Source organism: Pseudomonas sp. NFR16 (assembly GCF_900108875.1).
Taxonomy (GTDB): domain Bacteria; phylum Pseudomonadota; class Gammaproteobacteria; order Pseudomonadales; family Pseudomonadaceae; genus Aquipseudomonas.
The window spans coordinates 1317803-1370772 of record NZ_FNYJ01000001.1; the positions used below are offsets into that span (position 1 = coordinate 1317803).

63 protein-coding genes and 2 tRNA genes (1 of these 65 cut by a window edge) are annotated in these 52970 nt (G+C 60.5%); 32 read left to right on the forward strand and 33 right to left on the reverse strand.

The annotated features are described in order from the left end of the window. Nucleotides 1-2083, reverse strand: the 5' portion of a protein-coding gene (locus tag BMZ10_RS05905) for a PAS domain-containing protein (protein ID WP_093459073.1). 494 nt of this gene lie to the left of the window's left edge; only the first 2083 of its 2577 coding nucleotides appear in the window; the start codon lies at nucleotides 2081-2083; the stop codon falls past the left edge of the window. Between the two features lie 186 nt (nucleotides 2084-2269). Continuing rightward, complete coding sequence (locus BMZ10_RS05910) at nucleotides 2270-2494, reverse strand: YgdI/YgdR family lipoprotein (RefSeq protein ID WP_093459074.1); 225 nt, start codon at nucleotides 2492-2494, stop codon at nucleotides 2270-2272. A gap of 247 nt (nucleotides 2495-2741) precedes the next feature. Here BMZ10_RS05910 and BMZ10_RS05915 point away from each other — a divergent pair, with 247 nt between their 5' ends. Both BMZ10_RS05915 and BMZ10_RS05920 read left to right on the forward strand, forming a co-directional pair. Beyond that, on the forward strand, nucleotides 2742-2942 hold the full coding sequence (locus tag BMZ10_RS05915; protein ID WP_093459075.1) for a DUF1654 domain-containing protein: 201 nt from the start codon (nucleotides 2742-2744) through the stop codon (nucleotides 2940-2942). Between the two features lie 88 nt (nucleotides 2943-3030). After that, entirely contained in the window at nucleotides 3031-4104 is a 1074-nt protein-coding gene (locus tag BMZ10_RS05920; protein WP_093459076.1) for a sunset domain-containing protein, read from the forward strand. Nucleotides 4105-4179: 75 nt separating this feature from the next. Here the strand turns inward: BMZ10_RS05920 and BMZ10_RS05925 are convergent, their stop codons facing one another. Then, the gene (locus BMZ10_RS05925; RefSeq protein ID WP_093460061.1) at nucleotides 4180-4509 is read right to left on the reverse strand and encodes a hypothetical protein; all 330 of its coding nucleotides are present in this window, start codon (nucleotides 4507-4509) and stop codon (nucleotides 4180-4182) included. Between the two features lie 478 nt (nucleotides 4510-4987). On the opposite strand from BMZ10_RS05925, the gene BMZ10_RS27970 reads away from it, so the two are divergent. After that, nucleotides 4988-5212: a DUF6555 family protein gene (locus BMZ10_RS27970; protein ID WP_093459077.1), complete on the forward strand. Its 225-nt coding sequence runs from the start codon at nucleotides 4988-4990 to the stop codon at nucleotides 5210-5212. Nucleotides 5213-5295: 83 nt separating this feature from the next. Beyond that, the gene (locus tag BMZ10_RS05935; RefSeq protein ID WP_093460063.1) at nucleotides 5296-5550 is read left to right on the forward strand and encodes a hypothetical protein; all 255 of its coding nucleotides are present in this window, start codon (nucleotides 5296-5298) and stop codon (nucleotides 5548-5550) included. 203 nt (nucleotides 5551-5753) lie between these two features. Here BMZ10_RS05935 and map read toward each other — a convergent pair whose 3' ends face one another. The 3 genes from map to BMZ10_RS05950 form a co-directional block, all read right to left on the reverse strand. Beyond that, complete coding sequence (gene map, locus BMZ10_RS05940) at nucleotides 5754-6545, reverse strand: type I methionyl aminopeptidase (RefSeq protein ID WP_093459078.1); 792 nt, start codon at nucleotides 6543-6545, stop codon at nucleotides 5754-5756. Beyond that, entirely contained in the window at nucleotides 6536-6790 is a 255-nt protein-coding gene (locus BMZ10_RS05945; RefSeq protein ID WP_093459079.1) for a ParD-like family protein, read from the reverse strand. Before BMZ10_RS05945 ends, map begins: the two co-directional genes overlap by 10 nt. 70 nt (nucleotides 6791-6860) lie before the next feature. Then, nucleotides 6861-7211, reverse strand: a complete 351-nt coding sequence (locus BMZ10_RS05950) for a helix-turn-helix domain-containing protein (RefSeq protein ID WP_093459080.1) — start codon at nucleotides 7209-7211, stop codon at nucleotides 6861-6863. A gap of 190 nt (nucleotides 7212-7401) precedes the next feature. On the opposite strand from BMZ10_RS05950, the gene BMZ10_RS27690 reads away from it, so the two are divergent. Next, nucleotides 7402-7554, forward strand: coding sequence for a hypothetical protein (locus BMZ10_RS27690; RefSeq protein ID WP_177182048.1), 153 nt, complete (start codon nucleotides 7402-7404; stop codon nucleotides 7552-7554). A gap of 48 nt (nucleotides 7555-7602) precedes the next feature. Here BMZ10_RS27690 and BMZ10_RS05960 read toward each other — a convergent pair whose 3' ends face one another. Next, nucleotides 7603-7815: a hypothetical protein gene (locus BMZ10_RS05960; protein WP_093459082.1), complete on the reverse strand. Its 213-nt coding sequence runs from the start codon at nucleotides 7813-7815 to the stop codon at nucleotides 7603-7605. Between the two features lie 233 nt (nucleotides 7816-8048). Here BMZ10_RS05960 and BMZ10_RS05965 point away from each other — a divergent pair, with 233 nt between their 5' ends. Continuing rightward, nucleotides 8049-8246, forward strand: a complete 198-nt coding sequence (locus BMZ10_RS05965) for a hypothetical protein (RefSeq protein WP_093459083.1) — start codon at nucleotides 8049-8051, stop codon at nucleotides 8244-8246. Here the strand turns inward: BMZ10_RS05965 and BMZ10_RS05970 are convergent. The 4 genes from BMZ10_RS05970 to BMZ10_RS05985 all read right to left on the reverse strand — a co-directional run bounded on the left by BMZ10_RS05970 (nucleotide 8243) and on the right by BMZ10_RS05985 (nucleotide 10654). Beyond that, a complete protein-coding gene (locus BMZ10_RS05970; protein ID WP_093459084.1) occupies nucleotides 8243-9274 on the reverse strand; it encodes an Ldh family oxidoreductase in 1032 nt (343 codons plus the stop codon). The two genes, BMZ10_RS05965 and BMZ10_RS05970, sit on opposite strands and share 4 nt — an antisense overlap. 243 nt (nucleotides 9275-9517) lie before the next feature. Further along, nucleotides 9518-9946, reverse strand: coding sequence for a GNAT family N-acetyltransferase (locus BMZ10_RS05975; protein WP_093459085.1), 429 nt, complete (start codon nucleotides 9944-9946; stop codon nucleotides 9518-9520). Nucleotides 9947-10061: 115 nt separating this feature from the next. Beyond that, nucleotides 10062-10328 (reverse strand): PepSY domain-containing protein, encoded by a 267-nt coding sequence (locus BMZ10_RS05980; protein ID WP_093459086.1) that lies wholly within the window; start codon nucleotides 10326-10328, stop codon nucleotides 10062-10064. Between the two features lie 137 nt (nucleotides 10329-10465). Then, on the reverse strand, nucleotides 10466-10654 hold the full coding sequence (locus BMZ10_RS05985) for a hypothetical protein (RefSeq protein ID WP_093459087.1): 189 nt from the start codon (nucleotides 10652-10654) through the stop codon (nucleotides 10466-10468). 255 nt (nucleotides 10655-10909) lie between these two features. Here BMZ10_RS05985 and BMZ10_RS05990 point away from each other — a divergent pair, with 255 nt between their 5' ends. Next, a complete protein-coding gene (locus tag BMZ10_RS05990; protein ID WP_093459088.1) occupies nucleotides 10910-12727 on the forward strand; it encodes a monovalent cation:proton antiporter-2 (CPA2) family protein in 1818 nt (605 codons plus the stop codon). A gap of 15 nt (nucleotides 12728-12742) precedes the next feature. On the opposite strand, the gene BMZ10_RS05995 is transcribed toward BMZ10_RS05990, so the two are convergent. Then, on the reverse strand, nucleotides 12743-13648 hold the full coding sequence (locus BMZ10_RS05995; protein WP_093459089.1) for a LysR family transcriptional regulator: 906 nt from the start codon (nucleotides 13646-13648) through the stop codon (nucleotides 12743-12745). Between the two features lie 112 nt (nucleotides 13649-13760). On the opposite strand from BMZ10_RS05995, the gene BMZ10_RS06000 reads away from it, so the two are divergent. Continuing rightward, the gene (locus tag BMZ10_RS06000) at nucleotides 13761-14627 is read left to right on the forward strand and encodes an NmrA family NAD(P)-binding protein (protein ID WP_093459090.1); all 867 of its coding nucleotides are present in this window, start codon (nucleotides 13761-13763) and stop codon (nucleotides 14625-14627) included. A gap of 6 nt (nucleotides 14628-14633) precedes the next feature. Here the strand turns inward: BMZ10_RS06000 and BMZ10_RS06005 are convergent, their stop codons facing one another. The 3 genes from BMZ10_RS06005 to moaB form a co-directional block, all read right to left on the reverse strand. Continuing rightward, nucleotides 14634-15560 carry a glycosyltransferase family 2 protein gene (locus BMZ10_RS06005; protein WP_093459091.1) on the reverse strand — a complete coding sequence of 309 codons (927 nt, stop codon included), beginning with the start codon at nucleotides 15558-15560 and terminating at the stop codon, nucleotides 14634-14636. Nucleotides 15561-15651: 91 nt separating this feature from the next. Beyond that, complete coding sequence (glp, locus tag BMZ10_RS06010) at nucleotides 15652-16866, reverse strand: molybdopterin molybdotransferase MoeA (protein WP_177182049.1); 1215 nt, start codon at nucleotides 16864-16866, stop codon at nucleotides 15652-15654. Between the two features lie 6 nt (nucleotides 16867-16872). After that, the gene (moaB, locus tag BMZ10_RS06015; RefSeq protein ID WP_093459092.1) at nucleotides 16873-17412 is read right to left on the reverse strand and encodes a molybdenum cofactor biosynthesis protein B; all 540 of its coding nucleotides are present in this window, start codon (nucleotides 17410-17412) and stop codon (nucleotides 16873-16875) included. Between the two features lie 79 nt (nucleotides 17413-17491). On the opposite strand from moaB, the gene mobA reads away from it, so the two are divergent. Continuing rightward, complete coding sequence (mobA, locus tag BMZ10_RS06020) at nucleotides 17492-18085, forward strand: molybdenum cofactor guanylyltransferase MobA (RefSeq protein WP_093459093.1); 594 nt, start codon at nucleotides 17492-17494, stop codon at nucleotides 18083-18085. 89 nt (nucleotides 18086-18174) lie between these two features. Then, complete coding sequence (locus tag BMZ10_RS06025; protein ID WP_093459094.1) at nucleotides 18175-18399, forward strand: YgdI/YgdR family lipoprotein; 225 nt, start codon at nucleotides 18175-18177, stop codon at nucleotides 18397-18399. A 62-nt stretch (nucleotides 18400-18461) separates the two neighbouring features. Here BMZ10_RS06025 and BMZ10_RS06030 read toward each other — a convergent pair whose 3' ends face one another. After that, nucleotides 18462-19352, reverse strand: coding sequence for a pseudouridine synthase (locus BMZ10_RS06030; RefSeq protein ID WP_093459095.1), 891 nt, complete (start codon nucleotides 19350-19352; stop codon nucleotides 18462-18464). Between the two features lie 463 nt (nucleotides 19353-19815). Here BMZ10_RS06030 and BMZ10_RS06035 point away from each other — a divergent pair, with 463 nt between their 5' ends. After that, the gene (locus BMZ10_RS06035) at nucleotides 19816-20082 is read left to right on the forward strand and encodes a hypothetical protein (protein ID WP_093459096.1); all 267 of its coding nucleotides are present in this window, start codon (nucleotides 19816-19818) and stop codon (nucleotides 20080-20082) included. A 39-nt stretch (nucleotides 20083-20121) separates the two neighbouring features. Here BMZ10_RS06035 and BMZ10_RS06040 read toward each other — a convergent pair whose 3' ends face one another. The 3 genes from BMZ10_RS06040 to BMZ10_RS06050 all read right to left on the reverse strand — a co-directional run bounded on the left by BMZ10_RS06040 (nucleotide 20122) and on the right by BMZ10_RS06050 (nucleotide 22849). Next, nucleotides 20122-20364 (reverse strand): glutaredoxin family protein, encoded by a 243-nt coding sequence (locus BMZ10_RS06040; RefSeq protein WP_093459097.1) that lies wholly within the window; start codon nucleotides 20362-20364, stop codon nucleotides 20122-20124. A gap of 45 nt (nucleotides 20365-20409) precedes the next feature. Then, nucleotides 20410-21495, reverse strand: a complete 1086-nt coding sequence (locus BMZ10_RS06045; RefSeq protein ID WP_093459098.1) for an acyltransferase family protein — start codon at nucleotides 21493-21495, stop codon at nucleotides 20410-20412. Between the two features lie 145 nt (nucleotides 21496-21640). Then, entirely contained in the window at nucleotides 21641-22849 is a 1209-nt protein-coding gene (locus BMZ10_RS06050) for an ammonium transporter (RefSeq protein ID WP_093459099.1), read from the reverse strand. A 354-nt stretch (nucleotides 22850-23203) separates the two neighbouring features. On the opposite strand from BMZ10_RS06050, the gene BMZ10_RS06055 reads away from it, so the two are divergent. The 9 genes from BMZ10_RS06055 (at nucleotide 23204) to BMZ10_RS06095 (ending at nucleotide 32725) form a co-directional block, all read left to right on the forward strand. Continuing rightward, nucleotides 23204-23518, forward strand: coding sequence for an ElaB/YgaM/YqjD family protein (locus BMZ10_RS06055; RefSeq protein WP_093459100.1), 315 nt, complete (start codon nucleotides 23204-23206; stop codon nucleotides 23516-23518). Between the two features lie 5 nt (nucleotides 23519-23523). Continuing rightward, on the forward strand, nucleotides 23524-23910 hold the full coding sequence (locus tag BMZ10_RS06060) for a phage holin family protein (RefSeq protein WP_093459101.1): 387 nt from the start codon (nucleotides 23524-23526) through the stop codon (nucleotides 23908-23910). Continuing rightward, nucleotides 23907-24248 carry a hypothetical protein gene (locus tag BMZ10_RS06065; protein ID WP_093459102.1) on the forward strand — a complete coding sequence of 114 codons (342 nt, stop codon included), beginning with the start codon at nucleotides 23907-23909 and terminating at the stop codon, nucleotides 24246-24248. The genes BMZ10_RS06060 and BMZ10_RS06065 overlap by 4 nt, the downstream gene beginning before the upstream one ends. Nucleotides 24249-24371: 123 nt before the next feature. Continuing rightward, complete coding sequence (locus BMZ10_RS06070) at nucleotides 24372-25535, forward strand: EAL domain-containing protein (protein WP_093459103.1); 1164 nt, start codon at nucleotides 24372-24374, stop codon at nucleotides 25533-25535. 85 nt (nucleotides 25536-25620) lie between these two features. Further along, a complete protein-coding gene (locus BMZ10_RS06075; RefSeq protein ID WP_093459104.1) occupies nucleotides 25621-26952 on the forward strand; it encodes a deoxyguanosinetriphosphate triphosphohydrolase in 1332 nt (443 codons plus the stop codon). A gap of 280 nt (nucleotides 26953-27232) precedes the next feature. Beyond that, the gene (locus tag BMZ10_RS06080) at nucleotides 27233-27631 is read left to right on the forward strand and encodes a response regulator (protein ID WP_093459105.1); all 399 of its coding nucleotides are present in this window, start codon (nucleotides 27233-27235) and stop codon (nucleotides 27629-27631) included. Between the two features lie 313 nt (nucleotides 27632-27944). Beyond that, nucleotides 27945-28571: a response regulator transcription factor gene (locus tag BMZ10_RS06085; RefSeq protein WP_093459106.1), complete on the forward strand. Its 627-nt coding sequence runs from the start codon at nucleotides 27945-27947 to the stop codon at nucleotides 28569-28571. Nucleotides 28572-28580: 9 nt separating this feature from the next. Further along, a complete protein-coding gene (locus BMZ10_RS06090; RefSeq protein WP_093459107.1) occupies nucleotides 28581-32240 on the forward strand; it encodes a transporter substrate-binding domain-containing protein in 3660 nt (1219 codons plus the stop codon). Continuing rightward, on the forward strand, nucleotides 32237-32725 hold the full coding sequence (locus tag BMZ10_RS06095) for a GNAT family N-acetyltransferase (RefSeq protein WP_093459108.1): 489 nt from the start codon (nucleotides 32237-32239) through the stop codon (nucleotides 32723-32725). The genes BMZ10_RS06090 and BMZ10_RS06095 overlap by 4 nt, the downstream gene beginning before the upstream one ends. 69 nt (nucleotides 32726-32794) lie before the next feature. On the opposite strand, the gene BMZ10_RS06100 is transcribed toward BMZ10_RS06095, so the two are convergent. Next, a complete protein-coding gene (locus BMZ10_RS06100; protein WP_093459109.1) occupies nucleotides 32795-33139 on the reverse strand; it encodes a YggL family protein in 345 nt (114 codons plus the stop codon). Between the two features lie 320 nt (nucleotides 33140-33459). Between BMZ10_RS06100 and dacB the strand changes: the two genes are divergently transcribed. After that, on the forward strand, nucleotides 33460-34926 hold the full coding sequence (gene dacB / locus BMZ10_RS06105) for a D-alanyl-D-alanine carboxypeptidase/D-alanyl-D-alanine endopeptidase (RefSeq protein ID WP_093459110.1): 1467 nt from the start codon (nucleotides 33460-33462) through the stop codon (nucleotides 34924-34926). A gap of 50 nt (nucleotides 34927-34976) precedes the next feature. On the opposite strand, the gene BMZ10_RS06110 is transcribed toward dacB, so the two are convergent. Genes BMZ10_RS06110 through BMZ10_RS06120 form a run of 3 tightly spaced genes read right to left on the reverse strand, consistent with a single transcriptional unit; the run spans nucleotide 34977 to nucleotide 37832 of the window. Then, nucleotides 34977-35771 carry an ABC transporter ATP-binding protein gene (locus BMZ10_RS06110; protein WP_093459111.1) on the reverse strand — a complete coding sequence of 265 codons (795 nt, stop codon included), beginning with the start codon at nucleotides 35769-35771 and terminating at the stop codon, nucleotides 34977-34979. Then, complete coding sequence (locus BMZ10_RS06115) at nucleotides 35765-36763, reverse strand: ABC transporter permease (protein WP_093459112.1); 999 nt, start codon at nucleotides 36761-36763, stop codon at nucleotides 35765-35767. The genes BMZ10_RS06110 and BMZ10_RS06115 overlap by 7 nt, the downstream gene beginning before the upstream one ends. Beyond that, nucleotides 36750-37832: an ABC transporter substrate-binding protein gene (locus BMZ10_RS06120; RefSeq protein WP_093459113.1), complete on the reverse strand. Its 1083-nt coding sequence runs from the start codon at nucleotides 37830-37832 to the stop codon at nucleotides 36750-36752. The genes BMZ10_RS06115 and BMZ10_RS06120 overlap by 14 nt, the downstream gene beginning before the upstream one ends. Nucleotides 37833-38124: 292 nt before the next feature. Between BMZ10_RS06120 and BMZ10_RS06125 the strand changes: the two genes are divergently transcribed. Further along, nucleotides 38125-38757 (forward strand): DUF5666 domain-containing protein, encoded by a 633-nt coding sequence (locus tag BMZ10_RS06125; protein ID WP_371265927.1) that lies wholly within the window; start codon nucleotides 38125-38127, stop codon nucleotides 38755-38757. A gap of 92 nt (nucleotides 38758-38849) precedes the next feature. Here the strand turns inward: BMZ10_RS06125 and BMZ10_RS06130 are convergent, their stop codons facing one another. The 3 genes from BMZ10_RS06130 to BMZ10_RS06140 all read right to left on the reverse strand — a co-directional run bounded on the left by BMZ10_RS06130 (nucleotide 38850) and on the right by BMZ10_RS06140 (nucleotide 40213). Further along, entirely contained in the window at nucleotides 38850-39194 is a 345-nt protein-coding gene (locus tag BMZ10_RS06130; RefSeq protein ID WP_093459114.1) for a hypothetical protein, read from the reverse strand. 138 nt (nucleotides 39195-39332) lie between these two features. Then, nucleotides 39333-39887 carry a DUF4174 domain-containing protein gene (locus tag BMZ10_RS06135; protein WP_093459115.1) on the reverse strand — a complete coding sequence of 185 codons (555 nt, stop codon included), beginning with the start codon at nucleotides 39885-39887 and terminating at the stop codon, nucleotides 39333-39335. Between the two features lie 249 nt (nucleotides 39888-40136). Continuing rightward, nucleotides 40137-40213, reverse strand: a tRNA-Val gene (locus BMZ10_RS06140). 185 nt (nucleotides 40214-40398) lie between these two features. Here BMZ10_RS06140 and BMZ10_RS06145 point away from each other — a divergent pair. Both BMZ10_RS06145 and BMZ10_RS06150 read left to right on the forward strand, forming a co-directional pair. Next, nucleotides 40399-40737 (forward strand): hypothetical protein, encoded by a 339-nt coding sequence (locus BMZ10_RS06145; RefSeq protein ID WP_093459116.1) that lies wholly within the window; start codon nucleotides 40399-40401, stop codon nucleotides 40735-40737. Between the two features lie 208 nt (nucleotides 40738-40945). Next, nucleotides 40946-41167, forward strand: a complete 222-nt coding sequence (locus tag BMZ10_RS06150) for a hypothetical protein (protein WP_256214435.1) — start codon at nucleotides 40946-40948, stop codon at nucleotides 41165-41167. Between the two features lie 143 nt (nucleotides 41168-41310). On the opposite strand, the gene BMZ10_RS06155 is transcribed toward BMZ10_RS06150, so the two are convergent. Then, nucleotides 41311-41387: transfer RNA gene (locus BMZ10_RS06155), tRNA-Val, on the reverse strand. 195 nt (nucleotides 41388-41582) lie between these two features. On the opposite strand from BMZ10_RS06155, the gene BMZ10_RS06160 reads away from it, so the two are divergent. After that, nucleotides 41583-42866: an NAD(P)/FAD-dependent oxidoreductase gene (locus BMZ10_RS06160; RefSeq protein WP_093459118.1), complete on the forward strand. Its 1284-nt coding sequence runs from the start codon at nucleotides 41583-41585 to the stop codon at nucleotides 42864-42866. Between the two features lie 72 nt (nucleotides 42867-42938). Here the strand turns inward: BMZ10_RS06160 and BMZ10_RS06165 are convergent, their stop codons facing one another. Then, on the reverse strand, nucleotides 42939-43643 hold the full coding sequence (locus BMZ10_RS06165) for a cysteine peptidase family C39 domain-containing protein (RefSeq protein ID WP_256214364.1): 705 nt from the start codon (nucleotides 43641-43643) through the stop codon (nucleotides 42939-42941). 219 nt (nucleotides 43644-43862) lie between these two features. Between BMZ10_RS06165 and BMZ10_RS06170 the strand changes: the two genes are divergently transcribed. Further along, on the forward strand, nucleotides 43863-44042 hold the full coding sequence (locus BMZ10_RS06170) for a hypothetical protein (RefSeq protein WP_093459120.1): 180 nt from the start codon (nucleotides 43863-43865) through the stop codon (nucleotides 44040-44042). Nucleotides 44043-44127: 85 nt separating this feature from the next. Here BMZ10_RS06170 and BMZ10_RS06175 read toward each other — a convergent pair whose 3' ends face one another. Continuing rightward, nucleotides 44128-44898 carry a TerC family protein gene (locus BMZ10_RS06175; protein WP_093459121.1) on the reverse strand — a complete coding sequence of 257 codons (771 nt, stop codon included), beginning with the start codon at nucleotides 44896-44898 and terminating at the stop codon, nucleotides 44128-44130. Nucleotides 44899-45017: 119 nt separating this feature from the next. On the opposite strand from BMZ10_RS06175, the gene nhaR reads away from it, so the two are divergent. Beyond that, on the forward strand, nucleotides 45018-45914 hold the full coding sequence (gene nhaR, locus BMZ10_RS06180; protein WP_093460069.1) for a transcriptional activator NhaR: 897 nt from the start codon (nucleotides 45018-45020) through the stop codon (nucleotides 45912-45914). Here nhaR and BMZ10_RS06185 read toward each other — a convergent pair. Together BMZ10_RS06185 and BMZ10_RS06190 are read right to left on the reverse strand one after the other, a co-directional pair. Next, entirely contained in the window at nucleotides 45911-47068 is a 1158-nt protein-coding gene (locus BMZ10_RS06185) for an MFS transporter (RefSeq protein WP_093460072.1), read from the reverse strand. The genes nhaR and BMZ10_RS06185 overlap by 4 nt on opposite strands. Before the next feature lie 189 nt (nucleotides 47069-47257). Beyond that, nucleotides 47258-47767, reverse strand: a complete 510-nt coding sequence (locus BMZ10_RS06190) for a DUF1993 domain-containing protein (protein WP_093459122.1) — start codon at nucleotides 47765-47767, stop codon at nucleotides 47258-47260. Between the two features lie 117 nt (nucleotides 47768-47884). Between BMZ10_RS06190 and BMZ10_RS06195 the strand changes: the two genes are divergently transcribed. Beyond that, entirely contained in the window at nucleotides 47885-48553 is a 669-nt protein-coding gene (locus BMZ10_RS06195; protein ID WP_093459123.1) for a YceH family protein, read from the forward strand. Between the two features lie 105 nt (nucleotides 48554-48658). Here the strand turns inward: BMZ10_RS06195 and BMZ10_RS06200 are convergent, their stop codons facing one another. Next, nucleotides 48659-49471: a shikimate 5-dehydrogenase gene (locus tag BMZ10_RS06200; RefSeq protein ID WP_093459124.1), complete on the reverse strand. Its 813-nt coding sequence runs from the start codon at nucleotides 49469-49471 to the stop codon at nucleotides 48659-48661. 227 nt (nucleotides 49472-49698) lie between these two features. On the opposite strand from BMZ10_RS06200, the gene BMZ10_RS06205 reads away from it, so the two are divergent. The 3 genes from BMZ10_RS06205 to BMZ10_RS06215 all read left to right on the forward strand — a co-directional run bounded on the left by BMZ10_RS06205 (nucleotide 49699) and on the right by BMZ10_RS06215 (nucleotide 50872). Beyond that, nucleotides 49699-50049, forward strand: coding sequence for a hypothetical protein (locus tag BMZ10_RS06205; RefSeq protein ID WP_093459125.1), 351 nt, complete (start codon nucleotides 49699-49701; stop codon nucleotides 50047-50049). A gap of 261 nt (nucleotides 50050-50310) precedes the next feature. Then, the gene (locus BMZ10_RS06210) at nucleotides 50311-50505 is read left to right on the forward strand and encodes a hypothetical protein (protein ID WP_093459126.1); all 195 of its coding nucleotides are present in this window, start codon (nucleotides 50311-50313) and stop codon (nucleotides 50503-50505) included. 184 nt (nucleotides 50506-50689) lie between these two features. Beyond that, nucleotides 50690-50872 carry a hypothetical protein gene (locus tag BMZ10_RS06215; RefSeq protein WP_093459127.1) on the forward strand — a complete coding sequence of 61 codons (183 nt, stop codon included), beginning with the start codon at nucleotides 50690-50692 and terminating at the stop codon, nucleotides 50870-50872. A 102-nt stretch (nucleotides 50873-50974) separates the two neighbouring features. Here the strand turns inward: BMZ10_RS06215 and BMZ10_RS06220 are convergent, their stop codons facing one another. Continuing rightward, nucleotides 50975-51535 carry a hypothetical protein gene (locus BMZ10_RS06220; RefSeq protein WP_093459128.1) on the reverse strand — a complete coding sequence of 187 codons (561 nt, stop codon included), beginning with the start codon at nucleotides 51533-51535 and terminating at the stop codon, nucleotides 50975-50977. 281 nt (nucleotides 51536-51816) lie between these two features. On the opposite strand from BMZ10_RS06220, the gene pbpG reads away from it, so the two are divergent. After that, a complete protein-coding gene (pbpG, locus tag BMZ10_RS06225; protein WP_177182050.1) occupies nucleotides 51817-52752 on the forward strand; it encodes a D-alanyl-D-alanine endopeptidase in 936 nt (311 codons plus the stop codon). The last annotated feature ends 218 nt before the right edge of the window (nucleotides 52753-52970 follow it).

Here is a 52970-nt window from a genome sequence, read left to right on the forward strand (position 1 = left end):
CCGATTGCAGCGCCAGCCCCTGCACCATCGACAACCCGAGGCCGGTCCCTTTGCCGACGCCCTTGGTCGAGTAAAAAGGCTCCACGCAGCGGCGCAGCACGGCTTCGTTCATCCCGCAGCCGTCATCGGCGACGCTCAGTCGCACGTAATTTCCCGCTGCCAGGCCGTGCGCCGAAGGCTCGGCGAAAGCCTGAGCGCAGGCAGTAATCCGCAGGCAGCCTTGTTCCTCAATGGCATCGCGCGCATTGACCGCCAGATTGAGGATGCCCAGCTCGAGCTGATGAGGATCGATGAACACCTTGGGCAGCGCCGGCGGGATGTCCACCACAACGCGGATCATGGGCCCCAGCGAACGCTGGATCAGCTCGCGCATGTCGTGGACCAGCAGGTCCAGCGCCACGGCTTGTGGCTTGAGCGTCTGCCGGCGGGCAAACGTCAGCAACCTGCCGACCAGAATTCGCGCACGATCAGCGGCCTGCAGGGCGGCGCCGATCAACCGGCTCGAGCGCTCATTGACTTCCGGCTGGCGCCGCAGCAATTCGAGCGAGGTCATGATGGGCGTCAGCAGATTATTGAAGTCATGGGCGATGCCGCCACCAAGCTGCCCGACCATCTCAGTCTTGCGCGACTCGTGCAGCAGTGACAGCGCCGCCTCTCGCTCCGCGACGATCGTCGCCACCCGCTGCTCCAGACTTTCGTTGAGTTCCATCAACTGCAACTCGGCACGCATGCGCGCACTGATGTCGACACAGACAAACAGCAGACCGCCGATGTTTCGCTGGTCATCGAGCAGCGGCGTGACGTGGGTCTGCACCCAGACCGCTGACCCGTTGGCGCGAACATGATGCTGGGTGAGCTCGAACGGGACTTGCGATTTCAGAAACTCGTCCTGATACAGAGCACCTGTCTGCAGGACACCGCGCTTCTGGATATCGCCGATCGAGCAGCCGAGCATGGCCTCGCGCGCCAGGCCGACAATGTCGCAATAGCGATCGTTGACCTGCTGAAAAACACCCCGATGATCGCAAAGAGCAATGCCCGCGCCGGCTTGTTCGAAAATGGCGCCCAACTGCGCGGAGCTGGCACGCAGCGCAGCTTCCGAACGCGCATGGTTGATCCACAGCCAGCCCAGTTTTGCCGCTTCCTCGAGCAGATGAATGTAGGGCTCGCTCAACGCCGTGCCACCATCGAACTGGACGATGAAAACCGCTGCCAGCCCGCCATGCCGGATCAGCGGAACGAGGATGGCGGTGCCACCGCCCTGTGCTGCGTCGGCCCGGTCGGAGCGCGTCGATGCCTGGACATCGTTTTCAACCAGCACGGTCTCGCCTTGCTGCAGCAAGCGAAAGGTGCCAGCAGTCAGCGTGTGCTGGCGGGACACCGTGTTGGCCGCGCCCCGATAGCATTCACAGCGGATGTCGAGCACGCCCGGTTCATCGCTCATCTCACCAAAGCACACGGTCGAAGCACCCAGCTCGCAGCCAAGCCGGGTCACCAGACGCGCCTCGATCCGCTGAGGCTCACGAATCGACGGCAGCTCGCGGCCGAGCTCGACCAATAACGCCTGACGTCGCTCGAACAGGACCCGCTCGGTGGTCTCGGTCACCACGCACAACACGCCGCTGACCGGACCGTCCTCATCTTCATAGACGGCGGAATAGGAAACATCGAAATACACGGTCTCGCCGCGACCGTGGCGCTCGATATAGAACGGTCGGTCCTTGGCGGAAAACGTCTGACCGGTGTCTCGGACACCGCGCAACAGCGGCTCCAGATCGTCCCAAAGCTCGCGCCAGTTCTCCACGGCAGGCCGGCCCAATGCGCGCGGGTGCTTGTCGCCGATGCTCGGCGCATACGCGTCGTTGTACAGCGCGACGAACTCCGGCCCCCAGAACAGAACGATCTGCGCCTGGACGGGAAGAATCGTGCCCATCAACGCTTTCAGACTGGCCGACCACTGCTGAGGAGCGCCCAGTGGCGAGCCGTCCATCTGGCCTGACTGAAGCAATGCGCCGACGTTTCCGCCGTTGGAGAGAAACCGCAGAGGGGCTGCGCTGAGCGCGGTCGTCGGTGGGTATTCCATGGTGCAGGCCTGACAAAAAAGGATCCGGTTTTTTCGCTGCCATGTTAGAGCAAAGGCCATGCGCGGATGTTCCTTGTCTGAGATCACCTCGTCAGCGTCGGTCGTCCCCTTGCCCGGGGCAACGCTTTGCAAGGTGCACAGACAAAGACGCGGCCTGACCGTTAATCCCTGATCAGGCCCCGTGCATCACTCTTCCTCTTTCACCGTCGCCACTTCGTCGGCGCGTACCTTCACGGTTTTGCCGCTGATGTCCTCGAATTCGTAAAAGCCATCCTTGCTCTTGGTCTTCGGCGCATCCTTGGTCACATACTGCGTACCGTTCTGCAGCGTCACGACCGTTGCGGTCGAGCATCCCGCCAACAATGCACAGCAGACAAACGCTACCGGCAGTCCCACCCCTTTGATGTTCATGCGCACTCCTGAGTTTTCCGTTGATTGCGAACTGTTCCGCCAACAAGTGATCAGATCTGCTTGCCCGATAATCGTTCGCTGGGCCGATAATGATGGGAAGAATCAACGACTTGGCTAGCTTCTGGTTTTTGTCTGATCCGGTGTTGCGAAACGTCCTACAGTGAAATACTGTATGCACATACAGCAACAATAAGGGATCACACCTGTGTCAGACCATACCGCGTCCGCGCCTGACCATTATCAACGTATGGGCATCCGCATTCAGAAAATCATCAACTCTCCCACCGCACAAAGAGCACGCTCCGCGCTGATCTTCCGGCTGGCAGATGAGCTGGAAGACGACTGGAATCAGTTGCTGGAGGAAATCGACGAGAACGACAACGTCACCCTCGCCTGGCGAGACGACGGCGGTGTCCAGGTGTTCTGGACCGTACCGCGAGAAGACTGAATACACCTGCGCTGATCGGCCGCTGATATGCAGGCTGGCCTTTCAGCGCAGCGCCTGCCTTTAACCCGATCCCCGTAGTTGGAAAACAATGCTCAGATTTTTCGTTTCGATCCTGCTTGCCCTTTCTTTCCTGCAAAACGCCTGCGCCGACGTCACCATCGGCACCTGGAATCTGGAACACCTCAGCGTACGACCCAACAAGGATTTCCAAAGCATCGCCAAAGTGGCGCAGAAAGCCGACTTCCTCGCGGTTCAGGAATTGATGAGCGAAGAGGCACTGCAGGCCCTTGCCAAAGAGCTGGCCAAGCAAACCGGGAAACACTGGAGCGCGATAGCGTCCCATGCGGTTGGTCGATCTTCCTACAAGGAAATGTACGGATTCGTCTGGCGTGACGACGTCGTAGCTTACGAAGACGGCGCCGTCACCTACTTGGACCGCAACGATACCTTCGAGCGCGAGCCCTACTCGGCGCGGTTCAGATCGCTCAAGGATGGCAGTACCTTCGTGGTAGCGACCGTGCACATTCTGTACGGCAAGAGTCAGTCCGATCGGGCATCGGAAATCGTCGCCTTGTCCAACTACTGGAACTGGCTGAAGGAGACCTATGCCGGCAACCCGCAGATCATGTTGATGGGCGACTTCAACACGCCACCCAACGCACCTGCGTGGAACAACCTCGACGCCAGCGCCCGGCCGCTGGTACTCGAGGGCGCCAGCACGTTGTCGGCGACCGACGGAAAATTTGCCAATCTGTATGACAACATCTTCGTCAGCAAAAACACGGCGATCCGCGTCAACAGTGTGAAGGTGTTCGATTATCCGCAGTTCCTGGGCCTCACCCATGCCAAGGGCCGCGACAGCGTATCGGACCACGCGCCGATCTTCCTCAGCGCAAGCCTGGGCGGTGGCAGCGGCTCGGCGGGGGCGTCAACCGCCGCGGCGCAAGCCCGGCCTGGCGCGGCGAATCCGATGAAACCGGCAGCCTCGACCGATGCAGTTGCCCATCTGGCTTCGGCCATCCGCGGCAACCGAAAGACGATGGTCTATCACCGACCTGACTGCCCGTCGTACAACGCGGTGGCCGAAAAAAACCGGGTTGAGTTCAACAGCGAAGCGGCCGCCGAGGCTCAGCATTATCGCCTGGCCGGAAATTGCCATTGAGCGTGCCCTGACGCCATTTGCCCGTCACCCTAAAAGGCGGCTGCAAGACAGCCGCCTTTGCGTGAACAGGCCTGACTATCTACGGGCCAGATCGTGCTGGATGCAGCCGTCATAATAGGTCTGCTTGACGGCAGCCGGTTTGAGCCTGGACGTGCTTTTATAGGTCTGTTCGGTGATGCCCACCGCCATCTTGCGCATCCAGGGCTGGGAGAACTTTCGCGTCTGCAGCTTTTTACGTGCGCTGTACAGCGTGGTCCCGGACAATTTGGACTGCTGCGCCGCCCCTGCCATCCCCGCGCCCCATTTACACACCTGCAGGTCGTTCTTGCTGATGTCTCTGGCCTGAGCAGGCATCGCCAACGCTGCAAGCAACGATACTGTCAAAATCACACCCACTCTACGCATACACCCTCGTCCCGGAATCGCTTGAAAAAAGACAGGATTTTTCCAGAAATCGTTATGCGGGCGGGCCATCAATTTGACTTTTTTGCGCTCACGGCGGTATGGGCCACACCACTGCCGAGGCAGCAGGAAAACCAGCATTCAGCCATCCAAAAGGATGACCTGACCTGTCGAAGTAAAAATGTGCGGAACGCCCGTCATCCAAACAGATACAGATCTACACCGCCCATCGGCAGGAGATTCAAAATGCCATCTAAGGTGTGTAATTCTCCTGCGGTCAGTCGCTTTGCAGCCCTCGCAGACGACTTTTCTCAGGCAGAGAACGTTTCTCGATCCGAGGCCATGAAGTATCGCCAAGCCGGTATCGATCTCGAAATGAAGTGACAGCACCGCCGATGCATGCGGCGGTCAGGCTGTCAGGTACATAAAGGAAGTACTTAATTTCAGAGCGGCGCTCAGCACGCCACACGGGCCTACGACGATGAATGACTCTAAGGATTTTGAAATTCATTACCAGTTTCACGGCGAACCGCGACATTTCTCACACCAGGCCAACCATCTCTGCGAGAGCCAGGCCCTGCATTTCGCGACCTTGCATGCAGGTGTGGGCACGCTGGACGGGAACATTTGTGCAGGGCCCCTAAGGCTTGCGATGTTGTATGCCGAAGGCCTTGGCGTGACCAAAGTGCAGTGGAAACGCACCTGACCGGACGAAAGACCAAACAAACCGCATATCCAGTGGTCGGAATTTACAAGCAGCGCTCATCAAACCAGCAAAGCGAGGAAACCATGACCATAGATAACGCGCTCAAAAAGGAAGTCCTGACCCGATTGCTGCATGCTCACCCCACAGGTCTGGGCAAAGAGGTACTGGACAACTACCGGGGAGAAAACGCCGTTGCCGACACCCTTGAGCATTTGCAGCAGGCCGGTCTAATTCATGACGGCAGCGTGGACAGCCCCGCCAGAGGCGAGCGCCTTTTGAAGTATCCGATCAAGCTGAGCTCTGCCGGCGTCGAGGCGGCAAAACAGCTTCAGTCCTGAAACCCACCCATGAAAAAACCGGCTCACGCCGGTTTTTTTAAGTCTTCAGTAATGGTGTTGGTGTTCTCCCCAAGTGCTGCCGATCTGATCATCCTTGAGCCGGTCAGGTAGCAGCACTACAGGGGAACGGGAAGAAGACTACAAGCTCAGCAGATCCTTCGTCATCTCGATAATTGTGACTTGATTAGTCTGCGTACCGTGGCTTACACCGCCGGGTAATCGCCCGTTCCATCCGGCCAGGGCGTGAGCAGCTCGAAACCGCTGTCAGTCACTGCGACCATGTGTTCCCACTGTGCTGACAGCGACTGGTCGCGCGTCAGCACAGTCCAGCCGTCTTCCAGCACGTGGGTGCCCGGTTTGCCGGCGTTGATCATCGGCTCGATGGTGAACACCATACCCGTCTTGAGCCTCAGGCCTTTACCCGCCGCGCCGTAGTGCAGCACCTGAGGCTCCTCGTGATATTTGCGACCGATGCCATGCCCGCAGTACTCGCGCACGACGCTGAAGCCTTCGCGGTAGGCGACGGTCTGAATGGCATTGCCAATATCACCCAGCGTGGCGCCAGGCTTGACCGCGTGAATGCCAGCCAGCGTGGCTTCGTAGGTTGTCTCCACCAAACGCCGGGCCAGCGGGCTGACCTCTCCCACGTAATACATGCGACTGGTGTCGCCGTACCAGCCATCCTTGATGACCGCCACGTCGATATTGACGATGTCGCCTTCCTTGAGGATATCGTCGGGCGACGGAATGCCATGACACACCACGGTGTTCGGCGAGATGCAGGTGGTTTTGGTGAATCCGTGATAACCGACATTGGCCGGGATGACCTTAAGCTCATTCACAATGTAGTCATTACAGATGTCATCCAGCGCTTCGGTGCTGATGCCGGGCTTGACGTAGGGTGCAATCATCGCCAGAACGTCGGCCGCCAGCCGCCCCGCTATCCGCAGCCCGACCAGATCGGCTTCACTTTTTATGCTGATGCTCATTGACAGGCTGCTCCGACGTGAGTTTGGACCAGGACCAGGTCGCTGGACTGAATACTCAGAACCGTCCCGCCTGACGTTTCGGCCCGAATCAGCAACTGACAGATCTCGCTGTAGTTCAAACCAGGATTCAACTCAGCAAGCATGCCAACCCGCATCCAGTGCTCCGCCTGTGCATTGATGGAGCGACTGAGCGCTGCGCTGGCGCAGCGAATGTTTGCGTGCATCTGTTCGGAAATTTTCACCAGTCCCATTTGCCGTCCCTCGATTGATATACGAATCATATATGTTCCGTATATTCAACCGCAACGTCGGCGGATCGCGTCACGCGTCTGGTCGGCCACCGAATTCAGTTGCGCATTCCGACAATGAGGTAGCCAGCTGCGATATTGCCTCCTGGTCGTTTTCGTTCAGCGCACGGTAATGGGTGATGATTGCGCGCTCGGCGTCATTCAGAGTGTCTGTCGAAATAGGTGTTCGCTTTCCCGAAAGGACATACAGGACATCGACGCCCTTCTTGCCCAGAGCCGCGAGATAATCCGAACGGGGAATGCGCTCTCCGCTCTCGTACTTGCCCTGCGCGTTGGCTTCCACGCCACCGATTGCGCCAAACTCCTGTTGCGACAGCCCGAGGCTCTTACGCTCTTCCTTCAAGCGTGAACCGAGATCTTTCATAAATTTGCGCCTCGACATTGACTATGTCTAAAGCAAGACCCCATTGGTCTGAGGGAGTTGCGCCAAACTCAACGTTTGTTCAAGCTTCCGGTTTCTCGGCCTGAGGAATGTGGCAGACGGCCGATGGGTTCGGATGGAGCGCGTGCCATTTCAAACGGCACCCCGATTTCTGCAGTTCGGAGAACCAGACGTGATGACATTTTTGCTGGGTTGGTGCGCCCTGTCGGCGGTGGGCACCTTGATTGCGCTCAGTCTGATCCGCGTCGGTAAACGGCGGCAGCCTGAAGCCGATCAGACCGCGCAGCCCCAGGTCGTCGTTGCAGCGACGCGATACAAGCGTTGATTACCCTTGTTTACCCGCCGCAACCCTGTAGCTGCGAAATGACAGGATTCATTTCCCCGCCAGGTGCGCATGCTCGACAGATTGACCGACTACATCCGGGACAAATGCCATGTCGTGTGCGAAAGCATTGAACTGACGCAGACCGGCGGCCAGGGCGAGAAAATCCTCGCGCTGCATCTCGTTGCCCCAGACGCTGCTGAAAGTCGGCTCGGCCGCAGGCGTAGAGAATGCGGTGGCGGTAGTGGCTTGATGAATGGACATGTTCGATCCTCGCTCGCTGAATACTGTTTAAACATACAGTATTTTCATCGCCTTCCAAACGCAAGTCTCGATTCGACGAGTGGTCGTGTCATGGCGGCCTGATGCCCTTCCCCCTTGTGCAGCATCAGGCAAGAAGCGGGCAGTATCCGAGTAACGCCTCTCAACTCCTAAGACGTAGCCTGCAACGGTCGATCGAGCGCCTTGTCGCGCTCCCTACAAGGAGAGGCACGACCATGAAAACCACCTTTGCTCTGTTCATGACCCTGATGCTGGCCGCTGTGAGCGCCACCGCGCTGGCGATGCCTTGCGGTCAGGTCACACGATCCTCCACCGAAGCGCTGGACAGCCAGCACCTGATGCGCCTTCACGTTGCCCAGCAGACGCCCGGCGCGCTCAAGCGGCCAGGCAAGCTCCACACGTTCGACAGCTAGGCGCTGGCCAGCTCGCGCAGACGGATCAGGTCATCAGTCTTCAAGACGATGCCCTGTGCAAGCGACTGCTCGCGCTGCCGGTATCGACGATCACCCGGCAAGCGCTGCTGCCCTGCATCGTGCATCTGCCGGATCAATGCTTCACTGCGCGTGGCGAAGGCCTGCCCACTGCCCTTGTCCGGGTCGATCACAATGATGGTCTGCCCGGTCCAGGGGGTTTGCGCCCCAGGCTTGCTGGACATGTCGAATTCATAGGAGAAGTTGCCGCCGGTCAGTGCGGCGCAGAGCAGCTCGACCATCATCGACAGCGCCGAACCCTTGTAACCGCCGAAAGGCAACAGCGCGCCCCCGTCGAGAATCGCCTTGGGATCCTGGGTTGGCTGGCCGGCCCGGTCCACGCCCATCCCGGGCGGCAGCATGTGTCCTTCCCTGGCGGCGATTTGTACGTCGCCGTGGGCGATGGCGCTGGTGGCCATGTCGAACACGATCGGCTCGCCGTGCGCACGAGGCGCCGCGAAGGCAATCGGGTTGGTGCCGAACAGAGGTTTTTGCGCGTCGTGAGGAACCACGCAGGTCATGCTGTTCACCACGCTCAACGCCACCAGTCCTTGCTGCGCGAAAGGCTCCACATCAGGCCACAGTGCCGCGAAGTGGTGCGAGTTGCGAATCGCCAGAATGGCAATCCCGGCATTGCGGGCCTTTTCGATCAGCAGCGCCTTGGCCGCCTGCATGGCGGGCTGAGCGAAGCCCCCCGCAGCATCGACCCGCACGAAACCTGCGCCGACATCTTCGACGATCGGCACCGCCTGGCCGTCTACCCAGCCAGCGGCCAGCGAAGACAGGTAACCCTTGATGCGGAAGATCCCGTGGCTGTGTGAGCCGTCACGCTCGGCACTGGCGCAGTTCTCGGCAAGCACCGCCGCCACTTCGGCGCGAGTGCCGTGGCGCAGGAAAATCTGCGTCAGCAACTCGGTCAGCGCCGCGAAGGAAATCGTCTGCGTGTCGTGGTTATCGTGCGGTGAAGACATCTGAAGCTCCGGTGTGATTATTGGAAGTGGAAGCCAAACAGAACGTGAACAAAGCGTCGGGAGAGTACTGCGCACAGCCGGGCAGGTAAACTGCGCGGCGGGTTCGCAATGACGGGGTCAGCAGCAGGTTGGTCGTCTGTCAGGCTTGCACACGCCTGCACCTGCAAGCGGCAGGCCAGCATCGGGGCTGGCCTGAGCTCGATACGTTAAGGCGCCGTCACAGGGAAGCGGTGAGGGCGCCGCCTATGGCACCAGACGTTTCTGAAAGAACAGGCGCTGATGGCCCGGCGGGTAATCATTCAATTGGCCGAACGCCTGATAGCCCAGTTTGCGGTAGAACGCCGGGGCCTGGAAGTCGAAGGTGTCCAGCCAGACGCCGATGCAGTCGCGTTCCCGCGCGAAGTTTTCGGCCAGGTGCATCAGCTCGCTGCCCGTGCGCTGCCCGCGTGCCTGCTCCGGCACCACCAGCAGCTCGATGAACAGCCAGCGGTAGAGAATCCGCCCGTGCAGCCCGCCAATTACGGCATCGGTGTGTTCATCGCGGACAAAGAACGCAAACTTTTCCGACTTGCCGTCGCCCGCCTTGGCCGCGTTATAAGCCCTGAGCGGCTCGAGGATTTCCAGACGTTCGTCTTCGCTCGGGTTGCTTTTGAATTCGATCCGCACACTCATGTGCTGCTTCCTGCTGCCGTGGGTTGGCCGGCAAGCGTGTCGGATAAGGAAGGGGGAGTAAAGGGGGGAAGAACAGTACGGGAGCACCGGACGGCGCTCCCGCAGAGGGGCATGATCAGTCTTTCTGGTCACGCAGGACGTTGCCGGAAGTGGCATCGATGCGGAATTCGTAGGTCAGGCTGTCAGCCTTGCGCCCTTCGCCTTCCCAGTAGCCATTGTCGTCGGCTTCGATTTTGTAGATTTCGGTATAGCCCGCCGCCTTGGCTTTTTCGATCGCTTTTTCGATGGTGATCCAGCCGGCAGCAGGCTTGTCCGCCAGGGCGAACTGGGCGGTGGTCAAAGCGGCGGTGGCGAGGACGGCAGCGGTAAGTTTCTTGATCATTTTTGAACTCCATTTCCCGTTAAGGGCTTTCTTGAATGCGACGTTTTGGAGTTCGGCCGACAAAAAATAGTTCAGATCCGCTTATGTAACCGGGTACGTCGATGCGCAGGTTTGCTCGCACCTCGGCACCCGCGGCATCAGTGCTTGACCTTGCGGCGCAGCACCCCGTTGAGCACCACGACGATCACGGCGACAAAAATGGCGATGTACTGAAAAGTCTTTTCACTCAGCACGCCGATGGTCTGCAGATGCGAGAGGCCGAGCATGATGACCAGCACGCTCAGGGCGATGATGATCGAATAAACGAGACGCTGTTTGTTGGTCATTGCGAAGTTCCTGAATCGGGTCGAGATCATTTGCGCGTTACAAATGCGGTCCTATGTTACGCGCTCCTGCAGCGGCTGACACGCCGCTGCATCGTCACGGCCTGCGGCGAAGCGTCTCGGTCGCTGATTCCTGTCACTTCGACGTGGTTTAATACGCGCACATAATCAATAGCAAGTGTGTGATCAGGTCTGCAGGACGTATCCGTCTAACGTGCGGGTCTTGTCTGCAGCGCCTCACCCAGAAAGGAGTCCCCAATGCCCCATGAAGGCAGCCTGTTACAGGCCGCAGTCGTGTTTCTGCTCGCCGCCGTCATCACCGTCCCCCTCGCCAAACGCCTGCAACTGGGCGCCGTGATCGGTTACCTGATTGCAGGCGTCGTCATCGGTCCGTCCGGCCTCGGTTTGATCGGTAACCCGGAAAGTGTCGCGCACATCTCTGAACTGGGCGTGGTGTTGCTGCTGTTCATCATCGGCCTGGAGTTGTCGCCCAAACGTCTGTGGGTCATGCGCAAATCGGTCTTCGGCGTCGGCCTCGCACAAGTGCTGCTGACCGGCGTTGTGATTGGCGCGGTCGCCCTGCTCGCCTTCCATCAGCCGCTGAACAGCGCTGTGGTGCTGGGCCTGGGTCTGGCGCTGTCATCGACCGCGTTCGGCCTGCAAAGCCTGGCCGAGCGCAAAGAGCTGAACGCACCTCACGGCCGCCTGGCGTTCGCCATTCTGCTGTTCCAGGACATCGCTGCCATTCCGCTGATTGCGCTGGTACCGATGCTGGCGGGCGGCGCTCACGATGCCGACTCCGGCGATTCGCTGCGTCACGGCCTGCAAGTGCTCGGCGGCATTGCAGTGGTGGTGGTGGGCGGGCGTTACCTGCTGCGTCCGGTGTTCCGCATCGTTGCCAAGACCAAGCTGCAGGAGGTGTCGACCGCGACGGCCTTGCTGGTGGTCATCGGCACGGCCTGGCTGATGGATCTGGTCGGCGTGTCCATGGCGCTGGGGGCGTTCCTCGCCGGGCTGCTGCTGGCCGATTCGGAATACCGACATGAACTGGAATCGCAGATCGAACCGTTCAAGGGCCTGCTGCTCGGGCTGTTTTTCATCAGCGTCGGCATGGGCGCCAATGTCGGCTTGCTGATCAGCGCGCCGATCACCGTACTGGGCCTGACCCTGTTGCTGATCGCGCTGAAATTCCCGCTGTTGTACCTGGTCGGGCGCGCCGCTGGCGGCCTCACCGGCCAGAGCGCGTTGCGCCTGGGCCTGGTATTGGCGGCGGGCGGTGAGTTCGCCTTCGTGGTGTTCAATATCGGCCGCGATCAGGGACTTTTCGATACCAGCCTGTACGACACGCTGGTGCTGACGATCACATTGTCGATGGCGCTCACGCCGCTGCTGTTGCTGGTGCTCTCGCGCTGGCTGAAGCCCAAGCCAGTGGTCAAGGAAGTGCCCGAGGAATATCGCGAGATCGATTCTGACAATCCTCGCGTGGTGATCGCCGGCATGGGCCGGATGGGTCAGATCGTGGCGCGTATCCTGCGGGCCCAGAAAATTCCCTTCATCGCACTGGACACGTCGGTGGAAACCATCGAGTTCACGCGCAGTTTCGGCAACGTGCCGGTGTTCTACGGTGACCCGCTGCGCCCGGAAATCCTGCGTGCCGCCAAAGTCGATCAGGCCGAATATTTCGTCATTGCCACAGACGATCCGGACATCAACATCAAGACCGCCGAGCTGGTGCGCAAGCTGTATCCGCACCTGAAGATCATCGCCCGGGCGCGTAACCGCCAGCACGTTCACCGGCTGCTGGACCTGGACGCTCAGGCGGTGCGGGAAACCTTCTATTCCAGCCTTGAAATGACTCGCCGTACGCTGATCGGCCTGGGCCTGACCGAGGCGCAGGCGGCGGCGCGGATCGAGCGCTTCAAGCGTCATGACGAACAGGTGCTCAACCGTCAGCACCTGATCTACGACGATGCGGCCAAGGTGATGCAAAGTGCGCTGGAGGCTCGCGCCGAACTGGCCGAACTGTTCGAATCCGACCGCATGGACGAGCAAGCCGAAGAAGCCGCACGAAGCTGATCCGGCGCCCTGCCCTCAGCGGCTGAGGGCGACGACGAACGCCAGAAACGCCCGCACTTTGGCGGGCGGCAAGTGCCGCGACGGGTACAACGCATACAGCGAGAAGTGCTCGTCCGGCCAGTCGGGGAACAGCTCGATCAAACGCCCTTCGGCAATCGCCGATTCAACCCCCAATGCCAGCACCTGCGCGACCGCCTGCCCTTGCTCGCAGACGCGGTGCAGGGTGGCGACGTCGTTGACCATCAGACGCCCACGCCTGTTCAAGATCAATCGATCCTTGCCTCGATGGAATTCCCACATGAACGGTCGCCCGGTTTGTGAATCACGGAAGTCCACGCACACATGGGCCGGGCTTTCGAGATCGGTGGGATGACCGGGCCGGCCGTGCTTTTTCAGGTATGTCGGAGATGCGACAGTCAGCACGCGCGTTTTGAGCAACTGTCGGCCGATCAGCGACGAGGACGGCGGCTCGCCGAAGCGTACGGCAAGGTCCACACCGTCGGCCACCAGATCACCCAGTTGCTCGCGGGTGATCAGGTCCAGCTCCAGCTCCGGATGGGATGCCATGAAATCACCCAGCGCGGGCGCCAGAATGAGCCGTGAAAAGTACGGGTCAACGTTCACCCGCAAACGTCCGCGCACTGCGCTGGCGCTGCCGGACGCCAAGGACGCGGCCTCCTCCAGCCCGGCCAGCAACGGTGCGATCTCTTCGTAGAGCCGACGGCCCTCATCGGTCAGCTTGACCGAGCGCGTTGTGCGGTCAAACAGGCGGATACCGAGTCGTCCCTCCAGGCGTGCAATTGCCCGACTGACACCGGATTGAGTCATGTCCAGCACCTCGGCGGCCTTGACGAAGCTGCCGGTATCGACCACTGCCGAGAGCACGCCCATACCGCTGGCCAAACGTCCGTCGAATCCCATTGATGACTCCTGATCATTTATCCAATGCCGTCCATGCTATCGGAGAATCGGCCCGACAGGTGCACGCTGTGTGCCTCGGCGACGCAGGGTCGCCCTTGCAGAGGAAACAGTCATGTACACCATCATGGGCGTCACCGGTCAGGTTGGCAGCGAAGTCGCGCGTCAATTGCTGAGCTCAGGCCAACCCGTTCGTGCGGTGGTCCGCAACGCTGAAAAGGCACGGCAGTGGGCGGACATGGGTTGCGACATCGCGATCGCGGACGTGGACGATGTCTCATCCTTGACTGACGCTTTTCAAAACAGCGCGGCAGCATTCGTGCTGTTGCCGCCCAATTTCTCGCCGTCGGAGGGGTTTGCGGAAACCCGTCAAATGATTGCCAACCTTCACGCAGCGCTGAGCGTCTCGCGGCCTGGCAAGATCGTGTGCATCTCAACCATCGGTGCCCAAGCCACGCAACCCAATCTGCTCAATCAATTGCAGCTGCTGGAGCAGAGCCTGAGCACACTGGCGCTGCCAGTGACCTTCCTGCGTCCGGGCTGGTTCATGGAGAACTGTCTGTGGGACATCGAACCTGCCGTGCGCACTGGCGTGATCCCCAGCTTTCTGCAACCGCTGGACAGGGCCGTGCCGATGATTGCAACGGCGGACGTAGGCCGTGTCGCTGCGCAGTTGCTGCAAGAACACTGGGTGGGAAACCGCATCGTCGAGCTCGAAAGCCAGACGCCCGTGTCACCTGACCAGATCGCCGCAACTTTCACCGAGCTGCTCGGCAAACCGGTGACCATGCAAGCCGTGCCGCGAGACCAATGGCAGGCGCTGTTCGTGTCCCAGGGCATGAGCAACCCGCTGCCGCGCATGCAGATGTTGGACGGTTTCAATGAAGGCTGGATTCGCTTTGAGGGCGTGCCGCGCAAGGGCCGCGTCGAGCTGAAAAGCGTGCTCCAGGCACTGCTGGCGCGGCAGGGCCTGGATCGGTAAATGCACTCAGGCGTGTTCGCTGTCCCAGAAGCGCTTGTACATGCCCAGCTTGCGCTTCAGGGGACGTGACAGGCGGGCCTCTTCCTTGCCCAGCTTGAAGGCCAGCAACTTGAGGCCGTTGCGCAGGAATGACGACGGCCACAGGTACCAGCGCCGCGCGCCGAGAAAATCCAGCTCCGATTTCACGTAACGAAAGCCCTCGCCTCTCGCCCCGCCGAAATGGGCATGAATCCAGGATTCGCGGGCCTGAAAAACGCCGATGTCGAAGTACCGTCGAAATTCTTCGCGCAGCGTGTAGTTGTGCGAATGGCGACAGACCGCCGAACCCTGATACGCCACCTTCCAGTGCGACAGCAGCATCTTGGCCGCCACGTACATGTCCTCGGAGAGGATGACGTGGGGAGGAAACCCACCTACCGCACGCAACGCATCGCGCCGATAGGCCGCGAAGGAGTTAGACATGAACGGTGTCTTGATGCCGAGCTCGGGGACATCGGCAAGGGTTTTGACGCGCGACACCGGCGGGTAATTGAACCAGCGCGCATGACTGGCCAGAACCGTGGCGTCCAGATGCGGCAGTTGCCGGCCGCACACCGCACCCACCAGCGGATCGTCAAATGGCTCGACGATGTTCTCGATGGCTCGGGGATCTTCCAGATAAGCGTCCTGGGTCAGGTAGACGAAGACGTCATAGCGAGGATGAGTCTCCGCCATCATTTGCCGGGTGCCGCCATGATTGAACTGCTTGCCATCAATGCGGATCACGTCGGCGCACCGCGCCTGGGCGAGTTCGAAGGTGCCGTCCGATGAGCTGGAGTCCACGATAAGCGTGTCGAACTCGGCGGTCTGCACCGCGAGGGAATCGAGCAGACGCTCGAGTTCCCGGCGGCCGTTATAGGTGGGAATCACACAGGCAATGCGCAAGGACTGCATAACAAAACTCCGGGGCAGATGCTCGACGCCCATTTGTCACGACACGCGTTTGAGGGTAGTTCACATTGGCACAGATGGATCCAGCCGCTTGTCAGCCAAGCACCTCACTCAAAGGGATGAAGTTGAGCAGGTCGCCTTGCGCAACCGTCGTGCCCTCGACGACCTCGATGAACCCGTCCGCCCATGCGGCACTGCGCAGGACGCCAGAGCTCTGGTTGCGATAAGCGACCAGCCGGCCCTGTTCCAGGCGTCCGCGCAGGTATTCACGGCGATTGCCCGGCTTGTCCCAGACGAAACCGGCGGGCACCTTGAACTGCAGCGGTTTGACCTGGCGCACGCCCAGCCGGCGCAGCAGGTAAGGCCGCGCCAGCAGCGCGAAGGTCACCAGCGTCGAAGCCGGATTACCCGGCAGGCCGATCACCGGAAAGCCCCGGAAATGGCCGAATGTCAGCGGTTTGCCCGGCTTGATCGCCAGTTTCCAGAGGGAGATTTCGCCTTCTTCGCGCAATGCGTGACCCAGGAAATCCGCCTCTCCAACCGAAACGCCTCCGGTGGAGAGGATCAGGTCGACATCGTTCAGTGCGCCCAGCGCCGTCCGAGTCTTGCCAAGGTCGTCGGGAAGAATGCCCGCATCCACCACCTCGCAGCCCAGACGTTCAAGCCAACTGCACAGCAACACCCGATTGCTGTTGTAGATCTGCCCCGGGCCCAGAGGCTGGCCGGGCTCGATCAACTCATCGCCGGTGGAGAGCACCGCGACGCGTGCGCGGCGCACCACCTGCAACTGGCCGAAACCCATCGTCGCGGCAAGGCCCAGCTCGATCGGACCAAGCATCGTGCCTGCTTCCAGCACCTTGTCGCCGACAGTGGTTTCCTGCCCCTTCGGGCGAATGTTCTGACCGACATTCAGCGGCTCGATAAAACGCACGCGATCATCGCTCTGCACCTCGGCGTTCTCTTGCATCTCCACGCAGTCAGCGCCGTCGGGCACTGGCGCGCCGGTAAATATCCTGGCGCACGTGCCCGGCAGCAGAGGCTCGGGCGCCTGTCCGGCGAAAATCCGCTGGCTGACCGGCAGCGGCTCGCCGGTCCAGTCCGCCGCGCGCAAGGCATAGCCATCCATCGCGCTGTTCGGCCACGGCGGCAGATCGAGGGTCGAAACCAGATCATCGGCGAGAATTCGGCCCTGCGCCTGGGCCAGAGAGACGCTTTCACGCTCTCGGATCGGCGCCCCTTCGGCCAGGCGCATCAGCCGCTCCATGGCCGCTTCAACCGGCATCAGGCCGGGCATGTCAGGCTTGGTCATCAAACATCACCCACGGGTCGCACACGGCTCGGCTTTCTTCAGATGCGGCACGAAATTGCACGGGCGGAAACTGTTGTTCAACTGGTCGGCGAGAATGCCATCCCAACCGGTACGCACCGCATTGGTCGAGCCCGGCAGGCAGCAGACCAGCGTGCCATTGGCAAGGCCCGCCAGCGCACGAGACTGAATGGTGGAGCTGCCGATGTCCGGCACGGAAATCTGCCGGAACAGCTCGCCAAAGCCGTCCACTTGTTTGTCCAGCAGGCAGGCCACGGCTTCTGGCGTGCTGTCACGGCCGGTAAAGCCGGTGCCGCCGGTGATCAGCACGACCTGAACCTGGTCATCGGCAATCCAGGTCGCGACCTGGGCGCGAATCTTGTAGAGGTCATCCTTGAGCAGCACGCGCTCGATCAGCCCGTGACCGGCAGCGGTCAGGCGGTCGACGAACATCTGCCCGGACGTATCGGTTTCGAACGTGCGGGTGTCGCTGACCGTCAAAACGGCAATATTCAAAGGTACGAAAGGTGTGTCTGCCTTGGCGTTCATCGGCTAGGTCCGGTTGTAGAGGAAACAGTGCGGTGTTATATCACAGCACCCTTATTTTTCCGCGCTGACCGAGTTCGTCATGACCCCTTTCGATGCCCTTGCTCCCTGTTCGATACTGCTGCTGGCCGGAGGTCACGGACAACGCATGGGCGGGCTCGACAAGGGACTGATTCCGTGGCGCGGGGCGCCGTTGATCGAGCACCTGCATCGCCTGGTGCGGCCGTTGACCGATGACCTGATCATCTCCTGCAATCGCAATCGCGAGCAGTACGCGGCGTTTGCCGATCAACTGGTGCAGGACGATGAAGCCGGTTTTCCGGGGCCGTATGCGGGCATTCGTGCAGGGCTTGCCGCGGCCCGTCATGCCTTTCTGCTGGTCATGCCGTGCGACACGCCGTTGCTCGACCGTGCGCTGCTGGAAGGTCTGCTGCGTACAGCCATCGCCCACCCGACAAAACCGGTGATGGTGCGCCAGGGCGAGCAATGGGAGCCGCTGCTGTGCTGCATCCCGGTCAGTCACGCGCACGTGTTCGAACGTCACTGGCAACAAGGCCAGCGCAGCCCGAGGCGGACCATGGCTGAACTGGGCGCGGTGGCGCTGCAGTGCGACGCCGGAGACCCTCGACTGGCGAATCTCAATACGCCGCAATTACTGACACAGATCACACCCTGACGGGCTTGGGCATGTTTCATGGAACTTTGCTGACGCGGCTTACGTCAGAAACATCACTACACAAAGAATCATCTCTTGGAGACACAGTAATGAAACAACGGACTATTCCTGCCGCCTTCCTGCTCGCATTGAGCCTCGCCGGTCTTGCTGGCTGCTCGTCGCCCACTGTGATCACCTTGAACGATGGCCGTGAAATTCAGGCAACCGACGCGCCTAAATACGACGAAGAATCCGGCTTCTATGAGTTCAAGCAACTGGACGGTAAAGAAACCCGTATCAACAAGGATCAGGTTCGTACTGTCAAAGAGCTGTGATTCCAGCTTGAAAAAAGACCCGCCATCGTGCGGGTCTTTTTTTGCCTGCCGATTGAACCGTGTTACCAGTCAAGGGTGATCCGGCTCTCGAAAATCCGCGCCTCGCCATTTACCGGATCGACGAAGCGCAACCCTTGCGCCAGCAGTTTCAGGGGGTTTGCGTAATCATCCACGGCGTCCTTGACCACGTCCGGGTAGAACGGGTCGTTGCAGATCCCTGCCCCCAACGCCGCCATGTGCACGCGCAACTGGTGCTTTTTCCCGGTGACCGGATACAGGCTGTAGCGCCACAGATCGCCATTACGCTCGGCGACCTCGACGCGGGTTTCGGTGTTGCTCTGGCCTTGCCCTTCCTGCATGCGAAAAAACGGCTCACCCTCCACCAGCCGGCTTTTGTGCACCCGAGGGAATGTCAGGTGCGGCAATGCTTTGGCGATGGCTTCGTAGCGCTTTTCAACCTGGCGCGTGGGAAACAGCGACTGATACGCCGAGCGGGTCTGTTTGTTGGCGGAGAACAGCACCAGCCCTGCGGTGTGCCGGTCAATGCGGTGCAAAGGAACCAGATCGGGGTTGTCCAGCGTGCGGATCAGTCGCCGCAGCAGGGTCTGCTCGACGTATTCGCCAGAGGGCGTCACCGGTAGAAAATGCGGTTTGTCCGCCACCACCAGATGCTCATCGGCGTAGAGAATCGTCTCCTGCACAGGGATGGGTGTCTCATTGGGCACTTCGCGAAAATAATGGATGCGCAAGCCTTCCCGGTAAGCCAGCTCCGCCGAAATCGGCTGACCATCGCCGTCCAGCACCCTGCCCCGCGCAATACGGTCCTGCCACTGCGCACGGCTGATGGCGCTGAAACGCTCGCACAGGCAATCGAGGACGGTCTGCCAAGGGCCAGGCGGCAAGTACAACGTGCTGGCCTGGCTGTTGGCGGCGTTGAAAACTGGTTCGGACATGGAAGGCTCGAGCAAAAGGCGGACGTGACGAAGCCGACATTATTGCTCGACCGGGTCTTGATGCGCGAGCGGCCATGCTTTCGCCTAAGGCCGAAGGCTCTGTTGCAGGGCTTTGCGCACCGCGCGACGTTATGTCGCAGCGAGAAACAGCACCAGTCATCAGACAACTACATGACAGCAGTGGATGGGCAAATTGATTTGTTCTAAAATGTTGCTAAATCGGCAAGCAGGCGCGAAACCGAGCGAGTCACGGCAATGATCGTGATCGAAACCGAAAACGCCTGCCAGACCTGAAATCATAAAAAGAAAGCCCGTCCTAGACGGGCTTTTTTCGTTTTCAGCGTTTGTTCGGCGCAGTCACTGCGCGAACGCCGGGGTTAATACGTCGGCACTGAAGGCTCGCGACCGCACCGGTCTTCCACTGCCCACGACAGATTTTGTATTTCAACTTTGAGGTTACGCCATGCTGGTTCAACTGTTTCAATGGATCAAACGTCTCTCCACCGGCACCCCTGCCGAAAATGACGAAAACTACTCCCAATCGTTCTCCAACGAAGACAGCGATGTCGGTCGCTGGACCTTCATGTCGGTGTTCATCATCTTTACCCTGAGCCTGTACATCGTCGCCGGCCTTGGCTACTACGCCAAAGTGCACGTCTGGGACGGCATGAGCGATGCGCAGAAAGAAGCGGTGGCCAAGGCAATGGTCGTCGACACTCAGTACCTCTGAGCCCCGCTTCACGTCTCGCTTTTCACTCGCCCGCAGGCTTCAGGTCCGGGCGAGAAACACCACCACCTGCCCGGCGTCGAATGGCCAGTCCAGCTCGGCGCCGGTGTCGGTGCGCCGCAACACCGGAATCCTCAAGCCGTACGTTTCGTTGAGGGACTCGCTCTCGGCGATATCGACCAGTTCCACCAGCAGGCCGTGCTCCACCAGCGGCATCAATTCGGCCTCGGCCACTTCACACAAATGACAACCCAGGGTTCCGAACAGTTGGCATTCCGGCGGCATGGCGTGACCCTCTGAGCGCAGAATTTCAAGGGATGGATCGCTATTTTAGGCCCGCCCCGAAATACCGTCGAGCCTGAAGCGCCGTCTGGAAAAGTCGTTGGAGCGGTCCAGCACAGGCTTCTCGAAGCATCGATAGCCGACCCATCCGTAACACAGCACCGCGACCATCATCACGGACGCAAACAAGGCGTTGTCGAGCAGGCTGTCGGGCCTGACGCCGATGAGCTGCCAGACCCGCCCGATGACCCCAAGCACCAGCAAGTGCGACAGGTAAACGGTGTAGGACATGTCCCCCACTGCAACCAGAAACGCGGGCATCCGCACGTGCCGCCTGCGCTCGAGCAACGCCAGCGAAAAGACCAATGTCCCGAACACCAGACTGACCGCGAACATGCGCAGCATCCCTTGGTCGTCGAACAGTCGGTAATAGCCGATCAAGCCGATCCCGGGCAGCAGGGCGACGGCCAGTGCGGCACCGACGGCAGTGGTGGGAATGCGCGCACTGTGAGGGCTGTAGAACAGCAACGCCAGCGCGACGCCGGCAATGAACTCCAGCGCATAGGGATGCAGCATGATTTTCAGCGCGGAATTGTAGTCCTGCCAGTTTTCGACACGGTTGAATGCCACCAGGATCAGCGCCCACGCGCTCAGAAACAGCGGCAGCCAGCGCTCGCGAAAGCCCATCAGCACCGTGAACACCAGATAGAACCACAGCTCGAACAGCAACGACCACGCGACAATCACCAGCAGCACTTTGTCATTGGGCAGCAACAGAAAGGACATCAGCACATTTGAAGAACCGTGGCTGCTGTTGACCATTCCCGGCATCGCCAGAGCCACCGCAAGGGTGATGAAGAAGTACAGCCAATAGGTGGGATAAATCCGCGAGACACGATTGAAAAGGAACCGTTTGGACTCGGACAGTTTCTGAAAGCGCCCGCGACTGACGATCACCATCACGAAGCCGCTGATGATGAAGAACAGGTCGACGCCCAGCTGAAAGAAATCCAGCAGCGGCGGCAACAGAATGTCACCGCCGGAATATTTGTGCTCCACCGCCGTCATGTGGAACAGCACGACACCCAGTACCGCCACGCCCCTCAAGCCCTGCAGGGAATAAATGCGCTCCATCGACCGCTCCTACTGCTGACCGACGCCCAATGGGCTCGACAAATCAAGGATGATGTCCGCGTCGTCGGCCTGCTGCCGGCAACACCCGGGCCAGACTCACCGCCCGCACGCGGGGGTAATCATAGCCAAGCACGGGCGCTGCGTCTCAGTCGTGACTGACCGCGCCTATTTTGTGGATCGACAGGTCCGCGCCGTAATATTCCTGCTCCTGCGTCAGGCGCAGGCCCAGACACCGCTTGATGACGCCGTACACCAGAAAACCGCCGGCCAGCGCGATTGCCACACCCAGAGCACTCCCGATCAACTGGCTGGCAAGGCTCACGCCGCCGATGCCCCCCAATGCGGACTGACCAAAAATGCCGCAGGCGATCCCGCCCCATACGCCGCATAGCCCGTGCAACGGCCACACGCCCAGAACATCGTCGAGTTTCCAGCGCACCTGCGCAGCCGTGAAGCTCCACACGAACAGCGCGCCGGCAATGATTCCCGTTGCCAGCGCACCCACCGGATGCATGAGGTCAGACCCGGCGCACACCGCCACCAGTCCGGCCAGGGGCCCGTTGTGCAGGAAGCCGGGGTCGTTGCGACCGACGATCAACGCCGCCACGGTGCCGCCCACCATCGCCATCAGCGAGTTGACCGCCACCAGCCCGCTGACGCCCTCCAGTGTCTGGGCGCTCATCACGTTGAAGCCAAACCAGCCGACGATGAGTATCCACGATCCCAGCGCCAGAAACGGAATGCTCGACGGCGGATAGGCGACCAGCCTGCCTTCGCGATAACGCCCGTTGCGCGCCCCCAGCAGCGTCACCGCGGCCAACGCCAGCCAGCCGCCCATCGCGTGCACGACCACCGACCCGGCAAAGTCATGGAAGCCGGCGCCGAAGTGATCCTTGAGCCAGGCTTGCAGGCCGAAATTGCCGTTCCAGACCATTCCCTCGAAGAACGGATACACGAACGCCACGATGAGCACGGTTGCGCACAGCTGCGGTGCGAAGCGGGCACGCTCGGCAATGCCGCCCGAGATAATGGCCGGGATCGCGGCGGCGAAGGTCAGCAGGAAGAAGAACTTCACCAGCCCGTAACCGTGGTCGTTTGCCAGCACCGCCGCAGGCTGCAGAAAACTGATGCCGTAGGAGATCCAGTAACCGATGAAGAAGTACGCCAGCGTCGACACGGCGAAATCGCTGAGAATTTTCGACAGTGCATTGACCTGATTCTTTTGCCGCACGGTGCCGACTTCCAGGAAAGCAAAGCCAGCGTGCATGGCCAGCACCATGACTGCGCCGATCAGGATGAACAGGGTGTTGGAGCCGTGGACCAGCGTATCCACGGCGCTTTGCAAATTTTCCATTGTGGGGCAGGCCTGCAAATGAGGAACACCATTGCGACAGTCACATGTTTGCGTCCGCTTGCTCACATGCACCAATTCAAGGCGAAGGACAATCTCAACGACCTGAAATGGCGCGCGATCCGGGACGAAACGTGTCACTGCCGGGCAGTTTTTCCGGTTTTATGTAATGAAATCCAGATTTCGGCGCATGCGCCGTCATGTGCGCTCTGCGATGGAGCGCGCGACCTTCCTGGCGCACCACTTCAAAGCAAAACCTGTACCAGTGACGGCGCGTCGATGTCGCGGCGATTGGAATGAACCTTCAGGAATGAGCCATACTCGAAACCCCATATCGTCACCCCAACGGAGAACACCATGGCTCGCCCAACAGCAGAAAAAGCCCAGGACATTTTGATGGCAGACTTCCAGACTCTGGTCACCGACACGGAAAAGCTGCTGGCGCACACCGCTTCTCTGGCCGGCGAACAGGCCGATGAATTGCGCGATCAGATCCAGGAAAGCCTGCTGCGCGCCCGCGAAACCCTGAAAGTGACCGAAGAAACCCTGCGCCTGCGTGGCAAGGAAGCGGTCGTCGCAACTGAAGAATATGTACAGAGCAACCCATGGCAGTCGGTAGGAATCGCCGCCGGCGTCGGCTTTCTGCTGGGTCTGCTGGCCACGCGGCGCTGACGGTCATGACGTCGCAGACAGGTCCATCCGGGACCGATAACACGTCATCGCCACGTCGTCTTGGCGCGGCTTTCCTGGGACTGCTGCACAGTCACATCGAACTGTTCGGTATCGAATTGCAGGAGCAGAAAGCCCGGACGGTGAGCTTGTTGCTGTTCGCTGGACTTGCGCTGGTGTTCGCGCTGTTGCTGCTCATCGGCCTGTCCGCGCTGCTGCTGATTCTGGTGTGGGACAGTTATCGCCTGACCGGCATCATTGGTCTGTGCGCGTTCTACACGCTGGCGGCGCTGTTCTGCGCGCTGCGACTCAAGGCGGCCGTATTCGATGAGTCTTCACCCTTCCACTCGACGCTGGAAGAATTGGCCAACGACCGCGAGCGACTGATGCCATGAGTGTGCCCGAACTGCCTCAGACCCATAACCGTCGTGAACTGCGCAAGGCGCTGATCCGCCTGCGCATGGAGATGCATCGCCAGGAAATCCGCCACGAGTCGGCGCAGCTCATGCGCCCTCTGCACCGCATGCGCGGAATGGCCACCGATCTGCCCGGATCGCTGGGCATCAAGCACGCTCCGTTGTGGGGAGTCGGCGCGGTTTCACTGCTGGGTTTTCTCACCGGCAAAGGCGCGCGCAGCAAGCGGACGGGTAGCGTGACACGGCTGATCAAACTCAGCGCCAGCCTGTTGCCTATCATCAGAATGGTAGTACAGGGATCACGACGCCGCCCCTGAGATGGCCATCTGGCTGCATTCTTGCAACAAATCGCAACCGCGCCCCTTCCCATTGATTCACATTGGGCCGGCGCGGTTTTTTTCTGCCCGTAAAATAATGCCAATAACCACTAAGGAGGCCATGTGATCGATGGGCAACCGCTAGCTTGCTTTCAGCCGTTCATCGACACCGCGACGGGCCGCATTGCCGGTATTGAAGCATTGGGACGCCTGCGTCAGCCGGACGGCAGCCTGCAATCAGTGGGTCCGCTGTTCGCTGATCCGCGGCGCCCGGCGGCCGAGCTGCGACGGCTCGACCGCCTGCTGCGCGACAATGCACTGAGTCGCCTGCATGAAGCCCCGAGCGACTGGTTTCTGAGCCTGAACATCTCGCCGCGCTGGATCAGTCGCCTGCGCCCCGGCCAGCCACTGCCGAGCCTCAAGCAGTTGCAGAGCCACGGGATCGCTGCGCAAAGAATCGTTTTCGAAATCACTGAACTGGGTGGCGACAGTCAGCGACTGAGCGACGTCGTGGCGCGTTATCGGGACGCCGGCGCGCGTATCGCGATCGACGATTTCGGCGCCGGATACTCGCAGCTTGACCGCGTGCTGGCGCTGCAACCGGACATCCTCAAACTCGACATGCGCCTGTTCCAGGCCGCCGCCCGCGGTGGCCCCAGCAGCGATGTGGTCAAGGCGCTGGCGCAGATGGCAGAGAAGACCGGGTGCTGGATCATTGCCGAAGGCGTAGAGACCGAAGCCGAGTTGCACTTCGCCCTCGAATGCGGCTCGCGCTATGTGCAAGGGTTTCTGTTCGCCCAGGCGCAGCTGGACTTCTTCGCAGCGGATGCCTTCGTCCCCCGCTTTGCCGAACTGCGGGACCGCTACGTGCTGCAGAAGGTCGTCGAGCGCGAGCGCCTGATGAAGCTGCGCAAGCACTTGAGTCAGTTGATGGCGCGTTTGCAGGGCTGGGCTGAGGGTGACGCACCGCTGACAGACTTGCCGCCCATGCAGGAATTTCCCTGGCTGCTGCGCTTCTATCAATGCGACCGCCATGGCACCCAGCTCACGCCGAATCTGGAATGGCGCAATGGCGCGTGGGTCGCCGACAGCCGCTACATGGGCCACAACTGGTCGTGGCGTCCTTACTTCTACCACCTGCTCGCCGAAGGCTGGCATGAGCGACGCTTGACCTTGTCCAACACGTATCGCGATGCCACCAGCAACCAGTATTGCCTGACGGCCGGGCAATTCTTCGACAACGGCCAGCGCCTGCTGCTGATCGACGTCGACGCCGCAGGCCTCTGATCCTCCGCCCCGCGCCATCTTGTGCTTGCAGCCGGCTGGGCGAACCGGGAAGCTAGGCCGGTAATCACCCGACGGAGTACCGGCCTTGGATTGGCAAACCCTGCTCACCCGCGAGCGCCTAGGCAAAACCCTGCACAGCCCCGAAGAACTGGGGCGCAGCCCGTTCCACAAGGATCATGACCGGATCATCTTCTCCGGCGCCTTTCGCCGTCTGGGCCGCAAGACCCAGGTCCATCCGGTGACCAGCAACGACCACATTCACACACGCCTGACCCACTCACTGGAAGTGAGCTGCGTCGGCCGCTCGCTGGGCATGCGCGTCGGCGAAACCCTGCGCGGTGCCCTTCCCGACTGGTGCGACCCGAGCGATCTGGGCATGGTCGTGCAATCGGCCTGCCTGGCCCACGACATCGGCAATCCGCCGTTCGGCCACTCGGGGGAAGACGCCATCCGTAACTGGTTCAAGCAAGCGGCGGGCCGCGGCTGGCTGGACGCAATGAGCGACGTCGAGCGCGACGATTTCCTCAACTTCGAAGGCAACGCGCAAGGTTTCCGGGTACTCACGCAACTGGAATATCACCAGTTCGAAGGCGGCACGCGCCTGACCTACGCCACCCTGGGAACGTATCTCAAATACCCGTGGACCGCGCGTCACGCCGATTCGCTGGGCTATAAGAAGCACAAGTTCGGCTGCTATCAGAGCGAGCTGCCGATTCTTGAACAGATCGCGACCCGGCTGGGCCTGCCTCAACTGGAAGAACAGCGCTGGGCTCGCCACCCGTTGGTGTACCTGATGGAAGCAGCGGACGACATCTGCTACGCGCTGATTGACCTGGAAGACGGCCTGGAAATGGAGCTGCTCAACTACGCCGAGGTCGAATCCATCCTGCTCAGCCTGGTGGGCGACGATCTGCCGGAGACCTACCGGCAATTGGGTCCGGACGATTCGCGGCGCCGCAAACTGGCAATCTTGCGCGGCAAGGCCATCGAACACCTGACCAACGCTGCCGCCCGCGCCTTCGTCGAGCAGCAGGACGCGCTGCTGGCCGGCACGCTGCAAGGCGATCTGGTGGAGCACATGCACGGCCCGGCCAAGCGCTGCGTGCTCAGTGCCAAAGACATGGCGCGCAAGAAAATCTTCCAGGACAAGCGCAAGACGCTGCACGAAATCGGCGCCTACACGACGCTGGAGATCCTGCTCAATGCGTTTTGCGGCGCGGCGCTGGAGCAATTCGGCGGGCACACCCCATCGTTCAAGAGCCGGCGCATCCTCGACCTGCTGGGCAACAATGCGCCTGATCCGTCCTGGCCGCTGCACACCTCGTTTTTGCGAGTCATCGACTTCATTGCCGGGATGACCGACAGCTATGCCAGTGAGATGGCGCGGGAAATGACCGGGCGTTCGAGCCCGGTCTGACGCATGCGCCGCTCTGCAAAAGCCCGATTCCCACCGAGGAATCGGGTTTTTATTTCAGCCAATCAGGAAAAGAAAACCCGAACTTCGGAATCTTCCTACGGCGCCATCAGAAACACCCTATCGCCGCCTACAGACCTCTCCCGAATAATCCGCGCCAGCCCGTGCGCTGGAACACTCCTTCCATTACCAGCCCGAGGCTCGGTTCACGCCATAAGCCCCTGCCGGATGCGACCCATTCGCCAAGATCTCGACCCGCCCGCCGCCTCGCCTGGAACCGCCCATGTTCAGACCCAATCTTCGAATTCTGCTGGTAGAGGACCATCCGTTTCAGCTGATCGCCTTACAGATTCTGCTCAACAACCACGGCCTGTACTTGCTGACGCCGGCCCTCACTGCGATGGAAGCCATGACAGCGCTGGAGCGAAGTCCGCAGCCCTACGACCTGCTGCTGTGCGACCAGCGCCTGCCCGACATGAGTGGCATGGAATTGATTCAGACCGCCAGCCAGCGCGGCCTGATTCAGCAAGCAGTGTTGCTCAGCGGTCTTGAATCCACTCAGTTGAGCGCCCTGGAATGCGACGCCCGGGAAAAAGGCCTGCCACTGCTCGGCTGCCTGAACAAACCGTTGAATACGCTGGAATTACGCCGGCTGCTTGCACTGCCGGCTGAGGATGAGTGAATCGCCCGATGGCATCCCGAAAACCATAAATGGAATTCTGACCCGACGCGTTCACCGCCCCCGTCAAACTTGGCAACAAATGTAGGACTATTCCCAAAGGAAATAAACAGGATTGAATTAATGCAGTTTTGTGACGAGTTTGAACTCGACTTTTTTGGCCGTTCGTGACCGTTGTAAGTATTGACGTACGCTAATACGCTAATTTTTGTAGGAACTTTCCTATATAGGGCGATCAGCATGATCTGTTCATGTGCGCTTTCAAACATCTGGGATAAGGTGCGCGCTTTCTTCGCCACTCGTTATGGATTGAATCATGAACTCGATTTTTATCATCGATGATCACCCGGTCATTCGGCTTGCAATCCGCATGCTGCTGGAGAATGAAAACTACGTGATCGTCGGTGAAACCGATAATGGCGTGGACGCCATGCAGATGGTCCGCGAATGCATGCCGGACCTCATCATCCTCGACATCAGCATCCCTAAACTCGACGGGCTGGAGGTGCTGGCCCGCTTCAATGCCATGCACCTGCCCTCCAAGATTCTTGTGCTCACCGCTCAGGCCCCCAGCCTGTTCGCCATTCGCTGCATGCAATCCGGCGCGGCCGGGTACGTGTGCAAACAGGAAGATTTGAGCGAACTTGTGAGTTCGGTCAAAGCGGTATTATCCGGCTACAATTACTTTCCAAGCCAGGCGCTCGCCGCATCGCTCAAAAAAGATGGCGACCCCAACGAGATCGAACGTTTCAAACTGGTCAACGACCGCGAATTGATGGTGTTGCAATTGTTTGCCCAAGGCCGCACGAACAAAGAAATAGCCAAAGGCATGTTCTTGAGCAACAAAACGGTGAGCACCTACAAAACCCGTCTGATGCAAAAACTGAAAGCCAAGACTCTGGTAGAACTTATCGAGATGGCAAAACGCAATTCGTTAGTGTGAGAAGACAGGATGCCGAAGGCGATAAAGGACTATTGGATAGCGGCCGTACTTGTCTGCCTGTGCCTCGATACGCAGGCACAACCTGCGGCGGCTGAACGCTACACGTTGCTCAGCCGGTCCAATCCCGCGCACATGGACGTGACGCTGGACCGGGCCCAGTGGCAGTGGGTGCGTAATAAACGCGAACTGATTCTGGGCACCTCCGCGCCGGACTACCCGCCTTTCGACATGACCCTCACAGGCCACGACTACGAGGGCTTCACGGCGGATTACGCAGGCATCCTGGGGCGCGTGCTCGACCTGCCGATCAAGGTTCTGCGGTTTGCCAGCCGGGACGAGGCGATGGATGCGCTGGTCAACGGCGACATCGATCTGCTGGGCAGCGCCAATGGCTATGAAGCGCGAGCGAAGGAGGTAAAGCTGTCTTCGCCCTATGCAGTGGACCAGCCGGTGCTGGTCACCCGCGCCGGAGAAGTAAGGCCGCTGAACGGCGACCTCAACGGCCTGCGTCTGAGCATGGTTTATCACTACCTGCCGCCCGACGAAATCGGCGCGCTGTATCCCAAAGCCCGTCTGCAGACCTTCCCCTCGTTCCAGAGCGCAATCAATGCCGTGGCGTTCAATCAGGCCGATGTCTTTCTGGGCGACACAATTTCCACTCATTACGTCATCAACAAGGGCTACCTGAACAACGTGCAGATGGCCAACTTCGGCAAGCACGAGGCCAACGGTTTCAGCTTTGCGGTTCAGGCGTCCAACACCATGCTGCTCGACATCGTCAATCTGGTGCTCAAGGGCATACCGGTCGAAGAGCGGATTTCCATCTCCAAACGCTGGGGCGCCGGCAGCGATCTGATGCTGACCGATCAGAAACTGCAGCTGAGCCAGCGCGAAGAACGCTGGATCGCCCAGCACCCGACGGTGCGTGTGGTGTTCAACGAGGCGTACGCGCCGCTGACGTTTTTCGATGCCAATGGCAACTTCAGTGGCGTGACGGCCGATCTGCTGGAGTTGATTCGCCTGCGCACCGGCCTGAACTTCAAGGTCACTCACGCCCAGAGCATGAGCGACATGGCCAATCAGTTGAGCCAGGGCCAGGCCGACCTGATCGGCGCCATGATTCCCAGCGACGAGCGCGAGAATCGCTTCAACTTCAGCCGGCCCTACATGGATAACGTGTTCGTGCTGGTCACGCGCAAAGAGCCGTCGGCGCCGTCCAATCTCGAGCAGCTGGACGGCAAGCGCGTTGCGCTGGCGCTGAGCAGCCCGATCCTGCCCTACCTTGCCCGCAGCTATCCGGGCATCTATCCGGTGGAAGTCGACAACCCCGCTCAAGCGTTGGACATGCTGGCTCACGGCCGTGCGGAAGGTGCGGTCACCTCCTTGTTCAGCGCCAGTTACTTCCTGTCATCGAGGGCTCTGAGCGACACCTTGCAGATGCGCGTAACCGTGGGCCAGGAACCCGCGCGCATTGCCATGGCCACGTCACGCAACGCGACCGAACTGAGTTCGATCATCGACAAGGCGCTCTCCAGCATTGCGCCCGAAGATCTTGCCGCGATCAACAATCGCTGGCGCACGTACTCGCCGCCCGGAAGCGGCGCGTGGCACGACTATCAGTTGCTCATCTACCAGATCATCGTCGGCGCCAGCCTGTTGCTGCTCGGGTCACTGGCCTGGAACGCGTGGATGCGGCGCCAGATAAAGCAACGCGAACGGGCCGAGCGCGCGCTGAGCGACCAGTTCGAATTCATGAGCGCGCTGGTCAACGGCACGCCTCACCCGATCTATGTGCGCGATCGCGACGGCCTGTTGAAAATCTGCAACGACAGTTACCTGGCCGCGTTTGCGGCGAAACGAGACGAGGTCATCGGCAAAAGCATTCTGGATGGCGTGCTGAGCAATACCGAAGAAGCCCTCGGCTACGTCGAGGATTACAAGCGGGTAATGTCCGAAAACGAGCCGTTGATTCTCGATCGCTCCCTGCATATCCACGGCAAGCACCTGACGATCTATCACTGGATCCTGCCGTTTCGCGACTCATTGGGCAAAGTGCAAGGCATCATCGGCGGCTGGATCGACATCAGCGAACGCCGCCAGTTGATCGAGCAGCTTCAGACCGCGAAAGACCTGGCCGATGACGCGAACCGGGCCAAGAGTACGTTTCTGGCGACCATGAGCCATGAGATCCGCACGCCCATGAATGCCGTGATCGGCATGCTCGAGCTGGCGCTCAAACGCGCGGACACCGGGCATCTCGATCGCCCCGCCATCGAGGTGGCCTACAGTTCTGCCAAGGACTTGCTGGAACTGATCGGCGACATCCTGGACATTGCCAGGATCGAATCCGGACGCCTGAGCCTCAGTCCGGAGCGGGCCAATCTGCGCCAGTTGGTGGAATCGGTGATCCGCGTCTTCGACGGTCTGGCGCGACAGAAAAGCCTGACACTGGTGCTGGACCTGGACGCGCGGACCAACACCGACGTGTTGATCGATCCTTTGCGCTTCAAACAGATCCTCTCCAATCTGATCAGCAACGCCATCAAGTTCACCGAGCAGGGGCAGATCAGGATCAGCCTGCAAACCGCAGACAGCCGCACCGAGCAGCAAATGCGGCTGCAGGTGGTCATTCATGACAGCGGCATCGGCATCACTGAAGAGGACCAGCAGCGTCTGTTCGAACCCTTTGCGCAGGTGGACCACTCCGCGCAACTGGCCCGCACCGGTGCCGGTCTTGGTCTGGTGATCTGCCGCAGCCTGTGCGAAATGATGGGCGGCGCGCTGACCCTCAGCAGCCAGCCGGGCGACGGCACCCGCGTGGAGATGACACTGGACCTCACCACCCTCGAACCTCTCGCTGCCCAGGCGCTTTCCCGGGACAGTACGCCGGGCACCTCAAGGCAGCTCAATATTCTGATTGTCGACGACCACCCCGCCAACCGCCTGCTGCTGTTCGAACAGCTGTGCTTCCTCGGCCATCGTTGCGACATGGCGATTCAAGGCGCGGACGGCCTGGAACGCTGGCGTGCCGAACGTTTCGATCTGGTAATCGCGGACTGCAACATGCCGGTCATGAACGGCTACGACCTGACCCGGGCGATCCGCCAACTGGAACGCAGCGAGCAGCGGCCGCCGTGCACGGTGCTGGGCTTCACCGCCAATGCGCAGCCGGAGGAAAAGCAACGTTGCCGTGACGCCGGCATGGACGACTGCCTGTTCAAACCCATCAGCCTCACCGCGCTGAACGAGCGCTTGAGCAATGTGGCGCCGCTGCCGCCTCGCGCCGAGACCGGGGATACGGCGGTCTTCGACGCATTGAGCGTTGAAACCTTGACCGGTGGCCGCCAGGAAATGACTGACAGGTTGATCGGCCAACTGATCGAGAGCGCCCGTGAAGACCGCGCCGAACTGGCGGCACTGATCCCCGCCGCACATCGCCAGCAATTGCTGGATGTCGGCCACAAGATTCGTGGCGCCGCCCGGATCATCAACGCAACCGACGTGATCACGTGCTGTCAGGCACTGGAAGAGGCCTGCGACGCCCATGAAAACGATGATGAAGTCGGCGCCCGTCAACGCGCCCTTGACCTTGCCATGCAGGCGCTGGAGCGCGCACTCATCGCCTACAAAGCGAAAGGCACCCCACTGGAAAAAGGGACCCAGCAATGATCTTGATGCCCATGACCGAGAGCGACTTCGAAGCGTTTCTCTCACACTCGATTGCAGGCTATGCGCAGGACATGCAACGCACGTATCACGTGCCCGCGTCCTGTGCGCTCGACAGCGCAACGCAGGCATTCAACGCCCTGCTCCCCGACGGCCTGCAGACGGAGGATCACCACCTGTTCCGGCTGGAGACGCTGACGGGACAGCACGTCGGAACGGCCTGGTTCGGCGTGCAGATCGATGCACCGCTGCCGGCAAAGCTGTTCATCTACGATCTGGAAATCCACCAGGCCTTTCAGCGCCAGGGCTTTGCAAGTCAGGCATTACAGGCCATCGAGCGTTGGGCAGAGCAACGTGATATCCGGCGTCTGGAACTCAATGTGTTCGCCCACAACGAAGCGGCGCAGGGCCTGTATCGGCGTGCGGGACTGCAAGTCAGTGAAATGACGATGGGAAAGGATTTGCAGGGGGTGGCGAGCGCCGAATGAAGAACATTCAAACGCCGGGCATTCAGGCCCGACGACGGGAGCAGGCCCATGGCCTGCTCCCGCGATGCATCAGGCTGCCGGATTGATCGGCTTTTCCGGATACCAGGCGTCCAGCAACGGGCTGACTTCAACCTTGGTCAGTTCGCTGCGGGCTTTCAGCCAGCTTTCAACGGTGGCGCGCTGCTCTTCGGTGACCGAGCCACGCTCAGCCAGGCAAACCAGACCGTAGTCATCGCCGCCTACGTAATCCAGACCGTTGGCATCCATCGCTTCTTCCAGGAAGGCGTCGAGGAATGCGTCAATCGCCGCGTCGTCCAGGTCTTCCTTGAACTCCAGGTTCAGTTCAAAGCCCAGCTCCTGGAATTCATCCACGCAGAGTTTTTTGCGCAGACGGCGGGAACGGTTAGTCGCCATGGAAACAATCCTCAAAAGTAAATATCGGGCGGCACTTTACCAGCTTGGCCCGACAAAAGCCCGAAACCGCATCGCGGGCCGGACGACATGACGCAGAAAATCGCGTTTTAACGTGACAATCGGCTGACAACTGCAAAAAATAGCGGCGTTTGACGGTTGTACCCCGGCGCAAGTCACCAAAGCTTGGGGCATAATGCCGCTTTATCGAGGCGCACTGTGGCAGCCTGCCGGCGACGCGGTTTTTTTCAGCCTCCGTTTTTTTGTTGCGAGGGAATCCATCCCCTCTTCGTCTCCCTCTTTTCTGCAGTAGGGTTTACTGAATGATCAAGTCTTTGCGTCCGCTCTTCCTTGCCACCCTGCTCCTGCCGATTTCACTGTCCGTTTCTGCCGCCCCTATCAACACCGCGCTGCCGCCCAAGGTTCAGGAAGCCCTGAAGGCGAGCAAGCTGCAGAACGATGCGCTGTCGCTGGTCATGCTGCCGGTCAGCGGCCCGGGCACACCCACCGTTTTCAACGCTGACGTGTCGGTCAATCCAGCCTCGACGATGAAGCTGGTCACCACCTATGCCGCGCTGGAAATGCTCGGCCCCACCCATCAGTGGAAAACCGAGTTCTATACCGATGGCACGCTGAGCAACGGCGTCCTGCGCGGCAACCTGTATCTGAAAGGCGGCGGCGATCCGAAACTGAACATGGAAAAGCTGTGGCTGCTGATGCGCGACCTGCGCGCCAACGGCGTTCAGCAAGTGACAGGCGATCTGGTGCTGGACCGCAGCCATTTCGTGCAGCCGCAGTTGCCGGTCTTCGATGACGATGGCAATGACAAGAACAAGCCGTTTCTGGTGCGCCCGGATTCGTTGATGGTCAACCTCAAGGCCCTGCGCTTCGTCACCCGCAACGACGGCGGCAGGATTCTGGTGTCGGTGGAGCCGCCGATTGCCGCGATTCACATCAATAATCAGGTCAAAGCGCTGTCATCGAACAAGTGCACGGGCGATGTCCTCTATAACCCGGTGCCGGAAGCCGATGGCGGGATTACCGTAACCGTCTCCGGCCAGCTCGGCGACGGTTGCAACTCGCAGACGTATCTGTCGCTGCTCGATCATCCGACCTACACCGCTGGCGCAGTGCGGGCCATCTGGCAGGAGCTGGGCGGCACCATTCTGGGCAAGGACCGGCTTGATGTGGTGCCCGGCAGCGCGAAGCTGCTGGCCAAGGCTTACTCGCCGGATCTGGCGGAAATCATCCGCGACATCAACAAATTCAGTAACAACACCATGGCGCAGCAACTGTTCCTGAGCCTGGGCTCGGAGTTCCGCAACGAAGCGGACGGTGATGACGCCAAGGCCGCGCAGCGCGTCGTGCGTCAGTGGCTGGCGAAGAAAGGCATCATTGCAACGCACCTGGTCATGGAGAACGGCTCGGGCCTTTCCCGTGCCGAACGCGTCAGCGCCCGGGAGATGGCACAGATGCTTCAGGCCGCCTGGAACAGCCCCTATCAGGCCGAGTTCATGAGCTCGCTGCCCTTGGCCGGCATGGACGGCACCATGCGCAAACGCCTGAAACGCACCGCGTTGCGTGGCGAAGCACACATCAAGACCGGCACACTGAACACCGTACGCGCGATTGCCGGTTTCAGCCGGGACAGCAACGGCAGCACCTGGGTCGTCGTCGCGATCCTCAACGATCCACGTCCGTGGGGCGCCTCATCGGTACTCGATGAAGTGCTGGTGAGCATGTTCAACCAGCCAAAACTGGCGAACACCACCATTTCCCTGCAACAGTAACCCGTTCCGATCCTGCGCGCCGCGGTCACCCGCCGCGCGCAGCCCTCGCTTCACCAGCTCTCGCCCAACCCCAGCAACCCCAGAATCTGCTTGCGCAAATCGACCAGATACGGGTCATCGCGGTGCCGCGGATAAGGCCGTTCGATGGTCAGCTGGGCCTTGATTTTCGCTGGCCGGTCGCTGAACACGATGACCCGATTGGCCAGCAGCAAGGCCTCTTCAACGTCATGGGTCACCAGCAGCGCGGTATACCCCTGACGCTGCCAGAGATCGATCAGCTCCTGCTGCATGGCGATTCGCGTGAGGGAATCCAGCTTGCCCAAGGGCTCGTCGAGAATCAGCAGTCTCGGCTCGTTGACCAAGGCCCGGGCGAGCGCCACGCGTTGCGCCATGCCGCCAGACAACTGACGTGGATAAGCCCGGGCAAACTGGCTCAGACCCACTTTGGCCAGTGCCTCGTCGACCTTGCCCTTGGTGGTTTTCAGCAAGCCCTGTGCTTCGAGCCCCAGGGCGACGTTGTCCCAGACCCTGCGCCACGGGTACAGCGTAGGGTCCTGAAACACCACGACCCGACTCGGGTCCGGCCCGGTGATGTCTGCCCCGTCGGCGGCCAGGGTTCCGCTGTCCGCGGATTCCAGCCCCGCCACCAATCGCAGCAACGTCGACTTGCCGCACCCGGAAGGCCCCAGCAGCGCGACGAATTCGCCCGGCTCGACGTTCAGCGAGACACGCTCTAGCACCGGTAACGTGTGCCCTTCGAGGGAAAACCCGTGGCTGAGGTTATCGATGCGCAGCGACAAACCCGGGCTGCCCCCAGCGTTCAATGCGCGTGCCGTACTCACCATTTCATTGCTCCTTGCTGCCAGGCCAATAGCCGGTCACGCACCAGAAACAGCGCTGAAATCAGCCCCGAACAGGCCAGCGCCATGATCAACAACGCGGCGTACATGTTGGCGTACGCCGCCCAACCCTGCGCCCACTGCAAATACCAGCCGATGCCGGATTTCACGCCCATCATTTCCGCGACCACCAAAGTCGAGAACGATGCGCCCAGGCCCATGAACAATCCGACGAAAACGTGCGGCAAGGCAGCGGGAATGGCGACCTTGAAAATCAGAAAACGCTGACTGGCGCCCAACGTACGGGCCACATCGTAGTAAGCCTTGTCGACGCTGGACACACCGGACCACGTCAGGACGGTGACCGGAAACCAGGTCGCCAGGGCAATGAGAAACACGCTCGCGCTCCAGCTGCTGGGAAACAGGAAAAAGCACAGTGGCAGCAGCGCCGTTGACGGCACCGGTCCCAGAATTCGCAGCACCGGGTGAAGCCAGTAGCCGATGCTGCGCGACCAGCCGATGGCGACTCCGGCGATAAAGCCGGTGATTGCGCCCAGCGCCACGCCGCTGCCCAACAGGATGGCCGAGTGAAACAGGCTGTCGGCCAGTCGCGGCCAGTCTTCGACGTAGACGTCGAGCAATGCCTGGGGCGGCGCGAAGAATGGCACGGGCAACCAGGCGAGCTTGGCCGTGAGCAGCTCCCAGAGGCTCAGCACCACGGGCAAGGCGATCAGCCACGGCCCAAGGTGCCGGGTTCGCGCCGACAGCCGTTGCGACCAGCGTGCGACGATGACCGCGAGCACGATCAGACCGGTCATCGCCAGACACACATTCGCCAGGCCCTGCGTCATCGGCCAGGTGCGCGTGGCGTTCGGCAGGTAAACGATCAGCAGCGCGGCGGCCAGCCAGAACGCGGCGGCAACGAGCCCCTGCAGCCAGAGCCCGGACGTCGGGGATTCAGCCCGCGCCCGGACCGCGGACACTTCAACTGAAGACATCGGCAGTGATCTCCCCGGCGAAGGTATTGGCGTCGGTGCTCTGGCGAATCACCTCGACCGTCTTGAGGTCACGCACGTAGGTGGCGATCTCGGCGGTCAGCGCGGCGCCGACGGCGTGATGGCCGTGGGTGTGATCGTGAAGAATGGCGACCACTTCCTCGGTCGTGGTATTGAGCGCGTAGGCCTGGAAACCTTTGGCCACTTCCTCCGGGTGCTTCACCGAGTAATCGTGGGCTTCGAGGATCGCCTGGGTCAGCGCCGCCACCACGCGCTTGTCGTCGCGCGCCAGTTTGCCGGTCACGCCCACCACGCAGCAGCTCAGGTTGGCGTACTCCTCCACCAGATTCGTCGACAACTCGCGGGCCTTGCCGGCCTTGATCAAGCGATACATGAACGGGTCGCTGCCGCTGACTGCCTGAACCTCGCCACGCTCCAGCGCCGTGCCGAGCAAATCGGCCGGATAGAGCCGCCATTCGACATCGCGGGTCGGGTCGACGCCTTGCTTCTTCAGCAAAATGGAAAAGAAATTGCGGTCAGGGCTGGCCATGTCCGTGACACCAATGGCCTTGCCTTTGAGGTCTTCAAGCCTGCTCACGCCGCCATTCGCGGCGCTCAACAGACGAAGGCAGCCGCCATGAGTGCCGGCCGTCAGCTTGACGTCGAAGCCTTGTTCGAGGGCCTTGAGCCAGCGCAGCGCCATGCCGATTCCCGCATCCGCCTTGCCAGTGGCAATCGCCTCGAGCAGCACCTCGGTGGAGTTGCCGAAATTGACCAGTTCGACATCCAGATTGTGCTTCTTGAAAAATCCCTGACCGTGGGCGATGACCACCGGCGCCAGACACACCGCATTGAGGTTGATCGCCAGCTTCAACGCACGCGGCTGATCGAGCCGGATGAATTCGCCAGTGCCGGCCGGCTCCGCCGACGCCTCTGCGCCATGCGCTGCATGATCGGCATGCTCGTCGATGGCCCAGACGCTGCGCGGCAGCGACAGCAGAAACGGTGATGCCAGTGCGGCGCTTGCCAGCCCCAGCACACGACGACGGCTCAGATGATCGAAAACGGCCATGGGTGTTCCCTAACCAGATGAATGAAATGGACGCGTCAATCTGGAAGGTTCTAATAACCATTTCTTAGGTTCCAGCGACTGCTTAAAACCTTAGCACTCACCATTTAATTACTTAAATTCATTTTAATTCTATATGACTATGCAAACAGTCTATGTAACGCGGCAGTGCGCGCGGCATGATGCGTAGTGTGACCCATCGGGTTAGGAGGTTTCTGACAGCGATGTCATCCAGCCCATGCCCCGGTGCGGCTAAGCTGATGAATCAGAACGACCACTCGGGAATGCGAGATCCATGAAAACCCAGACTGGCAAACGAATGCGCGACACCCTGCTGATTCCAGGCCTGCTGGCGGCTGCACTGTTCGCCTCGGGCGTGTCCTGGGCGGACGATGCCAAACCTGCGCGTGTGCGCGGCGCGATCACGGCGATTGAAGGCGACCATTTGAAGGTCCACAGCAACCGTGGCGAAGATGTTCAGGTCAATCTTACCCCGGACACCCAAGTGCGCGGCGTGACGCTGGCTCAGGTGTCGGACATCAAACCTGGCAGTTACATCGGCTCGGCCGCCGTGCCAATGCCGGACGGCACGTTGAAAGCGCTGGAGGTGCATGTCTTTCCCCCGCAAATGGCCGGCACCGGCGACGGCCATCGGGCGTTCGACCTTGCCAAGGACAGCACCATGACCAATGGCTCGGTGGGGGATCTGGTCACCAGCGAAGGCCGCACCATCACGGTCAACTACAAAGGTGGCCAGAAGAAGATTCTGATTCCGGATGACGTCCCGATCGTCAACCTCGTGCCGGGTGATCGCAGCCTGCTAAAGCCTGGCGTGAAGATCGTGCTGCAAGCACAGAAAGGTGCAGACGACACCCTCACCGCGCTGTCGATTTCTGCCGGGGAAAATGGCGTGACGCCGCCAATGTAGGATCTGAAACCGTTCCGCGTGGTGTGTCAGTGATGCACCGTGCGGAGGCGCCTTTGCAGGGCGCCTTCTCACGGTCAGTCAACTGAGGCTGATCACAGACAGGTTGCCAGCACCGCGCCGCGCTGGTCGACCACTTTGGCACCCGGTTTGGCGTAGAAATTGATGGTGGTCGAGCCGCCCTTCCCCAGCACGTCGGCGAAATACTCGCCTTCGGTGGTGTAAACGGCGAACTCGCCCGGCTGGCCTGTTTCCATGAACACGTCGGCGACATCCCCGAACAGCTGCACATTGGCCCAGGTGACCTTGATGCATTCAGCCACCGCCGCGGCCGGTTTCTGGCTCGCGTACACATGCGCAGGTCCCGCAGACCGCGTTTGATTCAAGCTCATGCAGCCGGCCAGCATCACCAGCGCCACAGCGCCCGCCCAATGTTTCATGACATTCCTTATCGCTGAAAAAACCGCGATCTTAGCAGCAAGCCCGAGTATTCCCTACCGCCACGGATCAACATGACGAGGCTCGACGCGTGGCTGCGTGATGCTTGTCGTGCAGCCACCGGGCGGGCCGATGCAGGGTCAGTCGTCCAGCCCGGCGGGCGGAGCGGCGGGCGCGTTTTTGCCGGCCTTGCCTGGCTTGCCAGCCGGCGCTGCCGCCTTGGGTTCGGCCACCGGCGCACTTGGCGCGGCAGCCGCTTCTTTTTCAGCCATTGGCATCTGGTCGATGGTGCTGAAAATTTCCTTGGGATCGATCGAGCCTTTGTGGTCGATCTTCGTTTCGCCGTCCTTGCCGACGAGAATCACCTGCGCCTGATCGCCCGGCCGCGCACCCAGCTTCAGATCACGGATCAGCGCCATGGTCGCCTGCGCATCCATGTCCTTGCCGTTGCGCTGGCCGATCATGTTCACGACCGTATAGAGAACCATGTTGCGCTTGGCGAAGGCTTCTTTGTTGGCAGGTTCATCGAGGCTTTTCTTGAGGCTCACCAGCGTCGGGTCGACCGAGCTGGAAGCAATGATGATCAACGGACGAGACTTGCCACGCTCCTGAGTCAATGGGGTATCGCCGTCAGCGGCAAACAAAGGGCCTGCAACGGCGAACAGAATGGCAAGGGTCAGCGACCGACTAAACATACACACCTCCTTTCGATTTCCATGCACTGATGATCGCGCATCGTGGCAAAAGGTCCAGCCGATAGCTTGAAAAATCAGGATTTTTTTCACCGAAAGCCAGGTTTCGTCAGCGAGACGCGCAGCCATGACCCGGGAACCTGGAGAATAATGAAGGACGCGCCGACCCGTTCAAGGCGGGAAACGGGCACAAAAAAAGGGTGACCCTCTCGGATCACCCTTTTCGCACCGCCCAGCAGAGCGGATTTTATCTGGTAGGCGCGATTGGACTCGAACCAACGACCCCCACCATGTCAAGGTGGTGCTCTAACCAACTGAGCTACGTGCCTGCTGTGGGTCGGCATTCTACGGATATTCAAATGTGTGTCAACGTCTTTTTCGCGCCTTAAGCCTATGAATATGCGAATTTTTTACCGGCTGCCGACGGACAAATGCCGCTGGTCGCCATGATGGCACGATGTTCGTGTCACAGATGACCAAGTTCAGGTAAGGACCACGACAAGGAGATCACCTCATGAACAAATCAATCGCGGTACTGGCACTTGGCTGCGCACTGACCTGCACGTCATTCATGGCCGCCGCAGGCTCGACCGCTCCGGCCATGGGGCCGCCACCTTCGCAGACGGGTGTGGACCCTCGCGTGCAGGGTCAGGACCCGGCCCGACAAGGCACCGACATGGACACTGGCTCGGGCGTCGGCATTCGCAGCGGCATGGGCACCTCAATGAGCAACGGGACAGGCAACGACAACGATGCCGATCTTCCGGGCGGCGACACCACGGGCGGCGGTTCGGCAGGCAGCTCGAAAGGTTCGGGTGGCGGCTCGTCCAGTGCAGGCGGCGCAGGCGGCTGATCAATCGGAGGGCCGCCTTGGCGGTGCATCATCCGATCAGGGCGCCCCACAGCGCCCATCGTCATAGCCGCACAGTTACTGCCCTGCTGATATGGCCCTGCTGTCATGCTGCACCCCATTTCCAGGCTTTGCTATATTCCGCGCCTACCAAGGCTCCGATGCGAACGCTTGGAACGAATGCAGGTTGAAGGAGAGCAATACCGTGGGGATGAAGAAATCGGCGCTGGAACTCAAGCGCGATCTCAATACGATCGCTGGCAACCTCGAGCGTACGGCCGGCGAGATCAGTCGCCTGGCCGAGCGGGTGAAAGACGTTGACGTAGTAGCCGTGCTGCACCTGATGAACCAGCAGTACAAAGACGCCGATCGGCTCCGCGCTTACGTGGATGAGATTAAAGCCGGCCGCATCACTCGCGCCAGGTCCGAATAACGCCAGAATCGTCCGCCCACGCACCTGAGCTGGCAAGGATCAATGCCGCACGAATCGTCCGCTGCAGGAGTATGGATTGCAAACAAAAAAGGGTGACCCTTTCGGATCACCCTTTTTCTTACCGCCCAGCAGAGCGGATTATCTGGTAGGCGCGATTGGACTCGAACCAACGACCCCCACCATGTCAAGGTGGTGCTCTAACCAACTGAGCTACGTGCCTGCTGTGGGTCGGCATTCTACGGATATTGAAATCCGTGTCAACACGAATTCCGGCTAACCTCCTGAATATCCAAAACTTTTAGACACCCGCCGGTTTCTCGTCCGCGCGTGGTGCGCTGATACCTGGCTGGTGGCCGTTTTTCTTCTCAGGTACGATCGGCAGATTCGTAAAAAATATAGAACGGGAGTTTACAGGATGACGAACACTCCATATCCACAGTCCTATTACGCCGCCTCGGCCAATCCCGCCCCTGCCCGCCCGGCGTTGCAAGGCGACGTCCAGACCGACGTATGCATCATCGGCGCTGGCTACACCGGACTGTCCAGCGCCCTGTTTCTCCTGGAAAATGGATTCAACGTCACCGTGCTGGAAGCTGCGAAGGTCGGCTTCGGTGCCTCGGGTCGCAACGGCGGGCAGATCGTCAACAGCTACAGCCGCGACATCGACGTGATCGAACGCACCGTCGGCGGCAAAGAAGCGCAGCTCATGGGGCAAATGGCATTCGAGGGCGCAAGCATCATCCGCGAGCGTGTCTCCCGATACGGGATCAAGTGCGACCTCAAGGATGGCGGTGTTTTTGCCGCGCTGACGGCCAAGCAGATGGGCCATCTGGAATCGCAGAAAAAGCTCTGGGAGCGCTACGGCCACACGCAGCTGGAGCTGATGGACCAGCGCCGCATACGCCAGGTGGTCGCGTGCGATCAGTACCTCGGCGGCATGCTCGACATGAGTGGCGGCCATATTCACCCGCTGAACCTGGCGTTGGGCGAAGCCGCAGCGGTCGAGTCGCTGGGTGGCGTCATTCACGAACAATCGGCAGCCGTTCGTATCGAACGCGGCGCCAACCCTGTGGTGCACACCGCCCAAGGCTCGGTGCGGGCGAAGTTCATCATCGTCGCCGGCAACGCCTATCTGGGCAATCTGGTGCCGGAACTCGCGGCCAAATCGATGCCCTGCGGGACGCAAGTGATTACCACCGAACCCCTGAGCGAAGAGCTGGCCAGCACTTTGCTGCCGCAGGATTACTGCGTCGAGGACTGCAATTATTTGCTCGATTACTATCGACTCTCGGGCGACAAGCGTCTGATCTTCGGCGGCGGCGTGGTGTACGGTGCGCGCGACCCGGCGAACATCGAGGCAATCATCCGGCCAAAGATGCTCAAGGCCTTCCCGCAGCTCAAAGACGTGAAGATCGATTACGCCTGGACCGGCAACTTTCTGCTGACGCTGTCGCGCCTGCCTCAGGTCGGCCGGCTGGGCGACAATATTTACTATTCCCAAGGCTGCAGCGGTCACGGCGTGACCTACACGCACCTGGCGGGCAAGGTGCTGGCCGAGGCGCTTCGCGGTCAGGCAGAACGTTTTGACGCGTTCGCCGGCCTGCCGCACTACCCGTTCCCCGGCGGACAACTGCTGCGCACACCGCTGACTGCGCTGGGCGCCTGGTACTACAGCCTGCGGGACAAACTGGGCTTCTGACTGACAGCGTCCGGGCAGCGCACCTTGCCGACAGCGCGCCTCACGCGACGCCGTCGGCAGATGTCACTCGGCTCAATGCGCGTTATTGATCGCCTTGACCGCCTCACCCGCTGCCTGCTCTTGCCCCGCCTGGGCCAGCTCGTTGGCGGACTTCAACCAGCGTTCCCGATCAACGGGCGCAGGCAGTTGCCGCGGCCCCTGCACCAGCACCGCCCAGTTGTCGGCGCTGTTCCAGTCGGACGTAAACTCCTCAAAACTGACCGTCAGACGCCCCAACCCGGTGTAAATCAGCACCGTGCGCTTGTTCTGGTTGTACCCCACCAGCACGCCATAGCGTTGCTCTTTCCACCACATCGACCCTTCAGAGAAGCGCACCATCACTGGATAACCCGCGGCGACCTGGGCCAGCAAATCGGGCAGTTGATGATCGACCGGGTAGACCACGAAGCCGTATTCACGCGCCAGATCGAGCATGTTGCGCTCCAGCCGATCCTCGCCCCCCGGCAGTTTCAGCGGCTTTTCCAGCAACCCCGGCGTGGTCTGCACGCCATGCACGGTCAGCATGCTGGCCAGCGCAAACGGGCCGCTCTGATAATCCTTGCCCCGAAAGAACGGGACCGCATTGATCTCCACCCGGTCCGGCAAACGTTTGTATTGCGCGGGATATCCCGGCTTCCAGTCAGTGGAGCTGGAGCAACCGCCAACGGTCAGTAACACCGCGAGCGCCAGCCATTTGCGTTTCCCTGCAGCGACATCCAACCGAGACAGTACCGACACGTCGTTCACTCACTCATCTGACACCGGGCAACCCGCGACCCGGCCTGGACGCCGATCATAGAGCCGCGTTGACCCTGGGTATAGCCTCAATACGCAGTCCGCATGCGCGCATAGAACAAAACGGTCATGGGTTTAATACCATCGGTCAATTTTCAGCAACAACCCACGTACTAGACTGTCGATTACAGAGAGACGAAGAGCAGAAGACCGGAGGAACCCATGAGCCTCGGAATGACCATTGTGATGTTGATCGCTGCCTGGCTCGCCGTCGCTGGCGCCATGTTGTGGGGTGTGATGCGGATTTCCCGCCGTCACCATCCCAACCACAGGCAACAGGCAGATACCGCCAAACCCGCCCGCGCGCTAGAGCGCAAGCACCGTCATGCCACTGCGCACTGACACTCGGCAGAAATAGCGGCAAAAAACGGTCGGTGATGGAGTCCCCATCCCGACCGTTTTGCGTTGCATCAGCTGTACCGGATGATCAGCCCTTCTGCGTCTCAGCCCCGGCCTCGGCCTCCAGGCGTTTCTGACGAGCGCGGCGCACCAGCATGTTCAGGCCCTCGATCAAGGCAGAGAACGCCATGGCGGTGTACACGTAACCTTTCGGCACGTGGGCGCCGAAGCCTTCGGCGATCAGGGTCATACCGATCATGATCAGGAAGCCCAGGGCCAACATGACGACGGTCGGGTTATCGTTGATGAACTTCGCCAGCGGTTCCGACGCCACCAGCATCACTACTACAGCAGCAACGACGGCGATGATCATGATCGGCAAGTGTTCGGTCATGCCGACTGCGGTCACGATGCTGTCGATGGAGAAAACCAGGTCGAGCATCAGGATCTGGCCAATGGCGGCGGCCATTCCCAGGCTGACGGTATTGGAGACGGCTTTCTCCTCCTCGCTTTTGATGTCCACGCTGTGATGGATCTCAGTCGTGGCTTTCCAGACGAGGAACAGACCACCGGCAATCAGGATCATGTCCTTCCACGAAAAGGTCTGCCCGAAGACTTCAATGACCGGCTCGGTCAACTGGACAATCCAGGCCACGGTGCTCAACAGGCCCAGGCGCAGAATCAGCGCCATGCTGATGCCGATCCGGCGTGCTCGGGTGCGTTGATGCACCGGTAATTTGTTGGTCAGAATCGAAATGAAGATCAGGTTATCAATGCCCAGCACGATTTCCATCACCACCAGCGTCGCCAGCGCGATCCACGCCGTGGGGCTTGCCACCAATTCCAGAAGGTATTCCATATAACGGTTCGTCCAGGTTCAGTTCAAAGAAGACAGTCGGCATTCTAGGGACCGAAACACTTCAGCAAAATTCGTATTTTCAAGGTGTATACTTCGGTTTTTCCGAAGTGTTCACCAGCATGCTCAACTACCGCCAATTGCACTATTTCTGGGTCGTCGCCAAGACCGGCAGCATCGTGCGTGCCTGCGAACAGCTGAACCTCACGCCGCAAACCGTCAGCGGGCAGATCAGCCTTCTGGAGCAGACCTTCGGCGTGGAGTTGTTCAAGCGCGTCGGTCGTCAGTTGGAGCTGACCGAAACCGGGCGCGTCGCCCTGCCCTACGCCGAACAGATGTTCCAGCTGGGTGGCGAACTTGAGGCAGTGCTGCGTGCGCAACCGGACGAACAGCAGATTCTGTTTCGGGTGGGCGTGGCGGACGTTGTGCCCAAGTCCATCGTCTATCGGCTGATCGCGCCGACCATGGCCTTGAGCGAGTCGATCCGCATCAGTTGCCGCGAAGATCAGCTGGAACGGCTGCTGGCGGACCTCGCGATTCAGCGCCTTGACCTGGTGATTTCCGACAGCCCCATGCCCTCTCATCTGGACATTAAAGGCTACAGCCAGAAACTCGGCGAATGCGGGATCAGCTTTTTCGCCACGCGAAGTCTGGCGCAGAGCTACGGCCAGGATTTTCCTCTCGGCATGCAGGGCGCGCCCTTGCTGATTCCGGGGCAGCAGACCGTGGTGCGCAGCCGCCTGATGCGCTGGTTCGCCGAGCAGAACGTGCAGCCGAAAATCGTCGGTGAATTCGACGACAGTGCGCTGATGAAGGCATTCGGTAAATCCGGCAGCGGGATCTTCATCGCGCCCAGTGTCATTGCCGACGAGGTCATGGAGCAATATGACGTCGAGCTGATCGGCCAGACCGACGCGGTGACTGAGTCGTTCTACGCGATCTCGGTCGAGCGCAAGGTCAAGCATCCCGGCATCGTCGCCATCACCGAAGGTGCCCGACGCCAGCTGTTCACCGACTAAGCCTCACAACGCCCGGCGGCCGGTCTTGCGGCCATGAGCAGCAGCGCCAGCAGAATCGACAGCAGAATGATCCCGGCAGCCGCGAACCCCAGGCTGCCCAGGCCCAGTCGGTCAATGACCCGCCCGCCAATGATCGCGCCAATGCCGATCCCCAGGTTGGCCCCGGCAATGTTCAGTGAGGCAGCGAACGCAGGCGCCTCGGGCGCGGCCTTCATCAGCCGCACGTGACTGACCAGAAACAGCGCGGCCTGGGTCACGCCCCATATCGCCAGTGCCAATGCCAGCGCAGGCAGCGAGTGCATGCTCGGCACCACCATCACCATGCCACCGATCATGAACGTGCAGAACGTCAGGCTGGCGATCAGTGGATGACGATCAACCAGCCGACCGCCCAGCGAATTGCCCAGCAGGCCGACGGCGCCGAACCCCATCAGACACCATCCCACCACCGTGCCGTTGAAACCGGCCAGCCGTTCGAGCATGTCGGCCAGGTAGGTGTAGGCCGTGAACATGCCGCTGAAAACCAGCACCGACAGCAGCACGTGCCCCTGCATCAGCGGGCTGCGCAGGATGCGGAACTGACTGCGAAAAGAAGCCTGATCCTTGTGCACGCTGCGTGGCAGGTAAATGAACAACAGCAGCGCCTTGGCAAATGCCACCACCGAGAGAATGGCGAAGGCGCTGCGCCAGCCGAAGGCATCGGAAATCAACGTGCCCACCGGAATGCCGAAGACTGTGGCGCAGACGATGCCGAACCCGATCTTGGCGATTGCACGACCGGCGTGATCGGGGCCGACGATGTCGACGGCGGTTTCGCTGGCCAGCGCCCAGAACACAGGCAGGCCAAGGGCAGGAATCAATCGCGCGATGGCCATGACCCAGATATTGGGCGCCATCGCGGCGACGGCGTTGGCGACACCGAACATGATCAGCACCGAGATGAACAGGCGCTTGCGCTCGAATCGCGAAAACCAGGCCGTCAGAAACGGGCCGAAGCAGGCGACGGTAAACGCGAACAGAGTGACCAGAAGGCCGGCCTGCGGGATCGTCACGGCCAGATCGCGGGAAATCGCCGGGAGCAACCCGACGATGACGAACTCTGTCGTCAGCACAGTGAAACCGGCGGCCGATAACAGGTAGATGGGAAAGAACATGAACACTCCAGAACGACGAAACGACCAGTCCTTGCGGAGCGGCCGATCGGGGATGACATACAGCGGAATGCGGATATTAACAGAGACCGGCGACAGCATCGCCATCGCGCGGCCTGGAAGCAGGACCGCCGCCTGAACAGTCAGACGGCGGCGGGGATCAGGCGTTCACGCCCGTCCGGGTGTCGGCGATCAGTAAGCGCCCATGTAATCGCGTTTGCCGACTTCAACGCCGTTGTGACGCAGCAGGTCGTACGCCGTGGTCACGTGGAAGAAGAATTGCGGCAGCGCGTAGTGAACCAGATAGGTCTGGGTACTCAGGCGCTTCTCTTTGTCGGTGCCGGGGCGCAGCACGATCTCGCGCTCTTCGTTGCCGTTGATTTGCTCCGGCGTCAGGGTGTCGAGGAACGCCAGCGTCTGGGCGAGCAAGGCCTGCAGATCGGCAAACGTAGTCTGCGCGTCGGCGAAGGTCGGCTGTTCGACGCCCGCCAGACGAGCGCCGGCGCCCTTGGCGAACTCGACGGCGATCTGGACTTGCCGGGTCAGCGGGAACATGTCCGGGAACAGGCGCGCCTGCAGCAGAGCATCAGGCTGGATATTTTTCGCGGTGGCATGGGCTTCGCCTTTGGCCAGCACATTGCCCAGCGCGGAGAGCATTTGTTTGATAACCGGAATCGAAGCGGCGTACAGAGAGAGGGTCATGGCAGTTCCTGAGAAAAGGGAGCGTGTTGAAGCGCATGTCGCGCATGCGAACGCGGCTTGTCTTTTACCTCATCCAGACCCTACCCTCATAGCCTTTTCAACGCGTGGGGAAACGCCATGTCCGCCGATCTGGATTCCGGCAATAACGCAGACGCAGCCGATGCGCTGCAACTCGACAGTACCGAAGTGCGCATTCTCGGCTGCCTGATCGAGAAACAGGCGAGCAACCCTGAAACCTATCCCCTGACCCTCAATGCGCTGGTGCTGGCATGCAATCAGAAAACCAGCCGCGAACCCGTGATGAACCTGACCGCTGGCCAGGTGGGTCAAGGCCTTCGCGCCCTTGAAAGCCTGCAACTGACGCGACTGGTCATGGGCAGTCGCGCCGATCGCTGGGAACACCGTGTCGACAAAACCCTCGAACTGGTCCCGGCGCAGGTGATTCTGACCGGCCTTCTGCTGCTGCGCGGCCCGCAGACGGTCAACGAACTGCTGACCCGCAGCCAGCGCATGCACGAATTCGAAGACGGCGAGGCGGTCGTTCATCAACTGGAGCGATTGATCGGTCGCGGCTTGGCGCTGTTGATTCCGAAACAGGCCGGTCAGCGCGAGGACCGGTACACCCACGCACTGGGCGATCCGGCCGACATGCAGGCGCTGTTGGCAGCTCGGCAGCAGTCGCCGGAACGCTCCAGCGGCGGCAGCGTGGCGTTGACGGACCGGGTTGAAGCACTGGAGGCGCGGATTGCCGCACTGGAAGAACGGCTGGCAACACTGGAGGGCTGAGGCCGCAGCTAACCTCGGCTCGAAGCGCGCTGGCGAAACAGCGCCATTCAAATCCGCCTGATCACTGGCATGGATCGGGCTGCGGCTGCGGTCGAGCCAGCGACGCTATCCCCGGGCGAACGCGGCGGCGGCTTGATATTGCTCCGCGGTCGGCGTCACGCCGGTGTACAGGATGAACTGTTCCAGCGCCTGAATCGCCGCTACTTGATCACCTGTGATCAGGCGCTTGCCGGCTTTTTCGGCGTGAACAATGAACGGCGTGCGTGCAGGGGTCGCCACGACGTCAAATGCGGTGTCCGCGGCCTCGATAGCCGCTTCGTCGAAGGCCAGGGCGTCGGCCTGATCGCCCGCCATGCCGAGTGGCGTGACGTTGACCAGCAAGGGCGGGCGCTCGCTGCCCAGTTCTGCCTGCCACGCCAGGCCACAGGTGCTCGCCAGCGCGCGACCGGCCGCCTCGTTGCGCGCCACGATCAAGCCATCGGTAAATCCGGCATCACGCATCGCGCACGCCACCGCCTTGGCCATGCCGCCACTGCCGCGCAGGGCAAAGCGTGTGCGTGGAACGGCGTGCGCCTCCAGCAACTGCGCGACAGCGATGTAGTCAGTGTTGTAGGCCTTGAGATGGCCATCAGTGTTCACGATGGTATTGATCGACTGAATCGCCGCCGCCGATGCATCCATCTCATCGATCAGGGCGATGCTCGCCTCCTTGAACGGCATGGACACGCCACAGCCGCGAATACCCAGCGATCGCATGCCGGCGATGGCAGCCGGCAGGTCATTTGGCGCAAAAGCCTTGTAATAAAAGTTAAGTCCCAACTGCTGATAAAGATGGTTATGAAACCGCACGCCGAAGTTGCCGGGACGGCCGGCCAAGGACATGCATAACAGTGTTTCTTTACTGGCAGTGACCAACATGAAATCTCCCGAACGGTATTAGGTGGCGCCTCAGGAAAGGCGTAGAATTGCGCTGCTTGCGGTGATTAGAGCCCGCAATTGTCAGCAAAGTTGTCGAAGACCTTACACAAAATTTACCCAACGGCGCCGCAGAAATTTCGCAATCCGTTGTCTGAGTAGTTATCCCGTGGCAGTGCCTGAGCATAACGCAGGCCCGCGACAACGGGACTGAACACCGAGGAACAGTCATGATTCGTCACATCCCCAAGGTTGCCTTGTTGTTAGGTGCCCTCGCCCTTGCAGGCCAGGCTGAAGCCCATGGCGGCGGCCCAGGCTGGGGTGGAGCGGCCGTTATTGGCGCAGTGGTTGGCGGCGTGGTCGGTGCAGCCGTCGCGTCGGGCCCGACTTACGTGGCGCCCGCTCCGGTGTATGCGGCCCCGGCTCCGGTGTATTACGCACCGCCACCCCCGCCACCGGTTTACTACCAGCCTGCTTATGTCGTTGAGCGTCCCGTGGTGTACGGTCCGCCCCGCTACTATGGCCCGCCACGTTATTACGGCCCGCCACCGGGCTATTACCATGGTGGCGGTCGCTGGTAACAGCGAGCCGACCCTGACATGAGCGCTGCGCTTTTCAGCACCGCGCTCGATACCAACCCCGCCGATCAGGCGGGGTTGTCATTTCCGGCCCGCCGATGATGTACAGAACACGCCGGTGAAGTCGGTCGAAGCCTTCACGGGTGAGCATTGCGATAAAAGAAGTCGTTCCCGGAACATTGACGCCTGCCCAAACGTACATACTTCTGGCATCGTCTGACTGGCGAATGTCGCGCCAGCCTTCAATAACAACAGGTACGTCCAATGCCGACACAGAATCCGCACCGCACCGCCGGACTTTGCACTTCGGGCAAGGTCTACAACGCGCTCACCGAACTCAAGAGTCTGGAAGGTCACCGCACGGCGAAGTTCCTGTCGCTGCTGGCGCAGAACCTGGTGGAACAGGGTCTGCTGTCGGAGGAAGAAGTGGTCGCCATGCTCGATCAGGTCGTTGACTGACGCGCCACACTTCGGGCAGTTCCAGCCACGCCTAGCCTCCCTTGCACACGCCCCGCCCTGCCGTCAGCCCCTACGGTATCAGGCGGCTGCACCCGTTCCGCGTCAATGACGACTATCGAGAGCAGTGATTTCTGCCTGCGGACCCGGCCCCGTAAAGTAGCCCCATAGATTGATGGAGGCACTTATGACCAAGGTTCAAATCATGTCGGTAATCGGCAGCGCAGTTCCCGCTCAACTTCGTGAACGTGGCCTGTTGGCGTGCTGGTACTTGATGCAGGACGGTGAGCCCGTCAGCGGCCCTCTGCCGTCGCTGCCAGCTGCGCAGGCACTGTCGCAACAGATCGAAACCCGTCAGCTCAACAGCTGAAACCGAATTCGCTCTTCCCTGAAATCGTGCGTTGCTCCGCACTTCCCTTTAGCCCGCATCCCCTGACGCGGGCTTTTTTTTGCCTGAAATACCTGGCCGGATTCAGCCCCGTTCAGCGAGGGCGACATTGACCTGGCAGCGATGGGCGAGCTTCTGCAAGCGTTTTTCCAGAGCAGCAAGCACGACGCGATCCGAGCGACCGCTTTCCATTTCGTCGATCAGGTCGTTGGCGACCAGACGCAGTTCATGGGCGATGACGATGCGGTCGTCGTTCTGATCCAGCTTGTGTGACTCGAACAGCCGATGCAGGAAGTCGTCGAGCGTGCGTTGCTGGCGGTGCCGGTCGCTGGCGCGTAGATGCACCAGATTGACGGTGATGCGTGCCAGCAATTCGCTCAGTTCACCACACAGGTATTGCATGCGCCGGGCATAGCCGGTCTCGCGGTCGCGCACCTGCTTGCGCTGGAATGCAAGGTCGTCGCGCTTCTGAATGGCGGGCACGGCAACGGCTGCCATCAGCCCCGCAATCAAGCCGATGGCCTGAACCCAACCGGCCCAGTCCGAAGACCTGGCGAACAGACCGATCGCTAGCAAGAGCACCGCGACGATCACTGCGGCGAACACCGGCACGGTGTAGTCCTTGCTGATAAACCCCTTGGGCATTGCGCAACTCCTGATTCAATGTGGCAAGACGATTCAATGGCGTGGAATGCTAATCGGTGGCTGTCGCGAGTGCCATGAATATTCGATCCAACCCTTTTAAATACAGGCTTTTTTACCCGGTAACCTGAACGCCACCCATACGAGCCGCTTTTATTGACGAAACGGCGCGAAGCCCCATCGACATCTCTGGAAACATGCTCCTAAAATGCGCCGATCTTGTTGTCGTCCTTCAATAAGTACGACGTTCCATGGTGTTTCCATCAATTAAGTGAGCTCTGCTCTTGAAAATTCGCACATCACTCATCGGCCTATTATTTGCACTTACAGGCTCGGCACTTTCCACCGGTGCCCTTGCGAACGAACCCGCCGCTTTCAATCGCGACCCTGCCAACCTTCATCTGGCGTCAGGCAGCGCCATGATCACCGACCTGCAGACCGGTCAGGTGCTGTATTCGAGCAACCCGGACGTCATCGTGCCGATCGCCTCGGTGACCAAACTGATGACCGCCATGGTCACCCTTGACGCCAAGCTGCCGATGGACGAGATGATCAAGGTCGACATCTCGCAGACCGCTGAAATGAAGGGCGTGTTTTCCCGGGTCAAGCTGGGCAGCGAGTTGAACCGCCACGATATGCTGCTAATCACCCTCATGTCTTCGGAGAACCGCGCGGCAGCGAGCCTGGCGCACAGCTACCCGGGCGGCTACCCGGCCTTCATCAAGGCCATGAACGCCAAGGCGAAGGCACTGGGCATGAGTCACACCGTTTACATGGAGCCGACCGGCCTTTCAGTGTTCAACGTATCGACTGCGCGCGATTTGACCAAACTGGCGCTTGCCGCGCGTAGCTACCCGATGCTGCGGGAACTGAGCACCACGCCGGAAAAGACCGTGACTTTCCGCAAGCCCACCTACACCCTGGGTTTCAGCAACACTGACCACCTGGTGCGCAAGTCGAACTGGGACATCAAACTGACCAAGACCGGTTTCACCAACCAGGCCGGGCACTGTCTTGTGCTGCTGACCAGCATGGCCAATCGTCAGGTGTCGGTGGTGATTCTCGATGCCTTCGGCAAATACACCCACTTCGCCGATGCCAGCCGGATGCGTTTGTGGATGGAGACCGGCAAGAGCGGTCCGGCGCCGGAAGTGGCGCTGCAGTACAAGAAGGAAAAGAACCTGGTGATGAAGCAGAAAGGGCTCCAGGCGTCGGATTGATTGCCCGCGGTCACTGGCGGCGTGATGCGACGGCCGGGAACACGTTGCATCCGTAGCGGTACGCTCTGATGCGCCTGACCCGAACCACAAGCTCGACACCCTCACCAGTGGCCGGCTTCCCCCACACCGATAAGGCGTGATCGAGGCCTCGCGGCGGTTCAGTAGGACCGGCTTTAGCCGGGAAGATGGCAGCGTGTGGGGCATCACTTTTGCAGTGT

What these genes read in the sequence shown, in the direction of transcription:
- BMZ10_RS05910 (WP_093459074.1), bottom strand. Translation starts at nt 2,494, where the DNA reads ATGAACATCAAAGGGGTGGGACTGCCGGTAGCGTTTGTCTGCTGTGCA.
- BMZ10_RS05915 (WP_093459075.1), top strand. Translation starts at nt 2,742, where the DNA reads ATGGGCATCCGCATTCAGAAAATCATCAACTCTCCCACCGCACAAAGA.
- BMZ10_RS05920 (WP_093459076.1), top strand. Translation starts at nt 3,031, where the DNA reads ATGCTCAGATTTTTCGTTTCGATCCTGCTTGCCCTTTCTTTCCTGCAA.
- BMZ10_RS05925 (WP_093460061.1), bottom strand. Translation starts at nt 4,509, where the DNA reads ATGCGTAGAGTGGGTGTGATTTTGACAGTATCGTTGCTTGCAGCGTTG.
- BMZ10_RS27970 (WP_093459077.1), top strand. Translation starts at nt 4,988, where the DNA reads ATGAATGACTCTAAGGATTTTGAAATTCATTACCAGTTTCACGGCGAA.
- BMZ10_RS05935 (WP_093460063.1), top strand. Translation starts at nt 5,296, where the DNA reads ATGACCATAGATAACGCGCTCAAAAAGGAAGTCCTGACCCGATTGCTG.
- BMZ10_RS05945 (WP_093459079.1), bottom strand. Translation starts at nt 6,790, where the DNA reads ATGGGACTGGTGAAAATTTCCGAACAGATGCACGCAAACATTCGCTGC.
- BMZ10_RS05950 (WP_093459080.1), bottom strand. Translation starts at nt 7,211, where the DNA reads ATGAAAGATCTCGGTTCACGCTTGAAGGAAGAGCGTAAGAGCCTCGGG.
- BMZ10_RS05960 (WP_093459082.1), bottom strand. Translation starts at nt 7,815, where the DNA reads ATGTCCATTCATCAAGCCACTACCGCCACCGCATTCTCTACGCCTGCG.
- BMZ10_RS05965 (WP_093459083.1), top strand. Translation starts at nt 8,049, where the DNA reads ATGAAAACCACCTTTGCTCTGTTCATGACCCTGATGCTGGCCGCTGTG.
- BMZ10_RS05970 (WP_093459084.1), bottom strand. Translation starts at nt 9,274, where the DNA reads ATGTCTTCACCGCACGATAACCACGACACGCAGACGATTTCCTTCGCG.
- BMZ10_RS05975 (WP_093459085.1), bottom strand. Translation starts at nt 9,946, where the DNA reads ATGAGTGTGCGGATCGAATTCAAAAGCAACCCGAGCGAAGACGAACGT.
- BMZ10_RS05980 (WP_093459086.1), bottom strand. Translation starts at nt 10,328, where the DNA reads ATGATCAAGAAACTTACCGCTGCCGTCCTCGCCACCGCCGCTTTGACC.
- BMZ10_RS05985 (WP_093459087.1), bottom strand. Translation starts at nt 10,654, where the DNA reads ATGACCAACAAACAGCGTCTCGTTTATTCGATCATCATCGCCCTGAGC.
- BMZ10_RS05990 (WP_093459088.1), top strand. Translation starts at nt 10,910, where the DNA reads ATGCCCCATGAAGGCAGCCTGTTACAGGCCGCAGTCGTGTTTCTGCTC.
- BMZ10_RS05995 (WP_093459089.1), bottom strand. Translation starts at nt 13,648, where the DNA reads ATGGGATTCGACGGACGTTTGGCCAGCGGTATGGGCGTGCTCTCGGCA.
- BMZ10_RS06000 (WP_093459090.1), top strand. Translation starts at nt 13,761, where the DNA reads ATGTACACCATCATGGGCGTCACCGGTCAGGTTGGCAGCGAAGTCGCG.
- BMZ10_RS06005 (WP_093459091.1), bottom strand. Translation starts at nt 15,560, where the DNA reads ATGCAGTCCTTGCGCATTGCCTGTGTGATTCCCACCTATAACGGCCGC.
- glp (WP_177182049.1), bottom strand. Translation starts at nt 16,866, where the DNA reads ATGACCAAGCCTGACATGCCCGGCCTGATGCCGGTTGAAGCGGCCATG.
- moaB (WP_093459092.1), bottom strand. Translation starts at nt 17,412, where the DNA reads ATGAACGCCAAGGCAGACACACCTTTCGTACCTTTGAATATTGCCGTT.
- mobA (WP_093459093.1), top strand. Translation starts at nt 17,492, where the DNA reads ATGACCCCTTTCGATGCCCTTGCTCCCTGTTCGATACTGCTGCTGGCC.
- BMZ10_RS06025 (WP_093459094.1), top strand. Translation starts at nt 18,175, where the DNA reads ATGAAACAACGGACTATTCCTGCCGCCTTCCTGCTCGCATTGAGCCTC.
- BMZ10_RS06030 (WP_093459095.1), bottom strand. Translation starts at nt 19,352, where the DNA reads ATGTCCGAACCAGTTTTCAACGCCGCCAACAGCCAGGCCAGCACGTTG.
- BMZ10_RS06035 (WP_093459096.1), top strand. Translation starts at nt 19,816, where the DNA reads ATGCTGGTTCAACTGTTTCAATGGATCAAACGTCTCTCCACCGGCACC.
- BMZ10_RS06040 (WP_093459097.1), bottom strand. Translation starts at nt 20,364, where the DNA reads ATGCCGCCGGAATGCCAACTGTTCGGAACCCTGGGTTGTCATTTGTGT.
- BMZ10_RS06045 (WP_093459098.1), bottom strand. Translation starts at nt 21,495, where the DNA reads ATGGAGCGCATTTATTCCCTGCAGGGCTTGAGGGGCGTGGCGGTACTG.
- BMZ10_RS06050 (WP_093459099.1), bottom strand. Translation starts at nt 22,849, where the DNA reads ATGGAAAATTTGCAAAGCGCCGTGGATACGCTGGTCCACGGCTCCAAC.
- BMZ10_RS06055 (WP_093459100.1), top strand. Translation starts at nt 23,204, where the DNA reads ATGGCTCGCCCAACAGCAGAAAAAGCCCAGGACATTTTGATGGCAGAC.
- BMZ10_RS06060 (WP_093459101.1), top strand. Translation starts at nt 23,524, where the DNA reads ATGACGTCGCAGACAGGTCCATCCGGGACCGATAACACGTCATCGCCA.
- BMZ10_RS06065 (WP_093459102.1), top strand. Translation starts at nt 23,907, where the DNA reads ATGAGTGTGCCCGAACTGCCTCAGACCCATAACCGTCGTGAACTGCGC.
- BMZ10_RS06080 (WP_093459105.1), top strand. Translation starts at nt 27,233, where the DNA reads ATGTTCAGACCCAATCTTCGAATTCTGCTGGTAGAGGACCATCCGTTT.
- BMZ10_RS06085 (WP_093459106.1), top strand. Translation starts at nt 27,945, where the DNA reads ATGAACTCGATTTTTATCATCGATGATCACCCGGTCATTCGGCTTGCA.
- BMZ10_RS06090 (WP_093459107.1), top strand. Translation starts at nt 28,581, where the DNA reads ATGCCGAAGGCGATAAAGGACTATTGGATAGCGGCCGTACTTGTCTGC.
- BMZ10_RS06095 (WP_093459108.1), top strand. Translation starts at nt 32,237, where the DNA reads ATGATCTTGATGCCCATGACCGAGAGCGACTTCGAAGCGTTTCTCTCA.
- BMZ10_RS06100 (WP_093459109.1), bottom strand. Translation starts at nt 33,139, where the DNA reads ATGGCGACTAACCGTTCCCGCCGTCTGCGCAAAAAACTCTGCGTGGAT.
- dacB (WP_093459110.1), top strand. Translation starts at nt 33,460, where the DNA reads ATGATCAAGTCTTTGCGTCCGCTCTTCCTTGCCACCCTGCTCCTGCCG.
- BMZ10_RS06110 (WP_093459111.1), bottom strand. Translation starts at nt 35,771, where the DNA reads ATGGTGAGTACGGCACGCGCATTGAACGCTGGGGGCAGCCCGGGTTTG.
- BMZ10_RS06115 (WP_093459112.1), bottom strand. Translation starts at nt 36,763, where the DNA reads ATGTCTTCAGTTGAAGTGTCCGCGGTCCGGGCGCGGGCTGAATCCCCG.
- BMZ10_RS06120 (WP_093459113.1), bottom strand. Translation starts at nt 37,832, where the DNA reads ATGGCCGTTTTCGATCATCTGAGCCGTCGTCGTGTGCTGGGGCTGGCA.
- BMZ10_RS06125 (WP_371265927.1), top strand. Translation starts at nt 38,125, where the DNA reads ATGAAAACCCAGACTGGCAAACGAATGCGCGACACCCTGCTGATTCCA.
- BMZ10_RS06130 (WP_093459114.1), bottom strand. Translation starts at nt 39,194, where the DNA reads ATGAAACATTGGGCGGGCGCTGTGGCGCTGGTGATGCTGGCCGGCTGC.
- BMZ10_RS06135 (WP_093459115.1), bottom strand. Translation starts at nt 39,887, where the DNA reads ATGTTTAGTCGGTCGCTGACCCTTGCCATTCTGTTCGCCGTTGCAGGC.
- BMZ10_RS06145 (WP_093459116.1), top strand. Translation starts at nt 40,399, where the DNA reads ATGAACAAATCAATCGCGGTACTGGCACTTGGCTGCGCACTGACCTGC.
- BMZ10_RS06150 (WP_256214435.1), top strand. Translation starts at nt 40,946, where the DNA reads ATGAAGAAATCGGCGCTGGAACTCAAGCGCGATCTCAATACGATCGCT.
- BMZ10_RS06160 (WP_093459118.1), top strand. Translation starts at nt 41,583, where the DNA reads ATGACGAACACTCCATATCCACAGTCCTATTACGCCGCCTCGGCCAAT.
- BMZ10_RS06170 (WP_093459120.1), top strand. Translation starts at nt 43,863, where the DNA reads ATGAGCCTCGGAATGACCATTGTGATGTTGATCGCTGCCTGGCTCGCC.
- BMZ10_RS06175 (WP_093459121.1), bottom strand. Translation starts at nt 44,898, where the DNA reads ATGGAATACCTTCTGGAATTGGTGGCAAGCCCCACGGCGTGGATCGCG.
- nhaR (WP_093460069.1), top strand. Translation starts at nt 45,018, where the DNA reads ATGCTCAACTACCGCCAATTGCACTATTTCTGGGTCGTCGCCAAGACC.
- BMZ10_RS06185 (WP_093460072.1), bottom strand. Translation starts at nt 47,068, where the DNA reads ATGTTCTTTCCCATCTACCTGTTATCGGCCGCCGGTTTCACTGTGCTG.
- BMZ10_RS06190 (WP_093459122.1), bottom strand. Translation starts at nt 47,767, where the DNA reads ATGACCCTCTCTCTGTACGCCGCTTCGATTCCGGTTATCAAACAAATG.
- BMZ10_RS06195 (WP_093459123.1), top strand. Translation starts at nt 47,885, where the DNA reads ATGTCCGCCGATCTGGATTCCGGCAATAACGCAGACGCAGCCGATGCG.
- BMZ10_RS06200 (WP_093459124.1), bottom strand. Translation starts at nt 49,471, where the DNA reads ATGTTGGTCACTGCCAGTAAAGAAACACTGTTATGCATGTCCTTGGCC.
- BMZ10_RS06205 (WP_093459125.1), top strand. Translation starts at nt 49,699, where the DNA reads ATGATTCGTCACATCCCCAAGGTTGCCTTGTTGTTAGGTGCCCTCGCC.
- BMZ10_RS06210 (WP_093459126.1), top strand. Translation starts at nt 50,311, where the DNA reads ATGCCGACACAGAATCCGCACCGCACCGCCGGACTTTGCACTTCGGGC.
- BMZ10_RS06215 (WP_093459127.1), top strand. Translation starts at nt 50,690, where the DNA reads ATGACCAAGGTTCAAATCATGTCGGTAATCGGCAGCGCAGTTCCCGCT.
- BMZ10_RS06220 (WP_093459128.1), bottom strand. Translation starts at nt 51,535, where the DNA reads ATGCCCAAGGGGTTTATCAGCAAGGACTACACCGTGCCGGTGTTCGCC.